We start from the raw sequence: 57,179 nt of genomic DNA, 5'->3' as shown, positions 1-57,179 counted from the left end.
AATGCCAGTGGAACCACCTCTGTGCGCTATGGAGTAATGCGTGACCAGGTGCGCGATCTGGAAGTGGTCCTCGCAGACGGGCGTATCATTCACACGGGCAGTATGACAGCGAAATCGTCATCGGGCTATCACTTAACGGGTCTGTTCGTAGGATCGGAGGGTACGCTTGGTGTCTTTACCGAGTTGACATTGCGGGTGTATGGCATTCCAGAAGCAACAATGGCTGCCCGTGCCTGCTTCCCATCTGTGCAAGACGCTGTGGATACGGTCGTGGATATTCTCTCTGCGGGTATCCAGGTAGCGCGTATTGAACTCGTTGATGAACGCTCCATTCGCCAAGTCAATCTATACAAGGAAACCAGCTATCCGGAAAACCCTACCCTGTTTATTGAGTTTCACGGCAGCGAGCAGAGTCTGACCCACGACATCGAGTTTGCCCAAAACATCGCCGCAGAGCATGGCTGCCAGGAATTTTTGTTTGAGACAGATTCCAAGGCTCGTGCCCAGCTCTGGGATGTGCGCCACAACATGGCCTATGCGTTCTTGCACAAATCGCCAGGCAAAAAAATGATGGTAACGGATGTGTGCCTGCCCTTTTCCGAGCTGGCGGGAGCGGTGGTCGATGCCAGAGGGGCAATTGACCGCTCTGGATTGGATGGAGCCATTCTCGGACATGTCGGGGACGGGAACTACCACGTCATCCTGATGATCGATCTGAACGATCCACAGGAGGTAGCCCGTGCAGAGGAACTGAATGCGCATCTGGTCGAATACGCGCTAAGCCGCGGGGGAACATGCACAGGCGAGCACGGCGTTGGAGTGGGGAAAGCGAAATACCAACGGATCGAGCACGGCGAAGCACTGGACGTGATGCAGTCGCTGAAAAATGTACTCGACCCTACAGGCATCCTAAACCCAGGGAAGATTTTTGGCGCATAATCGCTGCCTGCATTCTGTCATCATACAGAGTGCAGGTTTTTTTGCGCTCTTATCTTATTTCTCTGGCGTGTAGGATAAGTCCACTGTGTTCAAACACTTTAATGACATACTTGTGTCCCGTCTCAATGGTTACTTGGCTTCCTCCAATCTCGTAATGATCGCCGTCGCTCGTCGTCACCTGATCGCCCCCCCGCCGCGGATCCCATTTCTCCTGGATCACGACTTTCTTTATGACGGGACCTTGCACGACATCTGCCGCGACATAACCAATCATGACCAGCGGGTATAGGAGCATAATGGCCAAGACCAATAAAATAAAAGAAGAAAACTTTGTTTTTATATAATTTGCCATGATGTAACCAAGAATGTAACTGAATAAAAGCAATACGCCGCAGTATCCGCTGACTCCCATCCATAGAAAACTACGTTCATCCGAAGTGTATTTCGCGAAAATAGCGATCGTACCGATTATCCACAGCAGCACAATGCCCGCCCGTACGACATTTCTTTTTTTCCGATACCATACTCGATCTTCGGGGGAAAAGAGGTTCAACCCACGTCACACTCGCTTTCTTTGTATATGACATTAGACGTTTTTTCCAAGTAATGGTTGCGCGGTTTTCTTAATCAAAAAAGCATCATCGGAGAGGAGAAGTGACTACAATGTGGAATGTAGACATTTGGAAATAAACAAGAAATTCTCGGAATGTAGGGAGGCAGGCATGAAGCCGATTGTTGAGATTGCCAAGACAGCAGGTATCGAAGAGTGCGATTTAGAACTTTACGGAAAGTTTAAAGCGAAACTATCTAATGATCTGTGGGAAAAGATAAAGGATCGTCCCGATGGCAAGCTGATTCTCGTTACAGCTATGAATCCAAATCCGGCGGGAGCAGGAAAAACGCTCACGACAATTGGTTTGTCACAGGCGCTCCATTTGTTAGGAAAAAAGACAATTGCAGCGCTTCGGGAGCCTTCTCTGGGCCCGTGCATGGGGATAAAAGGAGGAGCTACTGGTAGCGGCAAGGCGCAGATTCTCCCTGCGGATGAGATTAACCTCCATTTTACAGGTGATATTCATGCGATTACGGCGGCGCATAATCTGCTTGCTGCCATGATTGACAACCATATATTTCAAGGCAATCCGCGCGGACTCAATCCAAAGAAAATCGTTTGGAAGCGGGCGATGGATATGAATGACCGCGCCCTGCGCAATATCGTTGTTGGGCTAGGTGACAGCAACGGGATGGTGCGGGAAGACGGTTTCATGATTACGACTGCATCGGAAATCATGGCTATTCTTTGCTTGAGCGAGAGTTTGGCCGATTTGCGAGAGCGCATAGGTCATATCATTATCGGATACGACTTTGATGACCAGCCTGTGCGGGCTGAGGAAGTGAATGCCGTCGAAGCCATGTGCGTCCTGTTAAAGGAAGCCATCAAGCCGAACCTTGTTCAAACCATCGAGGGCACACCTGTCATCATTCACGGTGGTCCTTTTGCCAACATTGCTCATGGATGCAGCAGTGTAATCGGAACAAAAACCGCACTGAAGCTTGCGGATTACGTCGTTACAGAGGCGGGCTTTGGAGCAGACTTGGGAGCAGAGAAGTTTTTTGACATCAAATGTCGAAAAGCCGGTCTCACTCCTGCGGCAGCGGTAGTCGTCATTACCGTCCGTTCGTTGAAATACAATGCAGGTGTAAAGGTTGCAGATCTTCAGGCAGAGAATTTGGGCGCATTGGAGAAAGGGTTTGCCAACGTGCAGCGACATCTGGAAAATCTCCAGAAATTCGGCGTTCCGGCTGTAGTCGCCATCAATCACTTTGCAACAGATACCCAAGCGGAAATAGACAAGGTAATAATGCTCTGCCAGCAAGCGGGTGTCGAAGCAGCGCTCTCCAATGTTTGGGCGGATGGCGGAGAAGGCGGTACTGAGCTGGCGGAAAAAGTATCGCGTGCGGCTGAACGCCAATCCGATTTCCGCTTCCTTTATGAAGAGGATCTCTCTGTGAAAGAGAAAATCGAGAAGATCGTCAAAGAGATTTATCGCGGATCGGGTGTTGTCTTTTCCCCTGCTGCCTTGAAAACGATTCAAAAGGTAGAGGAAATGGGCATGTCCCACCTGCCAGTCTGTATGGCTAAAACACCGTACTCCTTTACAGATCGGGCCGATCTCCTGGGCGCCCCGACTGATTTCACGATCCAGGTCAGTGAAATTCGCCTTTCAGCAGGAGCGGGCTTTATTGTCGCTCTGACAGGAAGTCTAGTTACAATGCCAGGACTACCGAAAAGGCCGGCGGCGGAATCGCTTTATGTGGATCAGGATGGCAATGTCATGGGACTTAGCTAACCACTGAAAATAATGATTGAAGCTGACACTCGCACGCGGGCGTCAGTTTTTTTTGCCGCTTCCGACAAACCGAAGGCATATTCATTCGTATACTTACATGTAGGAATATTGATTAAATCGAACGGGGGAGAATCAAATGGGATTGTTTGACGGATTAATGGGCAATGCATCAGAGGTAAGCATCGCGGAAGTGCAGAGGGAGATTGGGAAAATTTTGGCGAATAATGAAAGGGTTGAAAAGGCCTATAAATTAATCCGTGACATGTTTATTTTTACCGATAAACGCTTGATTCTGATCGACAAACAGGGACTTACCGGGAAAAAAGTCGAGTTTCATTCCATACCGTATAAAAGCATTGCCCATTTCAGCGTAGAGACGGCAGGAAGCTTTGATTGGGATGCTGAAATCAAAATCTTTATCTCCGGCAGCCAACTGCCAATCCAAAGACAGCTAAGCAAGAACCTTAATATTTACGAGGTGCAGAGTGTGCTTGCGGACTATGTGCTTCGATAAGCGGAAAAATAGGTTGATTATTCAGAGAACGTAGGGCTTTTTGCCGAGGAAAGGCTTAGGTCATGTCGAATAGTTTTAGGCGATCGGCTATTTGCATTTTCAAGAAATGCATGGTACGATTACAGCTATGTTCTTTATGGGGTGCTTTTGTACAATCGGGGATAAAAGGGCATGTTCCGGATCGTAAGGAATAGTGCCCTTTTTTAATGAGAATTTTATATAAGAAGGTAATGATAAAGGAGACTGAAGCGCATTGACAACTTTTTATGAATTTGGATTACATGACTCACTTGTTCGTGCATTAAGCAATATGGGATTTGAAGAGGCGACAGCCATTCAGGTTCAAACGGTTCCAGTGGCATTGCAAGGGCGTGACCTGATTGGTCAAGCACAAACGGGTACAGGAAAAACAGCAGCATTTGGTATTCCGCTCATCGAAAGATTGGATGAAACGAGTGGAAACATCCAAGGGATCGTACTGACACCTACCCGCGAGCTTGCTGTTCAAGTAGCGGAAGAGATCAACAAAATCGCACAATATAAGAACATTACTGCCTTGCCGATTTACGGTGGTCAGGACATCACACGCCAAATCAAGGCTTTGAAAAAACGTCCGCAGATCATCGTGGCAACACCGGGTCGTTTCATGGATCACATGAGAAGAAAAACGATTCGCCTGGATGCGATTGAGATCGTCGTGTTGGACGAAGCAGATGAAATGCTGAACATGGGCTTTATAGATGACATCAAAGAAATTTTGCAAGAGGTTCCAGACAATCGTCAAACCTTACTGTTCTCGGCTACTATGCCTAGAGCTATCCAGGAAATCGCGCAACAGTTCATGAGTGAGCCTACGTTGATTTCGGTAAAATCAAAAGAAGTAACGGTTCCAAACATTGAGCAGCAATATATGGAAGTTGCGGAAAAACAAAAGTTTGATGTACTGTGCCGCCTGCTGGATATCCATTCTCCAGAGCTGGCTATTATTTTCGGCAGAACGAAGCGCAGAGTAGACGAATTGTCCGAAGCGCTGACCAAACGCGGCTATGGTGCTGAAGGTATCCATGGCGATTTAAATCAGGCGAAACGCGACAGTGTCCTGCGCAAGTTCAAAGAAGGTACAATTGAAGTACTGGTAGCGACTGACGTTGCTGCTCGCGGACTGGATATCAGTGGTGTGACACATGTGTTCAACTTCGACATTCCGCAAGACTCAGAGAGCTATGTACACCGTATTGGTAGAACCGGCCGTGCAGGGAAAACAGGTCTGGCGATCACCTTTGTTACCTCCCGCGAAATTGATCACCTGCGTTTGATCGAGCGTGCAACGAATCGTCGTATGGAGAGACGCACAGTGCCTTCGATGGCTGAAGCATTGGAAGGTCAACAGCGTATGGCTGTGGACAAAATCTTGGAGGCTTCAGGCAGAGATGATCTGTCTGCCTACAAGACACTGGCTGAGCAATTGCTGGAGGATGTAGATTCTGTTACGCTGGTATCCGCAGCACTCAAGCTTTTGACCAAAGAACCAGATATGACACCTATTCGCCTGACAGAGGAAGCTCCTTTGCGTGTTGGCAAGAAAAAGCTGCCACCAAAAGGCAAAGGTGGGTTTGGCTCCGGCTTTGGTGGAAAACGTCCTTCTCGCCCTCGCAGCGGTGATTCCCGCCCACGTAGCGGTGACTCCCGTCCGCGCAGTGGCGATTCTCGTCCACGCAGTGGCGACTCCCGCCCGCGCAGCTCGGAATCGGGCAGCAGACCATATAACAAACAACGCTAATAAAAGACAGCAAGCCGATGCGACGATGAACGCATCGGCTTTTCTATCATGCTTGAAGTGGGCATACTGCATTGATTGAAAAGGGAAAAGTTGACGTAGGAGGTACATCAGGATGGTAGAGAAGAAAATCGTCGTTCAACTGGCGCATGGCTTGCATGCCAGGCCTGCTGCTACTTTTGTTAAGACAGCCACGTCTTTTGCCAGTGAAATCAAGCTTGTGAAAAAGGAAAAGATCGTCAACGGAAAAAGCATTATGGGCATCATGTCTTCGGCGATTGCAAAAGGCGAGGAAATCACCTTGATTGCGGACGGTATAGACGAGCAGGAAGCAATCAACGCACTGGAAAAGATATTGCTTGAGCAAGAATAGTAAAGGGAACGATAAGAAAGATCCTTTGTGCCTGTAGGAGGTACAAAGGATCTTTTTTTGCGCAACGATCCTTTGTTATAGCCACTTATCCGGGCGTAAGCCGTTTTTGATATCGTTGTTCTTCTAAAAGCTCTGCCATTTGCAGGCGAATCAGCTCTGATTGAGGAGTCGCATAGACGGGAGAAGCTAGGTTGTGCATTTCCCACGGATCTGTCAGCAGATTGTACAATTCAAATTCGTCAGCAATCGCAGGTGTTTTTTGGCCAGGGGCATGCTCACTCGCGTAATAGCGGGAGTATTTCCACACTGCCTCGGTCCCATCTTTATAAAGACGGGCAATGACGGTTTCAACGCGGTTGGGAGGGATGACGGAGTGATAGGGCTGGAGCAGGACACTGATCTGATGCTGTCCCTTGGTCACATCGTCTTCGGACATGAAATAGAGGCACTCGGGCGATGGTTTACTCTCATAGCTTTCACCGCGGATAAGCGGGGTGAGATTGCGCCCTACCAGATGACGCGCCTCACTATGGGTTTGTTTGAGGAGCCTGGTTATGGATGGCGTGTCTGCCCCGATGAGGCCCAAAAGTGTCGGGAGAATGTCTACATGACTAGTCAACTGGTCTGTATAGAAGGGCTGTGGAAAAAGGAGAGGGTTGTGGATAATGAGAGGAACATGAGTAGCTTCCTCGTAAGCGCAATAAAATTTTTGATGGAGATTGCCGTGTGCTCCCAAAAGCTCGCCGTGATCGGAGGTAAACAGGATTACCGTCTCGTTATAAAAGGAGGTGTCGACGATTGCTTCGAGTACACGCATCACTTCCTGATCGGCGTTTTGCTGAAGCTGAAAGTATAGTCGGTGATAAAATTCGTTATCGGTGATCGGCTGAAAAGCGTGTGGATAAACATCGCGATAGCTAGCCTGACAGCGTGGCTTTGTCGCAAGTGATTCGTCGTAGGTAGGTGGAGGCAAAATGTCAGGGATAAAGTCGTCGACATGAAAGCGAAAAACGGGCAAATGGGCGGTTATATCGCCATAAAGGGCGATATCGTGCGGATTGACAAAAGAAGCGACGAGTAGCCACGGCTGGTACGAGTCAGGCTGATCAAGCTCGTTTTTTTCCTGCTCCAGCTGCTGTATTAGCCGGACCACCTCCGTACGGTAAATCACATCCCTTCCGTTCACCCCAATCGCAGCAGATGAGCCTGAATTGTGAGGAGCTCTCCCGTGCGGTTCTGGCCCGATCCACCCTGTAAAGCCATACCCGTCCAAGCGATCTGCGAGCAGGTACAACCTCTCTTTTTGCGGGTCGGGCATCCCAGTCCCCGGTGTGTAGCTGCGGACGGGGATATGTGTCCCGGGTATCCAGATGTCCGGATCAGAAATATGCCACTTGCCTTTGTAAAACGTGCGGTAGCCTGCAGCTCGGAAGTAATCGCCCATGGTAGGAACGGTGTTTTTGTCCAACCAGAACATATCACTGTCTGCAGAGCGTTTGGCAGCGCCACTGGTTTGGGTCACGCCGTGCAGGGAGGGGTACTGTCCTGTAAACAAGGTAGCTCTGCTTGGCGAGCATGCAGTCGCTCCGACATAGTGTCGTGTGAATTCTAGCCCGTGCTCGCGTAAAAAGGAGTGGGCATGGAGTGAATCCTGTCTCCATGCTGAGATGCCTGGTTCTTCGTACACAGGTGGATAACGTTCTTCATCCACGATGATAAACAAGATATTGGGTCGCTTGTGCAAAGATCGTCTAGACATGCGGATGCCCCCAGGAAAAGATAATCACACCGTTATCAACATATGGGGATAACCTTTGTCCTTATTTACAAAAAAAATCTTCGCCGAAAAATATGTCCGACGAAGAGGAGTAGAGCTAGTTAAATGAATACATAAGACAGGACGGATAGCAAAACCGACGTGATGGACATGGCAATCAGTGGGCGGGCAGCTTTTGTCCGCAGGGCACGCAGATTGACGTTGAGTCCAAGACCGACCATCGCCATAGTCAAAACAAATGTCGTAACGCTGGCTACGCCTGTATTGAACGCTTCTGAAACGGGAATTTGTTTGCCGAGCACGTAGCTCCCAAAGAGGCTCATTACAAGGAAGCCGATCAGGAACCAAGGAAATTCGATTTTGGTGCCGCTTTGAATTTTTCCAGTCCGCTTCATCCAGAACATCAAGATAAAACAGAGGGGAACCAACAGAAGAACGCGCCCCAATTTCGCCAACAGTCCGATCGCCAATCCATCCTGCCCTGCCGGCGCGGCAGCCAAAGCGACATGAGCTATCTCATGCAAGCTAATACCGGACCACATGCCGTAATCTACGGCTGACAAGGGCAAAAACGGACGCAGGATTGTATAGCCGATAGCGAACACCGTACCGACTAGCGCGATGATGCCTACCCCGATCGCGGTATCTTCGTCTTTTGCCTGAATGATGGGGGATACAGCGGCGATAGCTGCTGCCCCGCAAACTCCGGTACCAACTCCGAGCATAAGGGAAAGGGAGGGCTCTGCTTTCATCCATTTAGCCAGCAGCATGGTAACTGCAATGGCGAAGACAATCACGCCTACGTCATAGACGAGTAATCCAAGACCTTGATGAAGAACAACGTCGACATTAAGCTTAAGACCGTACAGAATGATGGCAAGACGCAATAAACGTTTGGCAGAGAACTGAATGCCTGAGCGAAGTGCCTCGGGATATCCTCGAAATTGGCGATAAAAAACGGCGATCAGGATCGCACAAGCAAGCGGACCGACGCGATCAAAGCCGGGAACGCGGGATAAACCATATCCGAGCAAGGCAACTAGAAAAGTGAAGGCGACGCCGCCGATCCATAACGAGAGGGAAGACTGTTTGCTTTCTTTGGGTTTATCGGGCTGTACAGCTGCTCTGCTGCTGTTCAATGGCACGCTTTCCTTGAACTGGGTGGCCATTGCAATCACTCCTTGAAAAGATTTACAACCTCAGAATAAAACAACTGTTACAATAAGAAAAATAAATCATTGCTATAATGATGATAAGTAAAACGATATAGTTAATGATTAGAGCGGGGTGATGCAGGATGGATCAGCAATTACTGGTTTTTGTTACCGTCGCAGATAGACAAAACTTTTCGCGTGCGGCAGAAGAGCTGCATATGACGCAGCCTGCCGTCAGCCAGTACATCCTTTCTCTGGAGCGATCAGTGGGAACGAAGCTGTTGGAGCGAAGCAACAAGTATGTACGGCTGAATAAAGCAGGAGAGATCGTGTATCACCACGCGCGAGAGATTTTGGGACTGTACACACGCATGCAGAGCCTGGTGGATGATTTGATGAATACGCCTAGTGGTCGCTTGAGTATTGGTGCCAGCTATACGTACGGGGAATATGTGCTGCCGCATGTGATCGCACGTATGCGCGAGCACTATCCGTTAATCACACCGACCATTACGATCCACAACTCAACCGTAATCACAGAACTGGTAGCAAATCGGCAATTGGATGTAGGTATCGTGGAAGGAGAGTACGTCCACGAAAAGATGTGTGTCGAGCCATTTGCCGATGACCGTATGTACCTGATCGTCTCTCCTCATCACCGTTTGGCGGGAGAAGATGAAGTCAGTATCACTGAATTGCTAGAAGAAACATGGATTATTCGGGAAGAAGGCTCTGGTACAAGAGAAGCTGCTGAAAAAATGTTTCGCGAGCTGCAAATCAATCCTCAAAAGCGAATGGAGTTCGGAAGCACTCAAGTCATTAAAGAATCCGTAGAAGCAGGACTTGGGATTAGCCTGTTGTCGTACTGGGCCATTCGCAAAGAACGAAAACTAGGAACGCTTTGCACTCTGAAGGTAGCGGGAACTCCTGTTACAAGAGATTTTTCCCTTGTGACAAAATCAAACGAGTTTCATACAAAAGCATTAGACATTTTTATGGATCTCATACGCACTCATTTGCCAGAAGGAGCATATACATAAAGCAAAGAAGCAGTACGTATGACGAATACGTGCTGCTTCCCTTATTTTTTTACCTCTACATAACAAGCCTATTTTACAGTGATAGTCCCAGTCATGAAGGTGTGTGGCTTGCAGTAGATGGAATATACTCCAGGTTTGGAGAATGTCATTGTGTAGGTTGCTTTTTGGTTGATAGGACCGCTGTCAAAAGAGCCGTCATTAGCTGTGACTGTGTGGACCACATCATCAAGATTTGTAAAGGTCACTGTCGACCCTTTTTCAATTGTGAGCGCACCGGGGGTAAAGGAAAACGACTGAATGTTTACCTGATTGCTTTTGGCAACAGGCGCAGGTGCCACCGATACGGGAGATGATGGAGCAGTAGCACCTGGTACTGGTGATGCTGGAATAGCCGGTGCTGGAGTGTGACCATTGACAGCAAGCGTAGGCGCAGGTGCTGTCGTAAAAGTGAATTGTTGTTTGACCTCAGGTACAATCGGTTTGTGATCGTTGCCCACCAACTGTACTGTCAATTTGTGAGCTCCAGGCGGTACTTCATCAAAGACGGCAGGCTCACCGTTAATCATTTTGTAAGCCAGCTTGGGATCTGTTGGGTCGGTATCGAGCCATACATGGATGTGTCCTTGCCCCGTCAACGCTTGCGTATGTTGGCGGAAATCTGCTAACTGATAGTGGAGGGCGGTGACAGCTACTTTCACCTGGTCTGTGTACAAAATGTCACCATTGGCAGGGGAAACGATGCGGAGCGCCGGTGTTTGTGCAGAAGTCAGAGAAATGGAGTTGGAGGCTTTGTCAAATGCTACCTCCATTCCGAGCTGCTCGGCAAGAAAACGGACAGGTATATAAGGCACACCGTGAACGAGAGAAGCAGGTGTATCTGCGGTAACGAAACCGCCGTTGATTTTGACGGTTTGGCTGTTTACTGTGAACTGATACGTATTGATATCTTTGGAAATGGTGATGGTTTTTGCCGTTTGATCATAGGCAACATTGGCTCCGACGGCGTGGGCGATTGCGTTTGCCGGAACCATCGCATGGTTGTTGGTTATAAGCAGCTTCCCGTCTTTGCTCAGTGCTTTTCCGTCTACCTTGATCGACATAACAGCTGACGGCGCGAGTGTAGCTGCGCTTGCCCAGCCAATCCCAAGAACGCCTGTCAGAAGTGCGCCTGAAAGTAAAAGAGCCACTGATTTTTTCATCATTAATCCCCTCCACGTCTCTTTTGAGTGTTCATCCTAAGTAACGCAGAGGAGGGGATAGCGGTTTGCTGCTTTGCCTATGTGCCCAGCACTTTTTTTCCGCGAGGCTGGTTTCCGGTTTCGTCTGGCTCCAGCGTAATGCCGATTGCTTCAAACGGCAAGGAGGGATCCTTCATTTCGTAGGTCAGTACGCCAGTCCCTAGATTGTCTACACGAAAGACCCCCGCGCTGCGCCTTTTGCCATCGTGAATCAACCACACCTGATATGCTTCTGAGCCTTGTGTGGCAGCAAGCCCCTGAAGGTGAAAAACGAGCATTCTCCTCCCGCCTTGGTCATACATCCAGGCAGTTCCTTTAGATGATGCACTGGCGTTTGCAGTCGCTTGCAGGGAATACGATTGTACCATCCGGGAAGGCTGCGAGAATTCCCTTGAGGCATGCAATTCCTGACGAAGTGACAGGTTATTCCAGACCACGCCGACTAAAGCGAGTGCCAAACCAGCTGTGACAAATCGCTGGGAAGCTGGTTTCCATTTGGCTTTAAAGGTGTCCATACGCTGTTGCCACGACTTGCTTGGTTTTTCGGTTGGTGTAAAAATCGCAGTCATTACTTGCTCTTTCAAATCAGCGGGCACATCCACGTTTTGTGGTTGATACGGTATTTGGTAAGGTATCAATTCCCATGCCTCCCGCAATTCAAGCACTTCCTGACGACAAATCGGACAAGTCACGATATGCTCATCAATGATGTGCTTCTCCTTCTCTGTGCATTCCCCAATTGCATACGAAATCAGATCATCTGAAAAAGAACAGCAGTTACGGGTATCCACGTTTTACCCCTCCATCTCTGGTATCAGGTGGTTCCGCAAGATTTTCAACGTTTGGTGCAGGCGGCTCTTGATAGTGCCGAGCGGTTCGTTCCGCATCTGGGCAATTTCACTCAGCGAATAGCCCTCCCAATACAGGGATTGAATCAACTCAATCTGGCTTTGGGAGAGATATCTGTACGCCAGCTCCATCTGTTCGCGAATCAGCTTGCGTGAGAGGACGTCGGCTGGATTGTTGGCCGGATGGTCCGGGATGTGCTCCCATTTCTCGGGGGAGACGGGAACGAAACGCTGATTCCGTTTTTCACGGCGAAGATGGTCAATCGTAATGTTACGGGTGATCGTTAAGAGCCAGTTTACAAACTGCCCCTTTTCAGCGCTGTAGCCAGACTTCGAGGTCCACAGACGAGTAAATACTGCCTGAACAATTATTCTGGCATGCTGCTCGTCCTGCGTGCTTTTCAGAGCAAAAGAGTAGACTAGCTTGATGTAGCGATCATACAGTTCCTCTAGCGCTGGACGGTGTTTTTGCATGACGAGTTGCATTAGGTCCGCGTCACTCCGGTTTTGCATGAGACAGGCACACCTCTTTTTCCCCCTGATCTCCACTTCTTTACTCTTAGGAAACGATGGAATTGTGCGATCGGTTCGATTTCGCCGAAATATTTTTGGGTCCGGGAGGATGGCCGAGAGTGAGGCGGAAAACAGTACCTGTCGGGCTGCTTTGGATTAATTCCACGTTGCCGCCATGCGTTTTCGCAAGCAGTCTGCAGATTGTAAGTCCCAGCCCAAGACCGTACTTTTTCTTCCGTTTGCTGTCACCGCGATAATATCGTTCGAAAATGAAAGGGGCTTCGGCTTCCGGGATGCCTTTTCCATTGTCAGTAACGTCGATGGAGAGCTGATCGCTTTGCTGTTCTGCTTTTATTTCAATTCGTGTCGCTTTGGCGGCAGCACTATTCCCTAGCAAATTGAACAAAATCTGTTTGAAGTGGGATTCGTCTCCGATCCATACGAGATGAGGCGGCTCTAGAGAGGCGCTCACTTCGATATTTGCAAAAGCAGGCAGCGTACGAACTTGTGCGATCAGTTGATCCAACAAATCAGATAGGTTAATCGCCTTTTTTTCCGTGTGGACTGCCCCTGCCTCCATAGAGGAGAAGTCCAGCAGGTCGTTCACCATGGTTTGCAAGCGCTTCGCCTCATCCATGCTGATTTGCATGAATTCTTCGGCATCCGCTCCGCTCACTACCCCGTCTTTTACTGCTTGGATCATGCCGCGGATAGAAGTAACTGGAGTACGCAGCTCATGAGAGACGCCAGCGAGCAGATCAGTCCTCATCCGTTCGAGTTGCCCAAGGCGATTGGCCATCTCGTCAAAGGATACAATTAACTGGCTAATTTCCGCTTCCTTGATCAAAGAGGCATCGGGCAAGGACGGTTCGTAATTGCCAGCAGATATTTGTTCGGCAGCCAACGCCAACTGACGGAGTGGCTGAGTAAGCGAACGTGATAAGACATAAACAATCCCCCAGCCACACAAGGTAATGATACCGATGGAGACCATGATGGTGATGTAGGTGTGAACGAGGTCGTTATTGAGGCGAGTGCTCACATAATAGGTTCCGGCTACGGCATTCTGCTCATAGTACGGTACGCCCACTCGCAGCCAGGTTGCATCTTTCAACGTAATGATTTCACGCGTTTCCTTTTTATTGTCTGCCGGCTGGACTGGGGCAGGCAAAAGAACCTTTATAGAGGGATTGGCGCTGGTTATGCCCTGTTTAATTTGGTTGTTGGTCGTCTCACCAGAGATTTGGACGACATGGTCCGTGGGAATGTCTGGCATGATGGTTGCGACAAAGGCAGCAGTTGATGCAGGGGTCGCTTGAATTGCGGGCTGCAGGTTTGTCATCGGAGCTACCTTAATCACTTTGGATAGCGCAACCTTGGAATACGAATCAGCCAGCAACTGTGTTCGTGCTTCGAGAACCGCAAACTGCTGCTCTGTAGCATTCTTATTGATCCAGTAAATGCCGAAAAAACCGATTCCGAAAAGCATGATCGACAAAATCATTGCATAGCGCCAGGTCCAGTAGCGCAAGAGAGGTACTGGCGTCTTGGATGGAGAGGTTCGTTTAATAAACACGCAGACTGTACCCCATTCCTCTAATCGTACTGATCTCACCCTCGCTGCTAGGCCAATGCTGTAAGCTCTTGCGCAAGCGTTTTACAGCCGTATCCACGGAGCGATCTCCTCCTTCGAAATCCATTCCCCATACTTGGTCTAACAATTGATCGCGACTGAAGCATTGGTTGGGGTGCCTGGCCAAGAAGGCGAGTAGCTGCCAGTCTCGAGGGATTAATGACAGCGGTTCTTTTCCAAGCAGTGCATTTTGCGCGGAAAAGTCAATCGACAGGGCACCGAGCCTGATGGTATCGGATTCAGCCAGATAAGAAGAACGCCGCAGCACTGCTTGTACCCGGGCAATCACTTCCTCAGGATCGAACGGCTTGGCTATGTAGTCATCCGCGCCTTGGGCCAAGCCTTGGAGCTTGTCAGGTACTGTGCCGCGAGCCGTAATAATGATGACGGGACAACTGTTGTACTGGCGAATTTGATCCAGTATCGTGAGACCGTCATGGTTTGGCAGCATGAGATCCAGCAGGACCAGATCAGGCTTCCACGAGAGAAAGATACGAAGTGGGTCTTCGTTCCCGTCGTTCCAGTTAACTTCATAGCCAGCACGCTCCAAATAGGCTTGTACCAAGCGAGCAATCGGCATTTCATCTTCAATCAAATAGATTCGTTTCACGATGTGTACGACCTCTTTTCTATCAGGTCCATGCAGGATTGTAATCATCATAGCAATGTCAATGACAAAATGGTGTGCCATCATTTGTTAGGAAATGGGCAGCTTCTTTATTTTCATGGATGTTCTATTGTAAGTGACCTGTGTGTCTGTAAAATGGCGAAGGTGTTCCAGGGTTGACAGGAACGAGAGAGGTAGTAACCGGAGCAGGAAGTGGGATGGGACGCGCGACGAGCCTGAGGCTGGCTGAGATGGGAATGAAGATGGTCCTGGTCGATTTCAGTGCAAAGGCCTTTGACAATTTTCTTCATGTCAAAGGCCTTTGCTATTTATTTGTAGCCCGTATCGCCTGAAAGGGCGTTATCTTTTTCTAGCTGATTTAGTTTTTTGCTGCAGGGGTTGTTGGTACTGCATCCAGTTTGATTTTTACGGCAGGTACCGTTTTTGCAGCAGTTCCTTCTTTCTCAAGCTGAGCCTTGAGTTCTTCGACACTCATACCCTTCTCTTTGGCGATATCCTCCAGACTGATGATTTTCGTCATAGTCTTTCCGTCTTGATCAAGCGGTTGCGCTTTCCCTATTGCAACGGCACCTGTGGCTTTGCCTTCCTTCTCAAATTGAGCGATGAGCTCTTCTACGGTAATGCCTTTTTCTTTCGCCACTTCTTCCAAGTTGATCGCTTTCTCGAAAGTGTAGAACATATTGTCCTTTGTCGGTACGCTGCCATCGTCGTTCTTTTGATCAATCTTCACTTTGACCAGCTTCACTCCTTTTGTCAGTTTTCCCTCTTTTTCGAGCTCTGCGATCAGCTCTTCCACTGTGATGCCTTTCTCTTTTGCCATTTGCTCTAGGTTGATTGCGGGTTGGGCTGCTATCAGGCTTACCATGTTCATTTGGGCAGGCCCTTCGATTTTTTTAGAGGGTACTTTTTCTGCTGCAAATGCGGAACCTGCCATTGCGGATACTGCTAGAGCCATTACTGTCATTGCGATTTTCTTTTTCATGTGAAATTCCTCCTTGGGGATTGCATCTTGTATGGGTGAGCCTTTTTTCGGGCTTGCCCGTCTCGGCTACACAACCAAGATAATCCGCCCGTGTGTCCGTCAAATGGCTGAAATTAGAAAAAGTGATGGAAATGAAAAAGGCCTCAATTCGTTCGGTAAAAATCAAAAGATGCAGGAATTTGGAAAGTGGCAGGTATGCGAAAACGCTTGCAATTTCCCCGCCATTGTCATACATTAGAGACACGGATAAGATCACAGAATTTTGTCTCGTATCTTATCTAACAAGTGAACAAACAAAAGGCAAAGGTGCCATGAACACGAGGATTGTTTCCTGTGTTCTGGACACCTTTTTTTGCGTTTTGAAAAGGGTAGCAGTTGTCTGAAGGGAGTGTGACACGCATGGAAAAACCAATTCGAGCGACGCCGCTTGCGATCCGACTGATCCCCAATGTCGATCCTCAGTTTGCAGAGAAGCTGAACTTGCCTTCGCATATTCGAAGCCTGGGCCTTTTGACTTCTACGATTGATGATGTGGGATACACCGCGATCGACGAGGCGACGAAAAAGGCAGTAGTAGAAGTCGTTTATGCCAAGTCGTTTTATGCGGGCTCCGGCCACGCGTCTGGACCGTTATCCGGCGAGTTCATCGGAATGATTGGGGGAGCGACGCCATCGGAGGTACAGAGTGGTCTGGATGCAGCCGTTGCATTCATGGAAAGCGGAGCATGCTTTTACTCTTTAAATGAAGAGGGGACACATGCGTATTACGCCCATGTCGTGTCGCGGACTGGAAGCTATTTATCCCATCTGGCGGGAATTCCAGAAGGGGAGCCGCTCGCGTATTTGATCGCTCCGCCACTGGAAGCCATGTACGGCATAGATGCGGCCCTCAAGGCAGCAGACGTACAAATGATGCAATTTTTTGGACCGCCTACAGAAACCAACTTCGGGGGAGCGCTTTTAACCGGCAGCCAATCTGCTTGCACAGCAGCGGCAGAAGCATTCGCTACGGCTGTTAGAAGTGTCGCCCAACAACCTGTAAAACGATAAAAAGGGATTTTCCCTCTTGAAGGGGAGGAAATGTAAATGCGCGCTCATGCATACTCGCTAGGTATGATTGAAACGTTGGGCTTGCCCGCTCTTATCGCTGCCGCAGATGCTGCCGCCAAAGCCGCGGACGTCAAGGTAGTTACTTATGAAGGGGCAGATGCCGGAATCGTCACGGTGTATGTCATCGGTGATGTTTCCTCGGTGCAAGCGGCAGTAGACGCCGGAGCCGACGCCGCGAGACGTGTTGGACGATTGCTCCATTCACACGTCATCCCGCGTCCGGATGAAAGTGTACCGAAAATGATTAAAAATCTGATGAGTCCACCAGTAAAGGAAGAGGAGAAGCCAGAGGCAACGCAGGGTCAACCTGTATCCGCTCTTGCTGAACAATCGATCAACGATCTGCGCAAACTTGCGCGTTCGTACGCAGATTTCCCTCTCTCCACAAATGAAATCAATACGGCTAAAAAAGAAGATCTCATTCGCCTGCTGGAGGAAAAGCAACAAGGCGGAGGTGAGCAAGGCTAATGACACTGGATGCTGATCTCTATTCCATACAGGAAGTGCGGACCTATCTGGCACAAGCCAAGGAAGCACAAGCCAAGCTCGCTTCTTACAGCCAGGAACAAATTGATGCTATCGTAGCGGCTATGTCCAAAGCGGGCGTCGAGGCTGCAGACAGACTGGCAGCGCTCGCAGTCGAGGAGACAGGCTTTGGCAACATTCCAGACAAACGGATGAAAAACCTGTTTGCCGCGAATGATGTGTACGCTTGGATCAAAGATCAAAAAACGGTTGGCATCATTAACCGGGATGAACAGAACAAGGTTTGGGAAGTTGCACAGCCATTCGGTATCGTCGCTGGTATTGTACCTTCCACTAACCCTACTTCCACCGTTATCTTCAAATCGATGATCGCATTGAAAGCACGCAATGCGATCGTATTCAGCCCGCACCCGTCCGCTGCCAAATGTACGCTCGAAGCAGCTCGCGTAATGGCACAGGCGGCTGTGCAGGCTGGAGCGCCAGAAGGCTTGATCCATTGCGTTACTAGGCCGACGCTTCCAGCTACGAATGAGCTGATGAAGCACAAGCTGACCAATGTGATTTTGGCTACAGGCGGATCGCCAATGGTACGGGCCGCGTACAGCTCCGGCAAACCTGCTTATGGCGTAGGACCGGGTAATGTTCCGGTTTACATCCATCACAGTGCCGATCTGGCTGCAGCAGCCAAACGGATCGTACAGAGCAAGACCTTTGATTACGGTACGATCTGCGCTTCCGAGCAAGCACTTGTCATTGAAGAGTCGGTCAAGCATCAGATGATCGCGGCACTGAAGCGAGAGGGAGCCTATTTCCTGGACGATCATGAAAAAGAGCGGGTAGCCGCTATCGTCATGGTCAACGGCTCGCTCAATGCCAAGATTGTTGGTCGCTCGCCGCACGTGATTGCGCAGATGGCTGGCATCACCATTCCTGCCGATGCACGCGTGCTGATCGCCGAAGAGAACAGTGTCGGAAAGGCGTATCCGATGTCCGTAGAGAAGCTGGCTCCGATCCTCGCCATGTACACAGTCCAAGATGCAACAGAGGCGTTTGCACGTTGCCGAGAGCTGTTGGAGCTCGGTGGTCTGGGACATACAGCAGGGATTCACGCGCAGGATGAGAACATCATTGCGTCCTACGGTCAGGCGATGCCCGCATCCCGGATTCCGGTCAATACCGGTACAACATTCGGAGGAATTGGTGCAACTACAGGCATTCAGCCGTCCTTTACTTTGGGCTGCGGTTCCTTTGGGAACAACATCACTTCAGACAACATCGGGCCAAAGCACCTCTTCAACATCAAGCGTGTTGCGTTTGGCGTAAGAGAGATGCCTGAGTCGAGGCCGGCACAGGTGCAGGCAACTTCCCAAGCGGAAGAAGCGGTTTTGCAGGCTGTCTCTTCGATGAATGTTGGACTCAGCCGCGATGAAATCAAGAACATCATCAAGTCTGTTTTAACCGAAATGACGTCTTAAAAAGGACGTTCAAAAAGTCCGGGAAACATAGCTGCCGAAAGTAGCTTTAAACCACTAAAAAATTGTCGATACAATTAAGGAGGAAATGAAAATGGCTGGAGAAATGTCCGCATTGGGAATGGTAGAAACAAAAGGTTTGGTAGGAGCAGTAGAAGCTGCTGACGCAATGGTAAAAGCAGCGAATGTAAAACTGATTGGCAAAGTACACGTAGGTGGCGGTCTCGTCACAGTAATGGTTCGCGGTGATGTAGGTGCAGTAAAAGCTTCCACGGACGCAGGTGCCGCTGCTGCCGAAAAAGTGGGCGAGCTCGTATCTGTACACGTCATCCCACGCCCTCATGGCGACATTGAACTGATCCTGCCTAAGCTCGAAGGGTAATCCCTTATGGCAGTCATTACAGAAGCATCCCTAAGAGCCATGCATAAAGCAGGCATACCCAACCCCTTTCTCCTAGAGAAAGGGGATAAAATAACACCAGCAGCGGCAGATTTCTTGAAAGGAAGAGGGATTGAAGTGAAATCGTTTGAAGAACATCAGCAGCCTTCCACCAATCAAGCTGCCGAGGCAGTACGTGAAATTCCCCTGGGCGTATCCAATCGTCACGTCCATTTGTCTCCGGAAGATGTGGAAAAACTCTTTGGAGCAGGACATGAGTTGACGCCGATGCGCGACTTGTCCCAGCCAGGCCAGTTTGCTTGCCAGGAAACCGTCACGATCGTGGGGCCAAAAGGCAGCATTCATGGAGTTCGAATCCTGGGACCTGCACGCGGCGCGACACAGGTGGAGATCTCCCGAACAGACGGCTTCGCACTGGGTGTACACGCACCTGTACGGATGTCTGGAGATATCGAAGGTACACCGGGTCTGGTACTCGTCACGGCAAAAGGAACAGTCATGCTGGAAAAAGGCGTGATTGTAGCCAAGCGGCACGTTCATATGTCGCCTGATGAAGCAGAAAGCTATCAGGTAAAGGATGGCGATACGCTGATCCTTGCGACACAGAGTGACCGCCCTATTATCTATCCCGATGTGGTTGTTCGCGTTCATCCGCGATTTGCGCTTGATTTCCATGTCGATTTGGATGAAGGGAATGCCGCTAATTTGAAAACGGGCGACCGGGTAAAAGTGATCGGCAAAAACGGCCAGTTTTACTCCGGCTAACGGAGGTAGAGCTTGATGGATATCAGAGAAATGGTGGCATCGATTACAAAAGAAATTCTGCAATCGATGAATGCAGAAAAGAAAAAAGAAGCGCCTCGAGTTCTGTATGTGTTTTGCGACAGCCAGGCACATGAGGCGTATACAGATCATTTTATCCAGTTGAAAAACCATGGGATCTGCCACGATATCCTCTTTTTGGATGGAGAAACTTCTTCCTGGCTGGGGATGCACAAGATCGAGTGTGGAGGAGCGGGCAAAATCATTACTGCGGATGAGTACGCTCCCGCCCCGTTGGAAGTGCCGAAAGATTATGTCGGTATCGTGATTCCGGAGATTGATTTGGATAATGCAGGTCGTATCGCTGCTGGATTGAAAGGAACAATCAAGGCGGAGATTGTCTTTTCTGCACTCGTGACAGGTAAATTCGTCATCGCAGGCTCCGATGTTCCGGGAATCAAGCGCGCTGATCGACGTACACTGCAAACACTGACGTTGACGCCAGCTTATGAGAAGCTGTTCCAACGTCACGTTGAGGCAATGAAAGAGCTGGGCGTGGAATTTGCAGAGCAGAGACGTCTCGCAGATCGCGTCGTTTCCAAGCTGAAAGCGCAATTGCAAAAGGACGAAGCGAATCCCGAGGGGCCGGCTCTGACAGCACTGGATGAGGCAGAAGCGGTTTTTTCCGGCAAGTTGCTTACGGCTGATTGGATTAGATCCCAGCCAGAGCTTCGCAATACCATTCTGCACGTAAAAAAAGGAGCGATCGTCTCTCCGCTTGCCTTTGACAGCATGAGAGAACGCGGCATTACCGTCAGCTATTTGGGAAAAGGGTGATCGCATGTTTTTGGGAAAAGTGATCGGCAGCGTGTGGGCTACACAAAAGGAAACAGGTATGGAAAATCTGAAATTGATGGTTGTCCAGCCGATTGACTGGCGTGGTGAGGAAGGCGGACAAACTGTTATCGCAGCAGACCGGATTGGAGCAGGAATTGGCGAGCAGGTTATCGTCTCCCGAGGAACACCTGCCCGGATCCTTTTCACCGGTAACAGCGTGCCAATTGATGCGATCATTGTAGGTATTGTCGATTCGTTTGAGGTGCCGGGAGCTGCAGGAGGAGAGGGATAGATATGGAACAGGAACGCTCACGAGTCATACAGGAATTTGTGCCGGGCAAGCAAGTAACACTGGCTCATGTGATTGCCAATCCTGACCAGATGCTCTACACAAAGCTCGGGATCAAGGAAGCCGGGGCCATCGGGATTTTGACCCTGACACCTACCGAGACGGCGATTATCGCTGCAGATATAGCGACCAAAGCTGCGGGTGTGGAGCTCGGCTTTCTCGACCGGTTTACGGGATCTCTGATTGTCGTGGGAGATGTGTCGGCGGTAGAAATGGCTGTCGAGGCAGTGAACACGGTCTTAAGTGAAAAATTGCGATTTACACCGGCATTGGTGACGAAATCATGACCGGACGTGTAATGATTATCGGAGCCATCGAAGCAGGCAAGTCTTCTCTGGTCAAAGCGTTGGTGGGCGATGAGCAACCGGCCAGAAAGACACAGGCGCTGGAATATCGAGATTGGGTGATTGATACACCGGGAGAGTACAGTGAAAACCCGATGTTTTACCGTACGCTGATGGCGACCTCTCTGGAGGCTGGTCTGGTCGTGATGGTGCAGGATGCCACTCGCGATCGGAATTACTTTCCTCCAGGATTTGCACAAGGGTTTCCGCAATTGTGCGTGGGGGTTATCACCAAGATGGATCATCCTGATGCCGATCTGGAGCGGGCCGAAAGTTACTTGCGCCAATCACTGGGCGACGGAAAAATCTTTCGGACATCTTCTTACACCAATGAAGGCGTTCCGGAATTACGTGCTTATTTACAAGAAATTGTTAATCAATAAACCTCTATCCGCCATAGCTAGTCTGTGAGAAAATGAGGTTAGTATCCATTCAAGCAGGTGAAAAGAGGTTCACATGCATGCAATCTATACGGGAACTGTGTATTGCTGCCACAACTTTGAGTGAGGACGACATTCGGATCATAGAGGATTTGGCTGCCAAACTGCAGATATTTGCGGATCTGTCGCAAGCAGACATGTTTATCGATTGCCCGACGATAGACCGCAGCTCAGCACTGGTAATCGCACAGGCATCACCTTCCACAGCTCGGTCCATGTATAGTGGATCGGTCGTGGGGCAACTGGCGACAGCGGTCAATGAACCTGCCGTCATGTATTGCCTGACCACGGGAAAGCCGGTTATCGGTTCACGCGGCGTATCGCAGGAACAAGTGGTGATGCGACAAAGTGTGGTTCCCATCACGAATGCTGCGGGTGAAACAATTGGTACATTGATTACAGAGCAGGATATCTCCAAGCAGGTGGAGCAGGAAAAAAACGTGGAGATGCTCAAAGAAACGACGGAGCATCTAAGCGAGACACTGATCCAGTTTGCAGTGCCTGACATGCCGATCTCTTCCCTTTTGCATGAAGGCATGATTTTGTTTGATCAGAATGGAAAAATCACATTCGCCAATGGGCGTGCCCACAAGCTTTTGTCACTCATCGGTTTTGAACTTCCTGAAAAGGGAGAGAGCATTGAACGTATTTTTTCCTGGCGTGTTTCCCCAGAGAACTTTGTCAGACATGGGGGCTACATTCAGGATGAGCTTTCACGAGGAAAGCATTTTATCATGATGAAAGCGGTTTCGTCTGCGCGCAAGCCAGACATCATCGGGGGAATTATTATCCTCCGGGATATATCTGATATCCGTGAAAAGGAAAAGCAGCTGATGATCAAATCGGCTGTAATCAAGGAAATTCATCATCGCGTAAAGAACAATTTACAAACAATCTCAAGCTTGCTGCGACTGCAAATGAGGCGCTCGCAATCGACGGAGATTGAAATGGTATACCGGGAAAGCATCAATCGAATAAACAGCATCGCCATCATTCATGAGTATTTGGCACAAGATGGCCTGGAGCAGGTTGATTTTAAAGAGATTTTAACCAAGATATCGAAAATTATCGTCTCTTCGATGAGACGTTCTGAGCAAGCTATAAAGGTTGTGGTGGCAGGAGAATCCGTTTATCTCCCGTCAAACAAGGCAACATCGTTTGCCTTGATCGTTACAGAATTGATTCAAAACTGTATGATCCACGGATTTCACAATCTGCACGAAGGCACCATCTCCATCGCACTCGTCTCCAAAGAAGACTTCGTCAGCCTTTCCGTTACGGATGATGGCGTTGGTATCGAGGACTTGGAACAAATCATGAAAAAGGGCCATCTGGGATTGAAAATCGTGGATACGCTGGTCAAGGAAGACCTGGAGGGCACGATGCATTTCCGCAACACAGGCAACGGAACGGAAGTTACCATTCTCTATCCGATCCAAAAGGAGGATGAAGATGACACAGCCGAAGATTATGGTCGTTGACGATGAACCGATCATCCGCATGGATTTGCGGGAGATGCTCGAAAACGAGGGATACCTGGTGATTGCTGAAGCGAAGAATGGGGAAGAGGCAGTTTCTCTGGCCCATCGCCACAAGCCGGATCTCATTATCATGGATGTGAAAATGCCTGTCTTGAACGGCATCAAGGCAAGCAGCATCATTCGTTCCTTTTCTGACAGTTCGATTCTGCTTTTGACCGCATACAGTCAGAAGGAGCTGGTGCAGGATGCCAGAAAGGCCGGAGTGACCGCCTACCTGGTAAAGCCGGTGTCGGAGGATGATCTGATTCCAACGGTTGAAATTGCACTGAGTCAAAAGGAAAAAGTGGTCTCGCTCAAGAAAGATATCAGTGATTTGAAGCAAAAGATTGAGGATCGTAAATCCGTGGAAAAGGCAAAAGGAAAGTTGATGAGCACCCTCTCCCTGGAAGAGGATGCCGCTTATAAATGGATGCAGCAAGTAAGCATGCAACGGCGCATGCCACTTGTAAAGCTAGCGGAGGAAATCCTCTCTGGCGAACAGGAGATTCTGCCTTAGGTTGCGCAGGTAAGCATTTCGCTTGTAAGGGAAAAGTAGATAGCAGGAAAAAGCAAAGGCGCTTGAGTCAGACCGGAAGCGAGGATCCGGCTGTTCAAGCGTTTTTTCTCGTAATGCCCGTCAGGCACGCCAATGGTTCGAGGAGGTTCATATGGATGAACAATGGATCCAAAGTGTCGGTATTGATGTCGGAACCAGCACTACCAAAATGATTGTGAGTCGTCTGCGGTTAGGGCGCATGTCCAGCACCTTTTCGCTACCCCGTTATCAGATCGTGGAGCGTCAGTTGTTATACGCAAGTGCTGTTCATTCCACGCCGCTTATTGGATTTGATGAGATTGATGCAGATGGGATTGGTGACATTCTGCGGCAAGAGTATGAAAAGGCACAGATCAGCCTTTCTTCTATCAAGTCTGGCGCGGTTATTATCACAGGGGAAACGGCCAGCAAAAAGAATGCCCAGCATATTGTTCATTTGCTGGCGGAGCGATCCGGGGATTTCGTTGTTGCGACGGCAGGTGCGGATTTGGAAGGCGTGCTGGCGGGTAAGGGAGCAGGTGCAGAAAAGCGTTCGCAAGCCATTCAGGGAACAATCGTCAATGTCGATATCGGGGGCGGGACGGCAAACGCCGCTTACTTTTCTCGGGGACGAGCGATTGCGACTGTCACGTTTCATGTGGGAGGTCGACTGATTCGGCTCGATCCACAGGGAGTTGTCCAATACGTTTCACCGAATATTTCGCAGTGGCTGTCTGCAAAGGGTCTGCGGATCCAAAGCGGGCAAGCCATTGGCTTTGAACAGCTGGGAGAAATTGCTGAACAGATGGCGAGAAGCATGATGGACTATTTGACAGGTAGGGAGCGGCAAGTGTCGGGTCTATTGGTAGTGGGTCCGCATTTGCGCGATGCCTATCCTGTCGAGGAACTGACTGTTTCTGGAGGTGTCGGACAGTTGATGATGGGCCCTCCCGTGAACAGTATGGCGGATACAAGCAGGTATGGCGATTTTGGTCCTCTCCTGGGGTACGTACTCCAACAGGAACGGGAAAAGGGAGCCTATCCGGTTCGGTGGAACGACCCGGAGCAAACAGTGCGTGCAACTGTGATCGGTGCGGGGATGCAAAGCACAGAGATTAGTGGATCTACGGTCCATATCAAGCCGGAGTTATTGCCGATCAAAAACATTCCGATTCTCAAGCTGGAGCTGACGCCGGAACAATTAACCGATCCAGTGCGATTGCGTCAGGAAGTAGCATCCATTTATGGCATGGGCGAGCGCCTGTTTGAAAAGACGGCAGGGATTCCTTTTGCCCTGGCCATTTCAGGGATCGGCTATTGCTCCTACGCTTTGCTTCAGACGATTGCGCAGGAGCTGGCGGAGCAGTACCGGCAGACTTTTGCTGAGAGCCAGATCATGGTTGTCATCTGCGAAACGGATATGGCAAAAGCTCTGGGTCAGGCCTTGGCGCTCAGATGCAAAGGGGCACCGGAGATCATTTGCATTGATCAGGTGCGTGTAGAATATGGCGATTACATCGACCTCGGAGAACCCATTTCGGGAACGATTATTCCGGTCGTTGTAAAGACGCTCGCTTTCGATGAAAGGCCGTAACGTAAGAAGGGGTGGATGTGATGAACACGAAAACGACTGTGCTTGGGACTACCTATCAATTCCGCGATTTGAAGGAAATCTTTGCGAAAGCGAATGAAGACAAGTCGGGGGACCAGTTGGCAGGCATTGCTGCTGCTGATTCGAGAGAACGTGTAGCTGCCAAGCAGGTTTTGGCTGATCTCACACTTGCAGACATACGAAATAACCCGTTGCTTCCTGCAGAGGAAGACGAGGTATCCCGTGTGATTGAAGCGGGAATCAACGAAAAAATATACAACGAAATCAAAAACTGGAGCGTTGCCGAGCTGCGCGAATACATTTTGAGCCACCGGGCAGGCGACAATGAAATCAAGCGGATCAGCAGAGGCTTGTCCAGCGAAATGATCGCTGCTACAGCAAAGCTGATGAGCAACCTTGACCTGATCACGGCAGCGGCCAAGATTCGTAACGTTACACACTGCAATACCGCTATCGGTCAGCAAGGTGTACTCGCAGCACGCGTGCAGCCTAATCATCCATCAGACAACGTTCAGGGCATCAAGGCAGCCTTGTATGAGGGACTCAGCTACGGGATTGGCGATGCCGTTATCGGAATCAATCCAGTTATTGATACGGCGGACAGCGTCAAGGACATTCTGATGATGACCAAAGACGTGATGAACAAGTGGGAGATTCCTACGCAAAACTGCGTACTGGCTCACGTAACGACGCAGATGCGGGCAATTCGTCAAGGGGCGCCAGCCGACTTGATTTTCCAAAGCCTGGCGGGCAGCGAAAAGGGAAACAATGCGTTCGGACTTGACGTCGCGCTGTTGGATGAGGCGGACGATCTAATGCGCAAGGAAGGAACCTCGTACGGACCAAACTTCTGGTATTTTGAGACTGGCCAAGGATCAGAGCTTTCCTCCGAAGCGCATTTTGGCATTGACCAGTTGACGATGGAGGCGCGTTGCTACGGGCTAGCTCGCAAGTATCAGCCGTTTATCGTCAATACGGTTGTTGGATTTATCGGCCCTGAGTATTTGTACGACAGCAGACAGGTGATTCGCGCAGGACTGGAAGACCACTATATGGGCAAGCTGCACGGACTGCCGATGGGCTGTGACGTCTGCTACACGAATCATATGAAGGTCGATCAGAACGATATGGACAATCTCGGCATTCTGCTTTCAGCGGCTGGCGTAAACTTTGTCATCGGCGTAGCCATGGCAGACGACGTGATGCTGAACTATCAATCGACCAGCTTCCATGATATTGCGGCTTTCCGTGAAGTGCTTGGCCTGCGTCCCGCACCTGCTTTTGAAAAATGGCTGGAGAAAATGGGAATCATGGAAAACGGCAAACTGACTTCAATCGCGGGTGATCCGACAATCTTCATGTAAGAAGAGGAGGTGAAATACGGATGGAACAACAATTAGATTTTCTGGTAGACAAGGTAGTAGCTGAGCTGCAAAAAAAGCTAAGTGAGATGGGACAGAGCGCACCTGGACAAACGCAAATGGCAGAGACACCTGCTGAACCAAAAAGCTCTTCTCAGGCTGAACCGGTGCAAAGCGCCTCTGTTGATCGGAGAGAACCATTGGCCCTTCCCGTAGAACCGGAAAGAACGTCACAAGTGCCAAATCCGAAATGGCAGGAAGGATTAAACGAGCTTTTGGAAAGCACCCCTGCGCGAATCGGCGTATGGCGAACGGGTGTAAGACCGCTGACCAAGACGATGCTGCAGCTGCGTCGTGACCATGCGGCTGCTGTCGATGCCGTTTATGGGGAGGTAAGTCAGGCATTGCTTGACGAATTTTCCTTGTTTACTGTCGAGACACAGTACGACAATACCGAAAATTATTTGAAGCGCCCGGACATGGGACGCATCTTAAACGATGAAGGCGTGCGGCTGCTTAAAGAGCGCTGCCAAAAGAAGCCGCAGGTACAGATCGTTATCTCTGACGGACTCAGTGCCAGCGCAGTGGACGCTAACCTGCGCGACGTACTTCCATCCCTGACTGACTCTCTCAAAAGCTACGGATTGACCTGCGGAACACCGTTTTTCGTCAAAGGCGGGCGCGTAGCGAGTATGGATCATATCGGGGAGCTGTTGCAGCCTGAGGTGCTGGTGCTGCTGATTGGGGAGAGACCGGGATTGGTGACGGCCCATTCCATGAGCGCGTATATGTGCTATCGTCCGCGTAAAGGGATGGTGGAGTCAGAGCGTACCGTTATTTCCAACATTCACCGTCAAGGTACGTCTCCAATTGAGGCTGGAGCGCATATCGGCACGATCCTCTCCAAAATGCTGGAGCAAAAAGCAAGCGGTGTGAAACTAGTCCTGTAAGATAGGAAAACACGAGGAGGATTCGTCATGACCTTTCGCAGAAAAAAAGTAGCAGTGATCGGTAGTGGCTTTACAGGAGCAACAACAGCGTTCATCCTGGCTCAAAAAGAACTGGCTGACATTGTACTCGTGGATATCCCGCAGCTCGAGAACCCAACCAAAGGGAAAGCACTTGACATGATGGAATCTGCGCCAGTATTAGGCTTTGATTCCACTATCGTAGGAACTTCAGATTACAAAGATATCGAAGGCGCTGATATCGTCATTATCACTGCTGGTATCGCACGCAAGCCTGGCATGTCCCGTGATGATCTCGTAGCGACTAATGCTTCTATCATGCGTTCGGTAGCCGAGCAAGTGAAAACATATGCACCACAGTCAATAGTGCTGATCCTCTCCAACCCTGTAGATGCGATGACGTACACCTTCTACAAAACATCCGGCTTCCCGAAAAACCGCGTAATCGGTCAATCTGGCGTGCTTGATACAGCTCGATTCCGCACGTTCGTGGCGATGGAGCTGAACGTTTCGGTCGAGGATGTAACCGGCTTTGTGCTGGGCGGACACGGCGACGATATGGTGCCGCTTTTGCGCTACTCCTATGCAGGCGGGATCCCTCTGGATAAATTGATTCCACAAGACCGACTGGACGCAATCGTTGAGAGAACACGCAAGGGCGGCGGAGAAATCGTCAGCCTTTTGGGCAACGGTTCTGCGTATTACGCTCCAGCGGCTTCCCTGGTGCAAATGACAGAAGCAGTTTTGAAAGACAAAAAGCGCATTCTGCCGTCCATCGCTTATCTGGAAGGGGAATACGGCTATCACGATCTCTACCTGGGCGTACCGACACTGCTCGGAGCGGGTGGAATCGAGAAAGTAATCGAGCTGGACCTGACAGCAGCCGAAAAAACGGCTCTGGACAAATCGGCTGATTCCGTACGTGCTGTCATGAAAGTGGCTGTTCAATAAATCATAGAAACGATCAAAACCTCGCTGGCGTATGTGGCCACCCCTCGTAATGCAAGAAAACGAAAAACCGCCCAAATGCATGCCGGGCGGTTTTTTGCTTATAGAGCGGATGAATGTTACTTCGCTACCAACTGCGGCTCTGTTTTGCCAAGCTTGATCGTAGCTTCATTCGGAATCCACATGCCAGTGTTTTCATCGCGACCTTGCAGGACAACGGATGGATTGGCTTTGCCCAGCTGCTCGGCGCCTTTAGCCGCCTGCTGACCGATTTTCCCACCTTTGACACGGTTGACAACCAATACGAGCTTTACGCTGCCCAGCTCGGTCATCATTTCAAAGTCGCCGTTGCTGTCGCCAGCGATGAGAATGGGGCCGTGTCCGTATTTTTTCTCCAGTATGGACTGGATGACTTCTGTTTTGCCGTGACCTACCGTTATCGGGTAGTTGGGCAGGTACTTGTTTGTGATTACGCCATTTTGCGTCTCAAGGCGCATGCCAATAACATTTTCTGATGGCAGATTGTAGCCGTATTTAGGCAAAGTAGCAAAGACACGCACGACGTCCTCCAGGGATGCGGATACGACGTATACATCAATGCCATTTGCACGCAGCGTGTTCATCAGATTGGCGACCTCTGAGGTCAGGCGCAGTCCTGTTGTATGGGAAGCGGTTATCACGCCAGCTTTGCCGGCTAGTGCTTTCGGGCTTGTCCAGGTAACCTTTTGAATGGCCATGCCCAGACTAGCGTCATTGGAGAGTTCCGCGAGCTTGTGCACCTCGTCAATTGTCATGTTGGTGAAAAGGTAGAGTACCCATGGATAGCCAATCGTGTTGCTGTGTGTTTCGTTAATAGCCTCATAGAGGAAGTACAGCTTTGCGCGGAAGTCCGCAAACTGCTCCGTTGCAGTCACTTCTTCTAGCGATTTGGTTCCTTTTAGGCCCTTGTAGTTTTGGTACAGGTAAGTGTAATCCGATACGAGGTCGGAGGCGACGGCGTCTAATGTTACGGGTTTGCCGTCTGCATTTTGATAGCTATCAGCAAAAGGACCCTCCGGCACATTCGTGCGGATCACTTTGCCGAATTCCTCAGGTGTAAGCTTGTAAGCGAGATGATGAATTTGATAGACAAAGAGAGCTTCCTCGGTGTCATGCATAATGCTCGTATTGTCCCAGTCAAAAACGGCATACGGCTTTTTGGAAGCATGGTAAGAAGGACTGTTTATCCCGTTTTTTTCAATTAATTCTTGTACAGCCTGGTAAGTGGCAGGTGCCCATTTCCCCTTGTCGAGCACCTGTGTGGTGGTGGTTGCAGTCTTGGCCGCTGCAGGTGTCAAAGCTGTGAATAGGGCTACGACGAGCAGCAGACTTAGCCACCAAAAGCGTCGATTTGCGTGAGCGTGTAACATGTTTGTCATCCCCTTGTCTCTATGTATCTGTTGGCAAGCTCTGTTTTGAAAACGCTCTCATTTCATTCGGAAATCCGGCCCACATAAAAAGGGGCCTTCTCCACGCAATCACCCCTGCGCAAAAAAAAGACCCCATTGTCTTCTTCATATGTATTTGGTAATTCTATCATACCCGTTTTGGGTAAAAAATCAAGAAAATTTCGTTAAATGCCAGTGGAGCAGGAGCTGCCTCGTAAAATAACGAAAGAAGAAATGGGTGCAGGAAAAGGTGGAAATAATCAAGGATAGGCAGTTGTGCGTAAATAGAAGGGATGATGAGTCGTGAAATTGATAGAGACGAGCAAAGGTATATTGACAAGTTGTATGGCGCTGAAAGCAGGAGAGTCGTTTTTGGTCGTAGCTGACGAACCGAAACGAGAACTCGGAGAAGCGCTATGGGAGGCCGGTAAGCAGCTGGGCGCAGAAGCGGTGCTGGTGGTCATGAAAGAACGAGAAAAGTCTGGTCAGGAGCCTCCTGTAGCCGTTGCAGAGGCGATGAAGCAATCCGATGTAGTCGTTTGTGTAACAGAGCATTCCTTGACACATACAAAAGCGCGAAAAGAAGCCGCAGCAAACGGGACAAGACTCGCTACCATGCCGGGAATTACCGCAGACATGTTCCTTCAGGGGGCGATTTCGGCAGATTATGCGCAAGTCAAAATCTTGACCGAGCAAGTAACAGAGCTGCTGACGCAGGCGAGCACCGTGCGAATTGAAAAAGCAGGGAAATCGCTTAGCTTTTCCATCGCAGGTAGGAATGGGGTACCTAGCACAGGCATGTATGTAAACCCGGGTGAATCGGGCAACCTGCCATCAGGGGAAGCCTATATTGCACCACTGGAGGGTACTGCTGAAGGGCAAATTCTCGTGGACGGTTCTATCTCTGGCATTGGCAAAATCGATACGCCGCTCTTGTTGACGCTCCAAAACGGACGGATTACAGACGCAGAGGGAACGTCGGCTGAGCGCCTCCTGCAAATTCTCGGGGAGCAGGATGGCCGCATGCTGGCTGAATTCGGAATCGGTACCAACGACAAAGCGCGTATCACAGGAGTCGTCCTCGAAGACGAGAAGGTGTACGGAACCATTCACGTAGCTTTTGGAAGCAACAATACGTTTGGCGGAACGATTGTCGCTGGGGTCCATATTGACCTGGTAGTCAAAGAACCAGATGTTTACCTGGATGATCAGTTAATCATGAAAAGCGGGCAGCTCTTGGGCAAGTAAATCACTTTCGTTGACACCCAAGGATGAATCCCGGAAGAAGATGGTGTAAAATGGGAGATATCCTAAGGGCGGAAGTGGTGTAATGTTGTTGCTGGAGCAAATTGTTGTGGTCATTACAATAGGCAATCTGATCTTGGCCGCAGTCCTCATTTTTATGGAGAGGCGCAACATTGCGGCAACCTGGGCATGGCTGATGGTGCTACTGTTTTTGCCGGGGGTTGGATTTATCCTTTACCTTGTTTTCGGTCAAAAATTAAGCAAAAAAAAGCTGTATCGGCTGAAAGAGGGGGAGTTCTCCCATTTCCGAGCGGCTGTCGATAAACAAAAGCAAGCACTCGAAAAAGGCGATTTTTATGTGAATGACCCGGCTATGGAGAGACACCGCGACATGATTTACATGAATGTCGTGAGTGACGGGGCTTATTATACACAGGATAATTCGGTCCAGATGTTTTTTGAGGGGGACAGTTTATTTGATGCCATGTTCAAGCAAATTGAAGGGGCTCGTGAGCACGTCCATCTGCTGTACTACATTATGAGAAATGACGAGCTGGGCAAGAAGCTGATCGACTTGTTGGTTAAAAAGGCGCAGCAAGGTGTGGAAGTCAGGCTGCTGTACGATGCAGTGGGCTCAACAGGCATTCCTTCCCGGCTTTTCCGACCTTTAATTGCTGCGGGGGGCCAAGTCGTCTCCTTTTTCCCTTCTTCTATTCCTTTTCTTAACTTCCGGGTCAACTTTCGTAATCATCGGAAGCTGACTATTGTTGATGGAAAGGTAGGATTCATCGGTGGCTTTAACATTGGTGATGAATACTTGGGCAAGGACCAGAAGCTCGGATATTGGAGAGACACCCATCTGCAGATTGAAGGGAAAGCGGTTTACATGCTACAGGCACGCTTTTTCTTGGACTGGAACCTTTCTGCGCCGAAAAGAATGCAAGAATCGTTCGTCTATTTCCCGGAAATGTATGAGGCGCCAGGTGATGTTGGCGTCCAGATTGTATCGAGCGGCCCCAACTCAGAAAAGCAGCAAATTAAGCACGCCTTTTTGAAGATGATTTATAAGGCTAGAAAGAAGATATACTTGCAAACTCCTTATTTCATCCCGGATGACAGTATGCTGACCGCGCTAAAAATGGCAGCGATGTCTGGCGTAGATGTACGCGTGATGGTTCCCGGACGTCCCGATCATTTGATGGTGTTCTGGGCTACGCATTCCTACCTGGGGGAGCTATTGAAGAGCGGGGTACGCTGCTTTCTCTACGAAAAGGGCTTCATGCACGCCAAAACCATGGTAGTGGACACGCAATTGTCTTCTGTGGGTACCGCAAACGTTGATATTCGCAGCTTCAAGCTCAATTTTGAGACCAATGCGTTTCTCTACGATACGCAAATGGCTCAGCAGCTAGAGGATTTGTTCATGACGGATTTGGAGGATTGCCGGGAAATAACGATCGAAGAGTACCTGAACAGACCGCTGCGTTCGCGTATACAGGAATCATTGACGCGGCTCTTATCCCCGATTTTATAGCTGGACAATTAGAAAACCTGGCTACGCCATGCCTTTTGGCGGAGCCGCGGTTGCACTTATACTGGATAGGCATTTTATAAATTCCTAACTGTACAAACAAGGACTCACTGGCCCGAAGATGGCTGGTGGGTCCTTTGTGTATCGTTATGAGTGAAGTCTTAGGCCGTACCCAGCTTGACGCCCATCTCGGTCAAATACTGGCGATATGCGATGCTGGCGCGGTCGCATTTAAGCGATAGTTCTACTTGCAGATCGAGAGGAAGGTCTTCTGGCTTCTGATTTTCAACGATTGGTTTGTCCTGCGCGAAAATCAGATCCTGGAACTTATTGATTTCCTCGTCTGACAGATTGGTTTCGTAATTGAAAGAGAGGACACCGTAAGCGACGCTTTGCTGCTCATCAAGCGGCATTACTGTCAGCAGGATAGACATTATGTTGCCATTTTCCTGGTCGCGCTTGGTGAATTTAACCGTCAGTGGACGGAGAATCTCATAAGTATAGTATACGTGCTTGGCTTGTCCAGTACCGTCAGGATCAGGCTGGAACACTGCGATCTCGTCCGTACGAATGACCCCGTCCTCACCGCGATGCACGCGATAATCGCCGATCTCTGTATGCGTGGAAACACCAAGATAACCTTCATGAACAACAGCCAGATGGCCAACATCCAAGAAGTTTTCTACGACACGCGGAGGTTTGGCGGAAACTGTCTGTGGCCCCCAAATGACATTGCGATAGCGCTCGTCCTCGAATTCAGGCAAGGCAAAAAACGTAGGTGTCTGGTTGCCGAGATTTACCCAGATAAAGCCATAACGCTCAGCACAGCCAAAAGGAATAGCGCGAGCTTTGCCGGGAATGGCCTGATCCTCTGGTAGCTGCGGAATCTTCACACAAGCTCCCGATGATTCATATTCCCATCCATGGTAAGGGCAAACCAGCTTGCCATCTCGAACACAGCCAAGCGAAAGGGCCGCGCCTCTGTGAATACAGAGGTCTTTAAACGCATGAATTCCTTCTTCGTTGCGGAAGAGGACGACCCGCTCTCCCATAATGGTGACCTGAACCGGCCGGTCTTGGACATCCGTCGAACGACAGGCGACAATCCACTCATTACGCAGTACGGCATCTTGCACGATCATCTATCGGACACTCCTTTAATGTACATTCCGTTTCTTCATTATTGTAGCGGGTGGGTGGAAGGCAAGTCAACAAAAACACGAACATTATCCATTTGTTTTACGGTTTTTGTTTGATAATAGTTGCTTTGTTTAGGAATTATGGCTTATAATCTGCGATATAATGTTCGTTATTAGCGATTATTAATCCTGGGGAGGCCATCAGAAAGTGGAACAACATCGCGAAAGTACGGGACTTGTTGTGGGCGTCGATGACAAAATTAGTATCGGCAAGGCGTTTTTACTCGGTTTGCAGCACGTACTGGCTATGGACCTGTATATTGCTCCTATTATTATTGCTGGATTACTTACCATGGACTCTTCTAGTACTTCCTTTTTTATTCAGATGTGTTTTCTCGCGACGGGTATTGGCACGTTGATCCAAACTGGCTTGGGATTGCGTTTACCTGTAGTACAAGGACCTTCCTATGTGCCTATCGGTGCTTTAGCGGCAATTGGAAGTAAGCTTGGCATGGCGGCTATGATTGGCAGCCTGATTCCCGGCGCGCTTTTCATGGCACTGCTTGGATACCCGCTGAAATGGTTTGCTAAAGGTGTGCGGAAGTTTATTCCTCCGTTGGTAGGGGGAACGGTCATTATTATTGTAGGAATTTCTTTGATGCCGACGGGGATGGGAAATATTTATCGAGCTCCAGGAGATATTTGGACCAATATTTTCATCGCTGCTGTCTCTGCTGGTGTTCTGGTTGTCTGCATGCTCCTGGGAACAAGAGCAAAGGTAGCAGGTGCGTTTTTTAGACTCGTTTCTGTCCTGATCGCGATCTTGGTAGGTACGCTTACCGCCGCTTATTTTGGAACGGTAGATTTTAGTTCAGTCGGACAAGCGGCGTGGCTTTCCCTGCCAAAATTCTTCCCTTATGGCGCTCCTGTATTTGATCTCAGTGCTGTTATGACGATGCTGTTTGTTTACATGATTATCATGATTGAAACAACGGGGACGTGGTTTGTCGTTTCCACTGTTACTGATAGCGAGCTGACGGAGAAGCGTCTGAATCGCGGTGCTGTCGGTGAAGGCTTGGGTTGCTTTGTCGGTGCTTTGTTCGGAGGTACACCTACGACCGGATATTCCTCCAATGCAGGCTTGATTGCTGTAACGGGTGTAGGGAGCCGTATGGCGATCATGGCTGGCGGCTTGATCCTGATTGCTCTTGGATTGGTACCGAAGCTGTCTGCTGCGATTACCTGTATACCAGAGCCAGTCATCAACGGTATTTTCGGGATTGTCTGTGTGGCTATCGTGGCAAATGGTATCAAAGTGATCCAGAACATTTCCATTGATGATCGAACGATGATGGTGATTGGCCTGCCGATCCTTTTGACGATGGCTGTGACTGTCCTACCGAAAGATGCTTTGGCTGGTGTACCTGATTTCGTGAATTATATTCTGTCCTCCGGCATTACCGTCGGTGCATTGGCTACTGTATTGCTGAACGTACTTATTCCAGAGGGGAAAAAGAAAAAACAGCAAGCCATGCAGCATCAGCCGGTAAGTAACTAATGAAATAGATCGGATAGGAAAAATCCGCCCTTTTCTGCGATGGAAAAGAAGCGGATTTTTTTGTTGATAGATAAGGATGCGTACCTTTTAGAAGTACTCGAATTTACGGAAGTTGATAACACTTAAAAGCCCATTATCTCAAAAGGATAATAGGCTTACGTTCAGGAATCAAGAGTCCAAATTGTAAAGTATGGGCTTAACCAGCCATGGGTTATTCGGATACAAATCAATAATTCCCTTATCTTATATCAGTTTGGCACAATTTGGCGGAAAGTATACCACATTAACTTGGAACTACGATGAACATAATGGACGTCTTAAAAATGATACAGCTCGTTTCGCTCAAGAGATCAATTCAAAGGATTCCGTTACGACAATGCTTCCTTTTACAGATTGAACCATCGGGCAGTTTTTGCTTGCTGCTTCGATCGCCTTTTGTACTTTTTCTTCCTTAAGATTGTCACCTGTAATAATGAAGTGAAGATGAATTTTCTCCACCCGGTTCGCCTCCGCTTCATTTCTCTCTACGTCGGCAGTTACTTTCATATCCGTGCAGGGCATTCTCATTTTATCCAAGACCTTGCGCAATACGCCGCCGCTGCATACCGCAATCGACGAAACGAGCAATTGAAATGGACGAAAACCGTACTCTTCGTCACCGGATACATGTAAGTCTCCATAAGACAAATGGCTTACAAAGCCTTTTTCCTTTGCCTCGAATTGCATAGACATGGAAAACCCCTTCCTACATCTTTTTCTTCATTATATAGAAAAAAGGAAGGGGAATGAACAGCAGCATCAGTTATTGATTTTGATTTCAGGTTTCAGCAAAGACTGTATGCAGCGTGGCAGCATGTCCATCAAAGTGTCGAAGGCATAATCGACATCCAGGCGTTCTGTCCATTGATGAGCATCGCGTCCCACAGGTCCGAGGTTCAACACGGGTACGTCAAATGCTTCGAGCTCCTGGAGCGGGATGGAGTATCCATTGTCCCACAGCGGCATGTTGGCAACGAGTGGTTGCATCGATGCTGCGGGATACTGAAGTCCCACGTAGCTAAGGTCAGAGATGCCACCGAAGTAGTTTTGTTTAACCAGAGTGACCCCATGTTGATCGCGCGCATAGCTTTCCATTTCCGACGAAATCTGCATAATCAACGGATGGTTCCGTGAGCTGACGGCCGGATAAAACGGCGGAGCAAAGAACAAGATCATCATCGGGGAGAGCTCTTTGCACAGAATCGCCAATTGATCAACCAGTTCGATGGTTGTATCGCGATCATCTTTGTCATTACGGCTCGCGATGACGTCGGCCTCTAGTTGTTTCAGCTTTTCTTCCCCGTAGGTTTTGAGCGCATAGGCGTACAGCTCTTCGTAGGTCATCACAGAAATAGACAAATCGCGTGGATTGAATGGCGCGAAATTCGCGAATTGGCTGGCGTGCTTGATATAGTTTTGCTTAATGCGATCAGCTACATTTTTAGCAGTATCGAGAAGGGGCTTGACGACTTCCTCCATCTGCTTTTCCAACAGGAACAGGTTAAACAGGGTAACCGCACGATGAGGAATCTGTACGGAATATTCCTTTTTCAAATCCTTTTGGATCAGGTTGGTTGGCGGTGGGGAGGCTTCACCCTCTACTACTTCGCAAAAAGAAGTGTTCAGCTCCAGTTCGCATGTGATCTGAGAAGCCATGTAGTTTCCGTTCAAGCCTGCAAACGGTTCACCGACATGTGTTTCTTTTCCGTAGCAGAGGAAACCGGGCAAAACCTTTCCGATAGAGCCTGTGTATAGATATTTATTTTGGTCTCCAGGGTAGCGGGTAAACATCGGCTCGGAGTTGAGTACCGTTTTATACTCCAAATCAAATTCTTCCGCAATTTTCAAAAGTTCAGGCACAGCCGCGCGCATTCCGACGGAGTTTACTTCTTCATCCGGCACGGTCAATAACAGAATATTTCCATCGAATTCACCAGCGATTGCTCGTTCGATCATGGACATGTGGAGAGTCAGACCACATTTCATGTCCATCGTACCGCGGCCAAACAGCCAATTGCCTGTGCGCAGGTCTTGCTGTACCTCGGCAGGCATATCTGCTTGATTCTGCTGGAACAGCGGAGTCAGTGTTTTTGGATCAAAAGAATGCTTTTGCCAAGCCCCGTAATCTTCCACATCAACCACATCGAAATGGCTAACCAGGATGATGGTGTCGCGCACGCCTTCCTTTTTCACCAAGGCGGTAACAAAATGACGTTCGTCTCCAGTTGGATTGGCACGTACGTGATCCGGGTTGGCCTGGTAATAGGGGAGCGTCCGCAGCTGGTCAACTACATAGCCGGGCAAGTCCTTCTCTGCTGCGGAGCCTGTTACGCTCGGGATGTTTACCAGATTGCATAGAAGATCAACCAACTGTTCTTTTGTTTGCCATTTTTGCATGATGATAGCCTCCGTTTTCCGTATGGTGAAAACTCTTTCCGCTTAGTGGGTAAAAAAATTTAGGTGAATGCGCCGATTTTATGGGAGATCTCTGCGGCGCTTTGTTGCGCTTTGTCAATCAGGGTGGCCAAGAGCTCATCGGTGATCCGATAGCTAGGTGCGCCGATGCTGAGTGCCCCGACAACCTTCTGGTTATATCCGAGAATGGGAGCGGCTACAGAAGCAGTTCCTTCTGTTTTTTCGCCATAGCTGATGGCGTATCCGTTTTGTTTGATCTCGGGCAGGCGATCCAGCAGCTCGCGACGTTTGTCTGGGTCTGTGATCAGCCCGGAAACGATTTTCTCAGCTTCCTTTGGGGCCAGATTCGCTAGGATGGTCTTGTTTGCGGCGCCGATATGCATGGGAATTCGCTCGCCTAGATTATCAATGATCCGAACAGTCATAGAGCTTTCCACCCGCTCGACAATAATCGAGTTCGATCCGTTAGGAATGTTCAGGTAGACGGTTTCTTTCACATCTGCTGCCAAACGTTCCATGACGGAGCGTGCAACGGCCCGGGTATCGATTTTATCCAGAAGACGAAGCCCGATTTCCATCCAGGTAAACCCTACCTTGTAGTGCTTAGTATCTGGATTTTGCATGATGAGTCCATATTTTATCAAGCTGCTGATTAAACGGTGCACCGTACTGAGTGGGAGAGACGTCTCTTCGGCAATCTCCGAGATTGACCAATGCGTCTTACTTTCGTCAGAGACCAGTACATGAATAATGCTCATTGCTCGGTCAATGGATTGTACCAACGTATTTCCCCCCTGGCTTTCTTTTGCAAGAGTACGGCTTGGAGATGCCTCGCTGGCCTTTTCAAGTAACAATCTATCAGAATACTTTCACTGAATCAACATAATTTAAAGCGTATAAAATTACGTTGACAAAAAATTTAAAACTATTTTACATTAGGAGTGTACAATTTTGAATAACAGAATTAATTCCGCATTGTGAAAAAACCAACAATTCGGAAGTGCCGTAAAGCGATTTATTCAATTCTTCAGGTAGTAACGTTCTAGCTATAGGTCTACGCGCGGCAATGGAGGCAGCGTTGTCGGATTGTGCCAATACTAGGGCGAAACCAATAACATGATGGGCAAAAAGAAGGGAGATATCAACGATGAAATTTTCACGTGCGATTGTAAAGAAGCCAGGAAGCAGCTACGTTAACGGTCTGACAACATCTGATCTGGGCAAACCGGACCTCGCTCTCGCTCTTGAGCAGCATGCGGCTTATGTAGAGGCTCTGAAAAAGACCGGATTAGAAGTGACTGTTCTGGAAGCAGACGAGCGTTTCCCGGATTCTACATTTGTGGAGGATACGGCTGTTCTGACAGAAAAATGCGCTGTCATTACGAATCCAGGAGCAGATAGCCGCAACGGCGAGATTGAGGATATGAAGACAGTCATTCCGCGTTTCTACGATACGATCGAATACATCAAAGCACCTGGTTTCCTCGATGGTGGCGATGTTATGCAAGTAGAGAACCACTTTTATGTCGGGCTTTCTACACGCACAAACGAAGAAGGTGCTGTTCAGTTCCGCGAGATTTTGGCCAAGTATGGCTATGAGGTTACAATCGTGCAATTGGAAGAGTTCTTCCACCTGAAAACAGGTATTGCTTATTTGGGCAATGACACGGTGGTTCTCGCAGGAGAATTCATCAACTCCGAGACTTTCAAAAACTACAAGCACATCGTAGTCGAAAAAGAAGTAGAGTATTCGGCTAACTGCATCCATATCAACGATTATGTGATCATTCCTAAAGGATTCGACAGCACCAAAAAACAGATCACAGATGCTGGCTACAACGTCATTGAGTTGGATATGTCCGAATTCCGCAAGCAAGATGGTGGATTGAGCTGCCTGTCCCTGCGCTTCTAGTGCAGGCAGTTCTCTCTCCAAAAAAGACTGCGCTTTCATTTTTCCGTCAACCTGCTGGGGAAAGAGGGGGATCATATGAACACGGGGAATGAAAAAGATACCCAACTTCAACGTTCGATGAAGAGCCGTCACTTGTTTATGTTGTCGCTGGGTGGGGTTATCGGAACGGGACTGTTTTTGAATGCTGGCTTTACCATCAATCAGGCTGGACCAGGTGGAGCGGTGCTCGCGTATATCGTCGGGGGAATTCTGTTGTACCTCGTCATGACGTGCCTAGGCGAGTTATCTGTCAAAATGCCTGTAACGGGCTCTTTTCAAACATACGCAACAAAATACATTGGCCCGGCAAGTGGCTTTACGCTTGGTTGGATGTATTGGCTAGGATCAGCTACTACCGCTGGTGTAGAGTTTACCGCCGCAGGCATGGTCATGCAACGATGGTTCCCGGATACACCGATATGGATCTGGTGCGCCGTGTTTATTGTCTTGCTCTTTATCTTTAACGCTCTGACAACCAAAGGCTTTGCCGAAACCGAATACTGGTTTGCAGGAATCAAAGTATTGGCAGTACTCATCTTCATAATTGTCGGAGTAGGTGCCATTTTCGGTTTTGTCAGTATGGAAGGCAGGCCGGCTCCTTTCTTGTCCAACTTCTCAGCAGACGGAGGACTTTTTCCATTTGGAATTGCCATTGTCTTTGTCACGATGATGAACGTTGTGTTCTCCTATCAGGGCTCAGAGTTGATCGGTATTGCTGCAGGTGAGACCGAAAACCCGCAGAAAAATATCCCTCGAGCGATTCGCAACATCGTCTTTCGCATTCTCATGTTCTATGTGGCTTCTGTTATGATCCTGTCTGCTCTCTTTCCATCCAGCGAGCTGGGGCTATTGGAGAGTCCGTTTGTGACCGTATTTGATGCAGTGGGAATCCCGTTTGCAGCGGATATCATGAACTTCGTTATTTTGACAGCATTGTTGTCGGTAGGGAACTCATGTCTGTATGCAGCGACTCGTTTGTTGTGGGCACTCTCTCATAGTGGAATGGCACATCCGGTATTCGGTAAATTGACAAAGAGAAGTGTTCCGCTTAACGCCTTGTTGGCTACATTGGCCTTCTCGCTGCTGTCACTTCTGACCAGTGTGCTTGCGGCGGACACTGTATACGTGCTGCTCATGTCTGTTTCAGGTATTGCGGTCACATTCACGTGGATGGGCATTGCCCTCTCCCAATTCAATTTCCGCCGGCAATATTTGCGTGAGGGAGGCAAAGTAGAAGATCTGCAGTTCGTGGCACCGTTTTACCCGGTGATGCCGCTCCTTTGTCTGGCATTGTGCACGTTTATCCTGCTCTTCCCAATATTTGATGCGACGCAGCGCTTTGGATTGTACTATGGAATCGGTGCTTTGGGTGTATTCTATCTCTACTATTACTTGCGTTATGGTCGCAAGAAGGCACAGCATCCGAATTTTCCAACCGAAGGATAAGAGACAAACAAACAGCAACGCCTCTACCAACCGACAAGCTGGTGGAGGCGTTTTTTTAGTGTACAGCTATCCCAAACAATCGGGCCAAATAGTCATTTACAAACAGTCCTTGGGGATCAAGCCTTGCACGTACATCCAGAAAATCCTGCAAACGGAGATAGACCTGGTGCAGTCTTCCTGTGTCATGCCGTGCATTTTTCCCCAGAGTGCTGTATTCCATTTCATAAAAGCGTACCAAGCGAGGGGTAGCAAACAGCTGGTGGCTGTAGCCGCTTTCGGCCACAGAGGGGACACTTTGGGCAGACAGCATGCTGACACGCTTGGAGAGGGAGGGAATCAGGCGGCAGCTTTCGGAAAGCATCCAGAATAGGCCGTTTTCGATCAACATCTTCTTAAGATAGCTCCATTGTTGATTTGTACTCGGAGGCTCACTCGTCTCATGCATGAATTTTACTTGGACAGTGCACCCAGATTTCCTGGGAAAAGCCCTGTTGATACAAGAGCTCGCCGAGTGCTTTTAATTTGGTGCCCGCCCAGACCTCAATCGTCTGAAGGTCAGGATCGACATGATGGAGGCCTTGCAGACTGCCTAGGGTGGCTGGAGACATTCCCCGTCCAATATGTCCAACGTCCGGCTTCTTTTTTCACAGTGAGCATAATCCATCCCCCCGATAGGTGGTTGCTTCCTCGACGATTTTCCCACCAGAAACGCAATAAAGTCGTGCAAAGCGTTCACATCGCTCTCCGGCTTTGGCATGGAGAAAAAAATGGGGTCACCTCGGGAGCGGAGCAGCACATGATCCCGGAAAAGCTGTCATCCAGCTGCAAGAGGCGTTTTAGAATAGCCACACTGCGAAGTGATTTGCTAGCGATCCGAATGGACTTCTCATTGCTTTGCAGAACAATTTGTTGGGCATTTTCCTCCAGAAGATCGAGATCGACAAAGGCAAACGGCTTTGGAATACCAGCAAAAAGCTATTACCCAGAGCATGGCAGCTCCGGGTAATAGCCTTTTTTATCAGATAGGTAAGTTTAATTGCTTCAGCGTATGTAAGCAATCTTGCTTAAACTTTCCGGTACTTGCTTTACTCACCCCAGGAAACTCCTTTGGAAGCTCTCAAAAAGGAAAGCAGTTTGGAAGAGCAAAAGCTGGTCGAGGAAAAAGGAGAAAAAAGCGAAGATCTTTGGAACACCAACCAAGGCGCAATGAAAAAAGAGAAACAAGCTTTTAGCGTCCACCTCTGAGAAGCCCACGGAACGGCTACTTTGGACGCGGTTTCGCTTTTTTCATGGAGCCGGACAGGAATGACCCACAGGAAGTGTTCCAAGAATCTGGAGCGTTTTCTCCTTTTTCCTCTCCTCCACAACAGTCTGACCGAACAATAAGATGTATTTAAACGGAACTCAAATTATCGTTCATTTTCTTCAATACACGATTAAAGATCGCCAAATCACTTTCATCTATATCCCGCAAAGCTAATGCTTCCAGATCACTGGCGGCTTGCAGCCATTCCGGGAAACGCTCGATCGCTTGAGGGGACAAGGAGACATAGCGCTCACGTTTATCGTCACCTTCTGAACGGATAATCCAGCCCATCTCTTCCAATCGGGTCAGTGTGCGGGTGATCGTCGGTGCTTCCACGTTGAGATAATTGCTCAGCTGGACCTGCGTGAGTGCATTACGATAGTGCAGGCAGAGAATAATCCCCCATTGTGAGCTGTATAAGCCCATCGGAGACATGATTCCATTGAGTGATTTACTAAAGACTCTGGCAGTTTGACTAATCTTGTGTCCGTAATGATGCATGAATATCATACCTCCAGGGCGGCTGGTCCGATATATGATAAACTTGGTTGCTTAAGTAAATATGTACAAATAACATACTAACAGTTCAACTCATATAAGTAAATGTTTATTCGATTGGAATAAGATTGTATTTTCTTGTAATAGATGGACTTGTCAAAGGAAGATGGTCAGCTCTGGCAACAAAAAAGCCAATGCCTGGGAATAAAGGCATCAGCTTATTATTTGCGGGAATTACCCCCCCGCTAGTCGGCGGACATAATACTGAGCGGTCCTGTTTCGGCTATGACCGATTCGAGATCATAGACAGAGATCGGAAACATGGGGAAACCAACATAGTAAGGCGTGATCTCGTACAGCTGAAAATAAATGACCAATGCTTTATCGGCGATGTAGTAATCCTGGTCCGGCTTAATCGAGGTAAAGCCGTTCAACGTGGGAATGTTGCGTTCTTTGATTTGCAGCTTGATATGATCCGAAATGACTTTGACGTAATCGCTCCCGGGCTTGAAAAGATCCCGCAGGGTGTACAGCTTGCCTGTTTGGATATCGGCGGTAACTGTCCCCATAAAAGTCATGCCGTGGGCCATTTGCGGAGTATAGGCATAGTTGGTCAACGTTACGCTGAAAATGCCTCTCTCATTGGACTTGATCTCGTAGCTTCCCTGCATCTGGGTGTTGCCGGGTATTTGCACTCTTTGCTGCTCATGAATCAAACCATGGACAGTTTGCAAGATAGCCTTATTGATATCTTTTTCTGCCTGTTGATTCGCAAGTCCAGCCAGTTGCGGATAGTAGATGGTGGTGCCCAGGCGAGTAATCGTACGCGTCAGCACGGTGGCTGGCAATTGGTTGAGTTCCACTTTTTTTGTTCCTTTCTTCCTGGTTATGAGAAAAGGGTCTTTTACTATCAGCCTATTCCAAATTGTTTTTTGCTGTTCTCACTTTTTTCACATATCTGCTAATAGAGTTCGATTTATAATGGGGGAAAAATCCGATAAATAAATAAACGGATAAAGGATGGGCGATTATGGTTCAATTGGTGCGTAATACGCTAACGAACAAAGAAGGCTTTATGATTTTTATCTTATGGAATCATCTTTGGTTGGCGGGACTTATTACCTATGCGACAGGTGCCGACTTTTGGAATCTGACATCGCTGGGACTCTTGGTTACCTTGATCGTGTCACCTTATTACTTCATTAGAAAAGGCAGCCGTGTCATTCGCTACCTGGTCGCGATCGGGCTCATGTTTTATGCCATTTCATTTGACCATTTTACTCCTTATGAGGAGGTGACTTTTCTCTCATTTATCGTGATTGGCTTTCTGGCGGCTTATTTGGATTGGAAGCTGGTGGTCTTTGCCGGAGTTGTCGAGATCATTACTTCGGTAGTTAGCTTTTATACAGGTACATACGAGTTATTCACTGGAGATTACTCTGAGCTGAATATGTTTTTGCGGATTGTCGCTATTCTGATGATGATTGGAGCAATGACATATCTCTGTCTGGCGGGACAGGCTTCTCTAGCAAAAGCGAATGCGGCTCGCCAAGAAGCCGAGGAAAAGGAGCTGAGATTAGCGGAAATGCTGGGCCAAATCCAGTTGATGACGGATCAGCTGGATCGTACAACCGAGCATGTCCACGAGCACGCGGAAGGTACGAAACGAAATACAGATGAAATGATGGTTGCCTTCAAAGAAGTGGCGACGGGGATGGAATCGCAGGCCAACTCCACGGTCAAGATCGAAGAAGAGGTGCAGTCCATTGATCAGGAGATCGTAGCCGTAACCCATCAGGCAAATGCGATGAAGAGCGAATCCGATCATAACAACCGCCGTTTGACAGACAGTGTCATGATGATGAATGAACTATCGCGGCAGATGGAACAAATCGTGCAGTCTGTTAATGTGGCGGCATCGACCATTCATCAGCTCAACCGTCAAGCCAATCGGGTAGAGGAAATTGTCGGCGCTATTAATCAAATTGCGACGCAGACGAACCTGCTGGCGCTCAATGCTGCGATCGAATCGGCCCGTGCAGGTGAGCATGGACGAGGCTTTGCTGTAGTTGCTGATGAAGTCCGCAAGTTAGCAGAGCAAAGCGCCACTGCTACCCAGGAAATAACCGAGATTCTCAAAGTGCTCCATCAGGAAAGCGAAAATGCAGTTGAGCAGATCAGCAATGGGGAAGTGTCTGTTGCCAAGGGACAAGAGCTGGCCGTTCAAACAGTTGCTTCTATTGAAGAGGTACGGACGGGGATGGTAGCATTCCTGGAGGCTGCTGACCAAGTGCGTTCCAGCATGGATCGGGTAAAAATGCGCTCTGGTGAAGTGGCGGTGGAGATGTCAACCATTACGGCCGTGACAGAAGAGTCTGTGGCCAACCTGGAAGAGCTGTTTGCCACCGCAGAAAACCAGCATCAAAAAGTACGGGAAATTACCGAAGAGCTGGGTGAGCTGAATACATTGTCCCATCGCCTGCAGCAGACTTTTCACAAGGATTAATAAGAATCAGCAACAATGAAAAATCATTTGCAATTTGGAGTCGTTCTACTAGAATAATTCTTCATTCCAATCTGTGAAATTCAGAGTGGGGGTTTATCTACAGCCTGCAGAGATGGTCTACATCTCTGTTTTTTTGTTTAAAATTGCATGTTTTTACTTTTTAGTAAGTCAACTGATGAGAGTAAGAAAGAATTTTTGGCTCAAAAGTGAACAGTTAGGCTTATTTTTATTATACATTATTAATGGTAAAATATTACTTATAAACCTTTAAACAGAAAGGTAGTAATTAAATTGAAACAGCATAACGTGATGTGTAAAATTGTTTTGAGTTGCATTCTTTTAACCGCTTGCTCTGCAAATAAGGAAGTGCCTGAAATAGCTGCGATAGATGCCTTACAACTTGATGAAAAAACAATCGACAAACTACGGGATATTACTCAGATAGCAAGAGAAGACTCTGAAGAAATTGGTTATAAAGTAATAATGGTATCACTTCCTCAGCCAGCTACCATTTATAAGGAAGGTAAACCGCTGGGAGCATATTCAGTTAAAGTAGCTTCAAAGTCGAAAAGTGATCAACAGAAAGATATCGCCTTAATATATTATTATTCAGTAAACAAAGAAATGATGGTGAGAATACCGATGGGAGAGGCAGATGAAGAGTATGAGAAAAATAAATACTATCCAAAAGATGTTCAATTTTGAGAAAGTAGTTAAATCAACTGATGTATTTTCATCCAAGTTCAAAAATAAAAACTTCCAAGACCGACCAGCTATAATGACAGCCAAAGTCCCTAACTTAGGCACATACACCGTCACCCTTAACAGTGGGACAGATTCCGGTATTGCCATCATCCAAACATTGTTTTTGAATCGGAATAAGGAAACAGCTGCACCTTGTAAACTGCAGCTGTTTTTGTTGATAATGTAAATGCTTGACGCGCAATAACATTTCCAGCAAAATAAGGTTCTTGCGGTACACAGGTGTGCATTTTCGTGATTTTTTGCAGATAATCAAAGTAACCCCCCAGTCTTCCTATGTCATGCTGCATGGTGACCATGACTATACGGCGAATGTACCGCTTGCTGATCTGGATCGCGATGATGTGCTTTTGGCCCATTCCTTTGGCGGTTCTCTGGCGTGGCCTTGCCGATCCCTGAGGATGAATGGGAGATAAAGGAGTTTGATTAAGATGTTGACCAATCTAAAGGTAGATCCTGCGCAATTGCCGAAGCGCGTGATCGTATGCGGAGATCCAAAGCGTGCGGCACTGATTGCCTCCAAGCTGGAAGATCATCGGCAAATCGGTGAGAATCGGGAGTACCACAGCTATGCAGGAACGTGGAAGGGTGTAGAGGTTGCAGTCGTCAGCCACGGCGTAGGGTCACCAGGAGCGGCCGTTTGTTTTGAAGAGCTGGCAAAGGGTGGCGTAGAATACATTATCCGTGTAGGTACAGCGGGATCGTATCAACGCGAGATCGAGCCCGGCAGCCTCGTCATCAGCTCTGCTGCCGTACGTCAAGACGGGCTGACCAGTCAGCTCGTTCCCGCAGGCTTCCCGGCCATCGCGAATCGCCGGGTCGTCGATGCGCTCGTGGGGGCTGCCAATGCCGACGCTTCGGGATTACAGGTAGCAGAAGGAATCACCCTGACACTGGATGTTTTTTACAATGGCGTGCTGGAATTCCCGCACAAGCTGTACCAAAAAGCAGGCGTGCTCGCAGTAGAGATGGAAAACTCCGCCCTGTTCGTCATCGCCTCCTTGCGAGGCATGAAAGCGGGCTCCATTCTGGCCATTGACGGGTATGCCGACGCAGACCTGTTGGAGTCGTACAATCCCCACACAGATGCGATGGCAAAAGCGGTCGAAGCCGAGGCGCTCATCGCGCTGGATGCAGTGGTATCTGTTTCCTAATTTTATTTATGAGCACCCAGGACGCTTTGAATCCTGGGTGTTTTTTTACATTCTAAATGATTGTGTTGTATTCCTAGCTAAATACTTTTGAAATGGAGCCGGACAGGAATGACCCCCAAGCAAGTGTCCCAAGAAGCCGGAGCTTTTTCTCCTTTTTCCTCTTCTCCACCAAAGCCCGCCCACCCTCACACGATCTTTTCCCTTTTTTAATAATCGCTTCATGTTCTCTTAACGCTTCTAAAGTACCATTCTAAGTAACAAGTGAATAATTCCCTTCGGTTGGAGCCCTGGAGAAACCCCCGACAGCCTTTCCAAGCACTTTCATCGAGAGTTCTTTGGCATTGTCATGTCGCAGGGTTTTTTGTCGTGGACAAAGGAGGCTACGCAATGAATCAGACAGAATTTCGTGCCAGACTGGCAAAAATCAAGCTCATTGCTTCCGTAAAGGAGGCGAAGTACCTGGAGAAAGCGGCCGAGGCGAATTTGAGTGCAGCTGTGCTTTCGATTGGCAATATCGGTGTCATCAAAGGCTACGTGGATTTTTTCAAAAGTAGAGAAATACCCGTTTTTCTTCACCTCGAAAGAATTGGCGGAATCAGCTACGACCGCGAAGGCATCGCTTTTCTGGCTCATTACGTCAAGCCAGATGGCATCGTGACCACGCGCAACACACTGGTCAAGCTGGCGAAAAAGCAAGGACTGCTTACGATCCAGCGATTGTTTTTGGTAGATAGCGACTCGCTGAAATCAGGCTTGCAGTCCGTACAGGATACGCAGCCCGACGCGGTCGAGCTGATGCCTGCCTTGCTGCCAGAGTACATCGAAGAATACAGAAATGTGCTTGACACTCCGATTATCGCCGGAGGCTTACTTCGCAAGCGGGAACAGATGGAAGAAGTGCTACAGCATGGTGCGACTGCGGTTTCGGTCGGAAGCCCCTCATTGTGGAAGGAGAGTTTCATAGATGATTACAGCGCTGTTATTTGATTTGGATGGTACGCTCTTGGACAGTCGTGATGCAGTGATTGATGCGGTGGCCTATACCGCAGAAGAGTACGCTCCAGGGCATTTTAGCAGAGATGAGCTATTGGCGAGGTTTGGAGAGTCATTTGACGACTTCCTTGCAGCGGTTGCGGCAGCGGCAGGCATTCCTGACAAAAAAGAAGTGCTGGATAAATATTTTGGCTATGTACGCCAGAATCATGCCCAGCATGTGCGGCTGTTTCCATTCGTTCGCGAAGGGTTGGAAACATTGAAAGAAGCAGGGTACCTACTTGCGATTGTGACGAACAAACAACGTGAATTTGCCGTAGCAGGTCTGGAAATGGCAGAGATTGATCATTTGTTTGAGGCGATTGTATCTGTCGATGACGTTTCCAGAGGAAAGCCTTCAGCGGAGCCTGTGCAAAAAGCGTTGGTCGAGCTGGGCAAAAAGCCGGGTGAAGCCATGATGATCGGCGATAGCCGCTACGATGTGCTGGCTGCTGTAGGAGCAGGGGTCCAGGCAGTTGTGCTGGAGTGGTACGGCCAGGAAGAATGGGCATACGCAAAGCCCGATTTTACCTACCCCAACTTCCAGGCATTTGTCACAGAAATGCTCGCTGTAAAAACAAAAGGGAGGGAGATAAAAACATGGCACGAGTGGTGTTAGAGCAGGTAACGAAAACCTTCCAGAACCAAAGCGTGGTCAAGGGCCTGAATCTGGTGATTCCAGATGGCTCCTTCACCGTTCTGGTAGGGCCGTCAGGGTGCGGGAAATCAACAACATTGCGGATGATCGCCGGGCTGGAGACGGTGTCTGGCGGGGAAATCACGATCGGGGATCAGTCGGTAAATCAATTGCCGCCCGGTAAGCGCGATGTCGCTATGGTGTTTCAAAATTACGCGCTCTACCCGACGATGAACGTGTACGACAATATCGCCTACGGCCTCCGAAACCGCGGGACCTCCAGGAAGGAGTGTCAAGTACTGGTGGAGGAAATTGCAGAAATTGTGGGGTTGTCTTCTTATCTCAAGCGAAAGCCTTCTCAGCTCTCCGGAGGGCAGAGACAGCGTGTCGCATTGGCTAGGGCGATGGTGAAAAAGCCCAAGGTGTTCTTGATGGACGAACCGCTCTCCAATCTGGATGCGAAACTGCGAAATCAGATGCGAGTGGAACTGACCAGCTTGCATAAACAATTGGGCAGCACTTTTATATACGTGACGCATGACCAGGTAGAGGCCATGACGATGGGCGATCAGATCGTCGTCATGAACGACGGCCACATTATGCAGGTGGCTGCACCGATGGATCTGTATCAGGAGCCGGAAAATCTGTTTGTGGCTCAATTCATCGGTTCTCCGGCGATGAACATTGTTTCGGCAGAAGGAAAAAGCGAGCATCTATGGGGATTTCGCCCGGAAAAAGCAGTTTTGTTACCTGCTTTTGTCTCCCCGGTTTCTGCAGAGGATATGTGGGTGGCACGAGGGCAGGTCGTCTCTCGGGAGATACTCGGTTCGGACACGCTGTTCCATGTAGAAACGGAAAAAGGAAGAATCATCGTCAAGGCAGATACCGAGGTGGCCGGGCAGGTGGGTTCGACCGTCACTGTCACCGTCGCGTGGCCCCACATGTATGTCTTTGACCGAGTGAGTGGAAAACGAGTAGGTCGTCTGAATGGACGAGAGCATGTGTCGACCGTTGCAGGAGGAGTGATCTGATGCGGAAAGTGGCAACTGCTCAGGAGTTGCCGGGGGCCTTCCAGGTGAAAACAGAAGTGCGTTCACCCGCAGCAAGGGTTGACCACGCGTCGCGTCTTCGCCCGTATCTCTATTTGGCGCCCGCAATGATCTGTTTTATTCTGTTCTTTTTTTACCCGATTGGCTCCATTATCTATTTGAGCTTTCAAGACTGGTCGCTGATCAATCTAGAAGAAATGGATTGGGTAGGACTGCAAAACTACAGGGATCTGGTCGTAGACGGTGATTTTCGTCAGGTACTGGGGAATACGGCGATCTTTACCTTCGTTACAGTCGGTGTTGGATTGACGCTCTCATTTCTCCTTGCCTTATGGCTGAATCGCAAGGCCAAGGTTTATGGCATTATTCAGGCGACGGTATTCAGTCCGCATATCATTTCGCTGGTCTCGGTCTCGATGCTGTGGATGTGGCTGATGGACCCGCAATTCGGACTGCTAAATGCAGCACTGGAAGCGGTGGGACTGCCTGCGTATACCTGGCTGACCGATCCGAAAAGCTCGCTTCTTTCCCTCATCATCGTCAGCATCTGGAAAGGTGTCGGCTACAATACGCTGATTTTCATTGCAGGGCTGCAAAGCATCCCCGGTGATATTTACGAAGCGGCAGCGCTCGATCAGTCGCCATGGTGGCGGACACTCACCCGCATTACGGTACCAATGCTGTCGCCGACCATCTTCTTTTTGCTCATTATCAATACGATTTCATCGTTTCAGGCGTTTGATACAATCGCCATCATGACACAGGGCGGGCCTATCAATAGTACAAACATGCTTGTCTATTACATTTACCAGCAAGGGATGGATTTCTATAATGGCGGACTTGCCTCTGCTGCCTCCGTCATCCTGTTGATCCTGGTCGGCATTTTGACGGCATTACATTTCCTAGTGATGTCAAAGCGTGTTCACTATCGCTAAAGACAGGAACGAGAAAGGAGGAACAGCATGAAACGAGTGGGTGCGACTTCACTCAAGACAGTGGAATGGATTGGACTTTTGATGGTCGCTATCCTGTTTGTGTTTCCATTTTTGTGGATGGCGTCTACTGCCTTCAAAACGATGCCAGAGGTCAGGCAGTTTCCCCCGACTCTCTTGCCCGAGACATGGGAGTGGAGCAACTTTGCCCATGCGTGGCAGTCAGGCCCGTTCCTTACCTATACGTGGAACAGCATACTGGTTGCGGTCGGCATTTTGCTGTTGCAATTTTTGACCGCGGTGCCTGCGGCATACGCCTTTGCCCGTTACAAGTTTCCCGGCCGCAATCTATTGTTTGGCCTGGTGCTGATTGTCCTGATGATTCCCGGACAGGTGATCTTTTTGCCGATTTACGTGCAACTGAGCAGCTGGGGACTGGTCAACACGCTGTGGTCACTGATCTTGCCATACGCTGCCAGCGCTTTCGGGATCTTCCTGTTGCGGCAAGCGTTCATGCAGGTACCTGATGAGGTGATTGAGGCAGCCCGTCTGGATAATGCCTCCGAGTGGAAGATCATGTGGACGATCATGGTGCCGATGGCAAAGCCGGTACTGGTCACTTTCGGATTGTTCAGCTTCATCTACCACTGGAACGATTATTTCTGGCCGCTGATCATGACCAACAGCGACGAGGTGCGTACTCTCCCGATCGGGATATCCAGTCTGCACATGTCAGACGGCGGTACCCTTTGGAATGTAATGATGGCAGGCAACATGATTCTGATTCTGCCGATTCTTGTGATTTTCTTCGTGGCGCAGCGCCATATCATCAAAGCGTTTATCTATCAATCCAAATAAAAGATAACTTTGTGGGAGGAAACCAAATCATGTTTTCTATCAAAAAGACAGGAACGATTCTATGTGCATTGACTATCGGCTTATCCGGGGTATTGGCTGGTTGCGGCTCGACAGGTAAAGAACAGTCGTCTTCCGGTACAGGAAGCGCTGCACAGCCGGCTGCAGCAACAGCTAGCAGCGAACCAGTCACGATCGACTTCTGGTATGCGCTGGGAGGCGTTCGCGGAAAAACGATTGAGGAAATGGTCAAAAAGTTCAACGAAACACATAAAGATATTATCGTAAAACCGGCTTACCAGGGAGCGTACCAGGAAAACCATTCGAAGGTCCTGGCTTCGGTCGCAGCAGGAAACAATCCGGATGTCACTATGGTGGAAATCGCCTCCATCGCCGCATTCGCCGACGCCAAGGTATTGGAAGACTTGACTCCATTCTCCCAGGGCGATGAAAAGAAGTACATTCCCGGTCTTATGAAAAACTCTTACTGGAAAGACAAACTATATGCGGTGCCGTTTAACCGTTCCACGCCGCTTCTGTATATCAACCGCGACATGCTCAAAGAGGCAGGACTTGATCCAAACGGTCCAAAATCGTGGGATGAGCTGGTCAGCTTCTCCCAAAAGCTGAGCAAGAAAGAAGGAGACAAGATTACCCGGTACGGCTTCTCCACGCCAGTTGACATCTGGTTCTACGAAGCGCTTGTTTTCCAAGGCGGAGGCAGCATCCTGAGCGAGGATGGCAAGGAACTGACGATTAACAACGAAGCGGGCAAGGCACCACTGGCACTCTGGTCCAAAATGGTGAAGGAAGGCATCATGAAAAACCCTCCGGGGGAGAACTACAATGCGTGGGATGTAGCCGAACAGGATTTCCTGAATCAAAAAGTAGGCATGATTTTCACGTCGACCGGTTCCTTGACGGAATTGAAAAAGAATGCCAAATTTGACATGGGTGCGGCGTTCCTCCCGGCCAATAAAAACTTCGGTACACCAACAGGCGGTGCCAATCTGGTCATGCTGGCGAAGTCGTCCGATGCGGAGAAACAAGCGGCTTGGGAATTCATGAAATGGATGACAGACACCGAGCAAACCGTTCCATGGTCCATCGCTTCCGGTTACATGCCAGTGACGACTGCAGCAGTAGATTCTGCTGAGATGAAGGCTTTCTATGAAAAGGAACCAAACTTCAAAGTGGCGGTAGAACAACTGCAATACGGCTATCCTCGTCCAATGGCTCCTGGCTACAAAGAACTTCAGGATGTCATTCAAAAAGAACTGCAACGCGCGATGCTCGGTCAGGCAAGCGTAGATGAGGCTCTTCAGGCGGCGACCGATAAAGGCAGCAAGCTTTTGAAAAAGTAAACGAATCCCCAAGATAGAGGTGCATGCGAGATGAATATATGTATGGCACATCGCGGCTGGTCAGGCAAGGCCCCAGAGAATACACTTTCGGCAATCAGGCTCGCTATGGAAAATCCCGGTATTTTAGCTATGGAAATTGACGTACAGCTCTCCCGTGACGGCATTCCTGTGCTCATTCACGATTTCACACTGGAGCGTACGACGACAGGCAGCGGGCTCGTCATGGACCATACATTGGAAGAGTTGAAAGGGCTGGATGCGGGCAGCTGGTTTGACGAGAAATTTGCAGGAGAGCGGATTCCTACACTGGAGGAGGCGCTCCTAGCGGTAAAAGGCCGCTGCACACTGAATATTGAGCTGAAAGCGACGAGCGACATGTATCCAGGGATCGCGGAAAAGGTGCTGGAACTACTGGAGAAGCATGATAGGAAGCAAGACGTGTATATTACTTCGTTCGATCACGAGTTGATTCGGCATGTCCGCAAGCTGGATCAGAGTGTCGAGACAGGCTTGATTGTATTCGGCCGCCCTGTGCTGATGCTGGAACAGATGGAGGAAGCGGGAGCTACGATTCTTTCCATGGGGTATCCGTACCTGACTCGTGAGCTGGCGCTTGCGGCTATGGAAAAGGGATACAAGGTCATCGCTTGGACGCTGGATGAGTCACAGCATATTCGCTCAGTGATGGAATGGCATAAAGACGTACAGATTTGCACCAATCATCCGGACAGGATGCTGAAAATGATCTGAGAGAACAGGAAAAGAGCCGTCGGGGAGCAAACCCGGCGGCTTTCACTTTTTCCTCTTTGAACATTAAACCTTGAACCTGCTTACGTGAGATTGCAGCTCTTCGGCGATTTTCGCCAAGGAGTTTGCAGAAGAAGTAACTTCCTCCATCGCGGCTAGCTGCTCTTCTGTGGCAGCTGATACGTTTTGTGTGCCGTCAGCCGAGTTTTCCGCTACTTCTTCGATGAGGCTGACCAATTCTACGACCTGTTCTGTACCGACAGACATTTGAACGGAGTGGGTTTTCACTTCTTGAATCTGGCTTGCCACCTGCGTGACAGCATCCTGAATTTGCTCGAATGATTTGCCTGCGTTGTTTACGACTTCCAAGCCTACAGTAACTTCCTTCGTGCCCTTTTCCATGGAGAGGACAGCCTGGTTTGATTCGAGTTGAATCGCAGTGATTAGCTTTTCAATTTGCTGAGCAGATTTGGCTGATTGCTCCGCCAGTTTCCGTACCTCATCTGCGACAACTGCAAACCCGCGTCCCTGTTCACCGGCTCTTGCAGCCTCAATCGCTGCATTGAGTGCCAACAGATTCGTTTGTTCGGCAATCGCCGTGATGACTTGAACGATTTGTCCGATCTCTTGGGAGCTGTTCCCCAAGCGTCTGACAATCTCTGCAATGTTGTTAACCGTATCATCAATGGAATGCATTTGGCTGATGACGATTTGCAGCGCTTGGTTACCTTCTATGGCAATTTGCGATGCCTCGATTGCGGATTCGGCTGCATACTGGGCGTTGGCTGTAACCTGCTTGGTACCCGTTGACACTACTTGCATGGCAGTTACGCTGTCCTCGACGCTCTTCACCTGCTTTTCTGCACCGTATGCCACTTCCTGAATCGTTATGGCGATTTGCTCCGTAGCTTTACTCGTATGCTCGGCATTCACCGATAGCTCCTCCGCAGAAGACGCGAGATCAGAGGCGGTAGCATTCACTTGTTGAATGATAGTTCGCAAGTTCTCTACCATCGTGTTCACAGATTGAGAGAGCTGGCCGACTTCATCCCGGGTACGGATCTGCAATGGCTCAACAGTCAATTCTCCATCTGAAATGCGGTTAGCCACGTTGGCTACTTCTACAATTGGGCGTGTGACTTGCTGCGATACAATATAGGCGATTCCGCTCACGACAGCGACAACAGCCAGTACAATGATGAAAGCTTGGTCATTGACAGATGAAACGGCATCTGTAATGGAAGCGGTTGGGATGTGCAAGTATAGGCTAAAGTTAGTAGCCGGAATAGGGGAGTAAGTTACGACGAATTCTTGGCCTGCATCTGTATAGTTAAACGAAGCCTTTGTTGTTTTTTCTGCTTTCAGAATATCGGTCAAGCCTTGTGGAAGAGCTGATTCCTCGAGAGGTTTTCCGATGAGGTCTTGATTGGGATGGTACTGAATTTGGTTTTTGCTATCGACCAGAATGGGATACCCGCCTTCCCCCAGATTCAGGTTCTGTAAAAAGGTAGACGTAAACTGATTCACATTGACAAGTCCGGTTAACACGCCGAGCTTTTCTTTGCTTGGCCCTTTTACCGGGGAGGCGACGATGATAGAGCGGTTATTGGTAGTTTTGGCGATCAAAACATCGGAAAAGCTGGACTTATCCTGCATACCGTCTTTGAAAAATTGACGCTCGCCCAAATCTATGCCAATGCTTTTTGGGAATGTATCAGCAGTTACTTTCCCATCGCTGGCAATAAACGTATTTCCATCGTACAGCTTCATTTCCTCGGTAAATTTTCGGATGAACTCATTTTTCGCTTGTGCGTCATCTGATTGAATATCTGACGTTCGTGCGAGAATCTGAATTTCTGTCATTCGCCTGTCCAAGTATTGATTCATAGCGATGGCCGTACTGGAGGTAAGTTCAATAAAGGAGTTCTTTTGTTTATCAATTAAGATGGTCCAAAAACTGCTGCTAATAAATAGGGTAGTGGCAACGAGTGGAATGATGGCTACTACGAGAAACCAAAAGATCATTTTTCTCTTGAGTTTGTTGAACAAAAACATCGATTTGTCCTCTCTTCTATCCACGATTGGTTTGTGTATCTACAAAGCATACAAAGGTAGACTGCTGAGGCTAACTCAGCAGTCTGACAACCAATTAATACCCCATTGCTGCGCCTTCACCACGTGGGTCGGCACCGCCAAATTTTACGTTGGTTTGTGGGTCGATCAAGATAGCGCCGGATTGTCCCATTGCATCTGTGTAGGCGGCATTCAATTTTTCAACAGGATGGCCTCGTTTGACCAGTTCGTCGAGGACGTCTTGAGGAATGCGGTTTTCCACCTTCAGGTTGTTAGAAGAAGATCCCCAGTTGCGTCCATGCAGCCATCTTGGTGCTTCAATCGCGTCTTGTACGCTGAAACCGAAGTCAATGATGCGAGTGACAAGAGCTGCTTGCGTTTGTGGCTGTCCTTCGCCACCTTGGGTTCCATAGAGGAGATAAGGCTTGTCCCCTTTAAACAGCATAGCCGGGTTAATCGTATGGAACGTGCGCTTGCCAGGCTCCAAATGATTGATGTGGTTCGGGTCCAAAGAGAAGTAGCTTCCACGGTTTTGCAGAAGAATGCCCGTATCTTTTGCTACAATACCGGAACCCCAGTCAAAGTAATGGCTCTGAATAATC

Annotated in this window: 58 protein-coding genes (2 of these 58 cut by a window edge); 38 read left to right on the top strand and 20 right to left on the bottom strand. The window is 49.0% G+C overall.

Annotated features, from left to right (window positions below):
- Positions 1–939, top strand: the 3' portion of a protein-coding gene (locus tag ACIFQN_RS06135; protein WP_429832160.1) for an FAD-binding oxidoreductase. Its footprint begins 426 nt before the window's first position; the window shows 939 of its 1,365 coding nt (coding positions 427–1,365); its start codon lies beyond the left edge, outside the window; the stop codon is at positions 937–939.
- Between the two features lie 49 nt (positions 940–988).
- On the opposite strand, the gene ACIFQN_RS06130 is transcribed toward ACIFQN_RS06135, so the two are convergent.
- The gene (locus tag ACIFQN_RS06130; RefSeq protein WP_429832159.1) at positions 989–1,423 is read right to left on the bottom strand and encodes a hypothetical protein; all 435 of its coding nucleotides are present in this window, start codon (positions 1,421–1,423) and stop codon (positions 989–991) included.
- A 238-nt stretch (positions 1,424–1,661) separates the two neighbouring features.
- Here ACIFQN_RS06130 and ACIFQN_RS06125 point away from each other — a divergent pair, with 238 nt between their 5' ends.
- From ACIFQN_RS06125 to ACIFQN_RS06110, 4 genes are all read left to right on the top strand, one after another.
- On the top strand, positions 1,662–3,290 hold the full coding sequence (locus ACIFQN_RS06125; RefSeq protein ID WP_429832158.1) for a formate--tetrahydrofolate ligase: 1,629 nt from the start codon (positions 1,662–1,664) through the stop codon (positions 3,288–3,290).
- 136 nt (positions 3,291–3,426) lie between these two features.
- A complete protein-coding gene (locus ACIFQN_RS06120) occupies positions 3,427–3,804 on the top strand; it encodes a PH domain-containing protein (protein WP_429832157.1) in 378 nt (125 codons plus the stop codon).
- Positions 3,805–4,057: 253 nt separating this feature from the next.
- Entirely contained in the window at positions 4,058–5,584 is a 1,527-nt protein-coding gene (locus ACIFQN_RS06115; protein ID WP_429832156.1) for a DEAD/DEAH box helicase, read from the top strand.
- A 112-nt stretch (positions 5,585–5,696) separates the two neighbouring features.
- A complete protein-coding gene (locus ACIFQN_RS06110; RefSeq protein WP_429832155.1) occupies positions 5,697–5,954 on the top strand; it encodes an HPr family phosphocarrier protein in 258 nt (85 codons plus the stop codon).
- Positions 5,955–6,039: 85 nt separating this feature from the next.
- Here ACIFQN_RS06110 and ACIFQN_RS06105 read toward each other — a convergent pair whose 3' ends face one another.
- Together ACIFQN_RS06105 and ACIFQN_RS06100 are read right to left on the bottom strand one after the other, a co-directional pair.
- Positions 6,040–7,713 carry a sulfatase-like hydrolase/transferase gene (locus ACIFQN_RS06105; RefSeq protein ID WP_429832154.1) on the bottom strand — a complete coding sequence of 558 codons (1,674 nt, stop codon included), beginning with the start codon at positions 7,711–7,713 and terminating at the stop codon, positions 6,040–6,042.
- 119 nt (positions 7,714–7,832) lie between these two features.
- Entirely contained in the window at positions 7,833–8,900 is a 1,068-nt protein-coding gene (locus tag ACIFQN_RS06100) for a YeiH family protein (protein WP_429832153.1), read from the bottom strand.
- A gap of 128 nt (positions 8,901–9,028) precedes the next feature.
- Here ACIFQN_RS06100 and ACIFQN_RS06095 point away from each other — a divergent pair, with 128 nt between their 5' ends.
- Positions 9,029–9,925 (top strand): LysR family transcriptional regulator, encoded by an 897-nt coding sequence (locus ACIFQN_RS06095; protein ID WP_429832152.1) that lies wholly within the window; start codon positions 9,029–9,031, stop codon positions 9,923–9,925.
- 68 nt (positions 9,926–9,993) lie between these two features.
- On the opposite strand, the gene ACIFQN_RS06090 is transcribed toward ACIFQN_RS06095, so the two are convergent.
- From ACIFQN_RS06090 to ACIFQN_RS06070, 5 genes are all read right to left on the bottom strand, one after another.
- A complete protein-coding gene (locus tag ACIFQN_RS06090; protein ID WP_429832151.1) occupies positions 9,994–11,127 on the bottom strand; it encodes a stalk domain-containing protein in 1,134 nt (377 codons plus the stop codon).
- 74 nt (positions 11,128–11,201) lie between these two features.
- Complete coding sequence (locus ACIFQN_RS06085; protein ID WP_429832150.1) at positions 11,202–11,954, bottom strand: anti-sigma factor; 753 nt, start codon at positions 11,952–11,954, stop codon at positions 11,202–11,204.
- A 3-nt stretch (positions 11,955–11,957) separates the two neighbouring features.
- A complete protein-coding gene (locus tag ACIFQN_RS06080) occupies positions 11,958–12,524 on the bottom strand; it encodes an RNA polymerase sigma factor (RefSeq protein WP_429832149.1) in 567 nt (188 codons plus the stop codon).
- A 46-nt stretch (positions 12,525–12,570) separates the two neighbouring features.
- On the bottom strand, positions 12,571–14,100 hold the full coding sequence (locus ACIFQN_RS06075) for a HAMP domain-containing sensor histidine kinase (RefSeq protein ID WP_429832148.1): 1,530 nt from the start codon (positions 14,098–14,100) through the stop codon (positions 12,571–12,573).
- On the bottom strand, positions 14,090–14,767 hold the full coding sequence (locus tag ACIFQN_RS06070; protein WP_429832147.1) for a response regulator transcription factor: 678 nt from the start codon (positions 14,765–14,767) through the stop codon (positions 14,090–14,092). The genes ACIFQN_RS06075 and ACIFQN_RS06070 overlap by 11 nt, the downstream gene beginning before the upstream one ends.
- Positions 14,768–14,940: 173 nt before the next feature.
- Here ACIFQN_RS06070 and ACIFQN_RS06065 point away from each other — a divergent pair, with 173 nt between their 5' ends.
- Positions 14,941–15,117, top strand: coding sequence for an SDR family NAD(P)-dependent oxidoreductase (locus ACIFQN_RS06065; RefSeq protein WP_429832146.1), 177 nt, complete (start codon positions 14,941–14,943; stop codon positions 15,115–15,117).
- A gap of 26 nt (positions 15,118–15,143) precedes the next feature.
- Here the strand turns inward: ACIFQN_RS06065 and ACIFQN_RS06060 are convergent, their stop codons facing one another.
- Complete coding sequence (locus ACIFQN_RS06060; protein ID WP_429832145.1) at positions 15,144–15,767, bottom strand: hypothetical protein; 624 nt, start codon at positions 15,765–15,767, stop codon at positions 15,144–15,146.
- A 399-nt stretch (positions 15,768–16,166) separates the two neighbouring features.
- Here ACIFQN_RS06060 and eutL point away from each other — a divergent pair, with 399 nt between their 5' ends.
- The 15 genes from eutL (at position 16,167) to mdh (ending at position 28,914) form a co-directional block, all read left to right on the top strand.
- Positions 16,167–16,817: an ethanolamine utilization microcompartment protein EutL gene (gene eutL, locus ACIFQN_RS06055; RefSeq protein WP_429832144.1), complete on the top strand. Its 651-nt coding sequence runs from the start codon at positions 16,167–16,169 to the stop codon at positions 16,815–16,817.
- A 36-nt stretch (positions 16,818–16,853) separates the two neighbouring features.
- Positions 16,854–17,345 (top strand): BMC domain-containing protein, encoded by a 492-nt coding sequence (locus ACIFQN_RS06050; RefSeq protein ID WP_429832143.1) that lies wholly within the window; start codon positions 16,854–16,856, stop codon positions 17,343–17,345.
- Positions 17,345–18,838, top strand: coding sequence for an acetaldehyde dehydrogenase (acetylating) (locus ACIFQN_RS06045; RefSeq protein ID WP_429832142.1), 1,494 nt, complete (start codon positions 17,345–17,347; stop codon positions 18,836–18,838). Before ACIFQN_RS06050 ends, ACIFQN_RS06045 begins: the two co-directional genes overlap by 1 nt.
- Before the next feature lie 91 nt (positions 18,839–18,929).
- Positions 18,930–19,217, top strand: a complete 288-nt coding sequence (gene eutM / locus ACIFQN_RS06040; protein ID WP_005827515.1) for an ethanolamine utilization microcompartment protein EutM — start codon at positions 18,930–18,932, stop codon at positions 19,215–19,217.
- A 6-nt stretch (positions 19,218–19,223) separates the two neighbouring features.
- The gene (gene pduL, locus ACIFQN_RS06035; RefSeq protein ID WP_429832141.1) at positions 19,224–20,000 is read left to right on the top strand and encodes a phosphate propanoyltransferase; all 777 of its coding nucleotides are present in this window, start codon (positions 19,224–19,226) and stop codon (positions 19,998–20,000) included.
- Between the two features lie 15 nt (positions 20,001–20,015).
- The gene (locus ACIFQN_RS06030) at positions 20,016–20,834 is read left to right on the top strand and encodes a hypothetical protein (RefSeq protein WP_429832140.1); all 819 of its coding nucleotides are present in this window, start codon (positions 20,016–20,018) and stop codon (positions 20,832–20,834) included.
- Positions 20,835–20,838: 4 nt separating this feature from the next.
- Positions 20,839–21,126 carry a EutN/CcmL family microcompartment protein gene (locus ACIFQN_RS06025; protein WP_049740731.1) on the top strand — a complete coding sequence of 96 codons (288 nt, stop codon included), beginning with the start codon at positions 20,839–20,841 and terminating at the stop codon, positions 21,124–21,126.
- Positions 21,127–21,128: 2 nt separating this feature from the next.
- The gene (gene eutS, locus ACIFQN_RS06020; protein ID WP_049740732.1) at positions 21,129–21,470 is read left to right on the top strand and encodes an ethanolamine utilization microcompartment protein EutS; all 342 of its coding nucleotides are present in this window, start codon (positions 21,129–21,131) and stop codon (positions 21,468–21,470) included.
- A complete protein-coding gene (locus ACIFQN_RS06015) occupies positions 21,467–21,910 on the top strand; it encodes a EutP/PduV family microcompartment system protein (RefSeq protein ID WP_429832139.1) in 444 nt (147 codons plus the stop codon). Before eutS ends, ACIFQN_RS06015 begins: the two co-directional genes overlap by 4 nt.
- A 77-nt stretch (positions 21,911–21,987) precedes the next feature.
- The gene (locus ACIFQN_RS06010; RefSeq protein ID WP_429832138.1) at positions 21,988–23,448 is read left to right on the top strand and encodes a sensor histidine kinase; all 1,461 of its coding nucleotides are present in this window, start codon (positions 21,988–21,990) and stop codon (positions 23,446–23,448) included.
- Complete coding sequence (locus ACIFQN_RS06005) at positions 23,414–24,004, top strand: ANTAR domain-containing response regulator (RefSeq protein WP_429832137.1); 591 nt, start codon at positions 23,414–23,416, stop codon at positions 24,002–24,004. Before ACIFQN_RS06010 ends, ACIFQN_RS06005 begins: the two co-directional genes overlap by 35 nt.
- 151 nt (positions 24,005–24,155) lie before the next feature.
- On the top strand, positions 24,156–25,616 hold the full coding sequence (locus ACIFQN_RS06000; protein ID WP_429832136.1) for an ethanolamine ammonia-lyase reactivating factor EutA: 1,461 nt from the start codon (positions 24,156–24,158) through the stop codon (positions 25,614–25,616).
- Positions 25,617–25,636: 20 nt separating this feature from the next.
- Entirely contained in the window at positions 25,637–26,998 is a 1,362-nt protein-coding gene (locus ACIFQN_RS05995) for an ethanolamine ammonia-lyase subunit EutB (RefSeq protein ID WP_429832135.1), read from the top strand.
- A 20-nt stretch (positions 26,999–27,018) separates the two neighbouring features.
- Positions 27,019–27,945: an ethanolamine ammonia-lyase subunit EutC gene (gene eutC / locus ACIFQN_RS05990; protein ID WP_429832134.1), complete on the top strand. Its 927-nt coding sequence runs from the start codon at positions 27,019–27,021 to the stop codon at positions 27,943–27,945.
- Between the two features lie 27 nt (positions 27,946–27,972).
- Positions 27,973–28,914 (top strand): malate dehydrogenase, encoded by a 942-nt coding sequence (mdh, locus tag ACIFQN_RS05985; protein WP_429832133.1) that lies wholly within the window; start codon positions 27,973–27,975, stop codon positions 28,912–28,914.
- A gap of 116 nt (positions 28,915–29,030) precedes the next feature.
- Here mdh and ACIFQN_RS05980 read toward each other — a convergent pair whose 3' ends face one another.
- Positions 29,031–30,320 carry a haloacid dehalogenase-like hydrolase gene (locus ACIFQN_RS05980; RefSeq protein WP_429832132.1) on the bottom strand — a complete coding sequence of 430 codons (1,290 nt, stop codon included), beginning with the start codon at positions 30,318–30,320 and terminating at the stop codon, positions 29,031–29,033.
- Positions 30,321–30,641: 321 nt separating this feature from the next.
- On the opposite strand from ACIFQN_RS05980, the gene ACIFQN_RS05975 reads away from it, so the two are divergent.
- Together ACIFQN_RS05975 and cls are read left to right on the top strand one after the other, a co-directional pair.
- Positions 30,642–31,586, top strand: coding sequence for an aminopeptidase (locus ACIFQN_RS05975; RefSeq protein WP_429832131.1), 945 nt, complete (start codon positions 30,642–30,644; stop codon positions 31,584–31,586).
- Between the two features lie 82 nt (positions 31,587–31,668).
- Positions 31,669–33,117, top strand: coding sequence for a cardiolipin synthase (cls, locus tag ACIFQN_RS05970; RefSeq protein ID WP_429832130.1), 1,449 nt, complete (start codon positions 31,669–31,671; stop codon positions 33,115–33,117).
- A 158-nt stretch (positions 33,118–33,275) separates the two neighbouring features.
- Here cls and ACIFQN_RS05965 read toward each other — a convergent pair whose 3' ends face one another.
- Positions 33,276–34,256, bottom strand: coding sequence for a Rieske 2Fe-2S domain-containing protein (locus tag ACIFQN_RS05965; protein WP_429832129.1), 981 nt, complete (start codon positions 34,254–34,256; stop codon positions 33,276–33,278).
- Between the two features lie 205 nt (positions 34,257–34,461).
- Here ACIFQN_RS05965 and ACIFQN_RS05960 point away from each other — a divergent pair, with 205 nt between their 5' ends.
- Positions 34,462–35,811: a uracil-xanthine permease family protein gene (locus ACIFQN_RS05960; protein ID WP_429832128.1), complete on the top strand. Its 1,350-nt coding sequence runs from the start codon at positions 34,462–34,464 to the stop codon at positions 35,809–35,811.
- A 342-nt stretch (positions 35,812–36,153) separates the two neighbouring features.
- On the opposite strand, the gene ACIFQN_RS05955 is transcribed toward ACIFQN_RS05960, so the two are convergent.
- The 3 genes from ACIFQN_RS05955 to ACIFQN_RS05945 form a co-directional block, all read right to left on the bottom strand.
- Complete coding sequence (locus ACIFQN_RS05955; RefSeq protein WP_429832280.1) at positions 36,154–36,537, bottom strand: OsmC family protein; 384 nt, start codon at positions 36,535–36,537, stop codon at positions 36,154–36,156.
- Between the two features lie 72 nt (positions 36,538–36,609).
- On the bottom strand, positions 36,610–38,247 hold the full coding sequence (locus ACIFQN_RS05950; protein ID WP_429832127.1) for a M20/M25/M40 family metallo-hydrolase: 1,638 nt from the start codon (positions 38,245–38,247) through the stop codon (positions 36,610–36,612).
- Between the two features lie 59 nt (positions 38,248–38,306).
- Positions 38,307–39,047, bottom strand: a complete 741-nt coding sequence (locus ACIFQN_RS05945) for an IclR family transcriptional regulator (protein WP_429832126.1) — start codon at positions 39,045–39,047, stop codon at positions 38,307–38,309.
- Between the two features lie 365 nt (positions 39,048–39,412).
- On the opposite strand from ACIFQN_RS05945, the gene ACIFQN_RS05940 reads away from it, so the two are divergent.
- Both ACIFQN_RS05940 and ACIFQN_RS05935 read left to right on the top strand, forming a co-directional pair.
- Positions 39,413–40,177, top strand: a complete 765-nt coding sequence (locus ACIFQN_RS05940) for a dimethylarginine dimethylaminohydrolase family protein (protein WP_429832125.1) — start codon at positions 39,413–39,415, stop codon at positions 40,175–40,177.
- 75 nt (positions 40,178–40,252) lie between these two features.
- Positions 40,253–41,662: an amino acid permease gene (locus ACIFQN_RS05935; RefSeq protein WP_429832124.1), complete on the top strand. Its 1,410-nt coding sequence runs from the start codon at positions 40,253–40,255 to the stop codon at positions 41,660–41,662.
- A 55-nt stretch (positions 41,663–41,717) separates the two neighbouring features.
- Here the strand turns inward: ACIFQN_RS05935 and ACIFQN_RS05930 are convergent, their stop codons facing one another.
- The 4 genes from ACIFQN_RS05930 to ACIFQN_RS05915 all read right to left on the bottom strand — a co-directional run bounded on the left by ACIFQN_RS05930 (position 41,718) and on the right by ACIFQN_RS05915 (position 44,329).
- Positions 41,718–42,107: a D-arabinono-1,4-lactone oxidase gene (locus tag ACIFQN_RS05930; protein ID WP_429832123.1), complete on the bottom strand. Its 390-nt coding sequence runs from the start codon at positions 42,105–42,107 to the stop codon at positions 41,718–41,720.
- Complete coding sequence (locus ACIFQN_RS05925) at positions 42,100–42,270, bottom strand: hypothetical protein (protein WP_429832122.1); 171 nt, start codon at positions 42,268–42,270, stop codon at positions 42,100–42,102. Before ACIFQN_RS05925 ends, ACIFQN_RS05930 begins: the two co-directional genes overlap by 8 nt.
- A 785-nt stretch (positions 42,271–43,055) precedes the next feature.
- Positions 43,056–43,469 carry a MarR family winged helix-turn-helix transcriptional regulator gene (locus ACIFQN_RS05920; RefSeq protein WP_429832121.1) on the bottom strand — a complete coding sequence of 138 codons (414 nt, stop codon included), beginning with the start codon at positions 43,467–43,469 and terminating at the stop codon, positions 43,056–43,058.
- 242 nt (positions 43,470–43,711) lie between these two features.
- Positions 43,712–44,329: a DUF3298 domain-containing protein gene (locus ACIFQN_RS05915; RefSeq protein ID WP_429832120.1), complete on the bottom strand. Its 618-nt coding sequence runs from the start codon at positions 44,327–44,329 to the stop codon at positions 43,712–43,714.
- A 167-nt stretch (positions 44,330–44,496) separates the two neighbouring features.
- On the opposite strand from ACIFQN_RS05915, the gene ACIFQN_RS05910 reads away from it, so the two are divergent.
- The 11 genes from ACIFQN_RS05910 (at position 44,497) to ACIFQN_RS05860 (ending at position 54,507) form a co-directional block, all read left to right on the top strand.
- On the top strand, positions 44,497–45,972 hold the full coding sequence (locus ACIFQN_RS05910; protein WP_429832119.1) for a methyl-accepting chemotaxis protein: 1,476 nt from the start codon (positions 44,497–44,499) through the stop codon (positions 45,970–45,972).
- 291 nt (positions 45,973–46,263) lie between these two features.
- Positions 46,264–46,677 carry a hypothetical protein gene (locus tag ACIFQN_RS05905; RefSeq protein WP_429832118.1) on the top strand — a complete coding sequence of 138 codons (414 nt, stop codon included), beginning with the start codon at positions 46,264–46,266 and terminating at the stop codon, positions 46,675–46,677.
- Between the two features lie 281 nt (positions 46,678–46,958).
- A complete protein-coding gene (locus tag ACIFQN_RS05900; RefSeq protein ID WP_429832117.1) occupies positions 46,959–47,150 on the top strand; it encodes a molybdopterin-dependent oxidoreductase in 192 nt (63 codons plus the stop codon).
- A gap of 15 nt (positions 47,151–47,165) precedes the next feature.
- Complete coding sequence (locus ACIFQN_RS05895) at positions 47,166–47,888, top strand: nucleoside phosphorylase (RefSeq protein ID WP_429832116.1); 723 nt, start codon at positions 47,166–47,168, stop codon at positions 47,886–47,888.
- Positions 47,889–48,275: 387 nt separating this feature from the next.
- Positions 48,276–48,875 carry a glycerol-3-phosphate responsive antiterminator gene (locus tag ACIFQN_RS05890; RefSeq protein WP_429832115.1) on the top strand — a complete coding sequence of 200 codons (600 nt, stop codon included), beginning with the start codon at positions 48,276–48,278 and terminating at the stop codon, positions 48,873–48,875.
- Positions 48,853–49,539 (top strand): HAD family hydrolase, encoded by a 687-nt coding sequence (locus tag ACIFQN_RS05885; RefSeq protein WP_429832114.1) that lies wholly within the window; start codon positions 48,853–48,855, stop codon positions 49,537–49,539. The genes ACIFQN_RS05890 and ACIFQN_RS05885 overlap by 23 nt, the downstream gene beginning before the upstream one ends.
- Positions 49,521–50,588 (top strand): ABC transporter ATP-binding protein, encoded by a 1,068-nt coding sequence (locus ACIFQN_RS05880; RefSeq protein ID WP_429832113.1) that lies wholly within the window; start codon positions 49,521–49,523, stop codon positions 50,586–50,588. Before ACIFQN_RS05885 ends, ACIFQN_RS05880 begins: the two co-directional genes overlap by 19 nt.
- Positions 50,588–51,541 carry a carbohydrate ABC transporter permease gene (locus ACIFQN_RS05875; protein ID WP_429832112.1) on the top strand — a complete coding sequence of 318 codons (954 nt, stop codon included), beginning with the start codon at positions 50,588–50,590 and terminating at the stop codon, positions 51,539–51,541. The genes ACIFQN_RS05880 and ACIFQN_RS05875 overlap by 1 nt, the downstream gene beginning before the upstream one ends.
- Before the next feature lie 27 nt (positions 51,542–51,568).
- Positions 51,569–52,396: a carbohydrate ABC transporter permease gene (locus ACIFQN_RS05870; RefSeq protein ID WP_429832111.1), complete on the top strand. Its 828-nt coding sequence runs from the start codon at positions 51,569–51,571 to the stop codon at positions 52,394–52,396.
- 29 nt (positions 52,397–52,425) lie between these two features.
- Positions 52,426–53,757: an ABC transporter substrate-binding protein gene (locus ACIFQN_RS05865; protein ID WP_429832110.1), complete on the top strand. Its 1,332-nt coding sequence runs from the start codon at positions 52,426–52,428 to the stop codon at positions 53,755–53,757.
- A gap of 30 nt (positions 53,758–53,787) precedes the next feature.
- Entirely contained in the window at positions 53,788–54,507 is a 720-nt protein-coding gene (locus ACIFQN_RS05860; RefSeq protein ID WP_429832109.1) for a glycerophosphodiester phosphodiesterase, read from the top strand.
- A 63-nt stretch (positions 54,508–54,570) separates the two neighbouring features.
- Here the strand turns inward: ACIFQN_RS05860 and ACIFQN_RS05855 are convergent, their stop codons facing one another.
- Positions 54,571–56,559: a methyl-accepting chemotaxis protein gene (locus ACIFQN_RS05855; RefSeq protein ID WP_429832108.1), complete on the bottom strand. Its 1,989-nt coding sequence runs from the start codon at positions 56,557–56,559 to the stop codon at positions 54,571–54,573.
- 94 nt (positions 56,560–56,653) lie between these two features.
- Positions 56,654–57,179, bottom strand: partial view of a gamma-glutamyltransferase gene (gene ggt, locus ACIFQN_RS05850; protein WP_429832107.1) — the final stretch only. 1,193 nt of this gene lie beyond the right edge of the window; 526 of the gene's 1,719 nt are visible here — the last part of the coding sequence; its start codon lies off the right edge, out of view; its stop codon occupies positions 56,654–56,656.

The organism is Brevibacillus sp. NRS-1366 (genome assembly GCF_050467985.1).
Note: the sequence above shows the minus strand (reverse complement) of the source record. Positions and strands in the feature narration are given on the sequence as shown.

What these genes read in the sequence shown, in the direction of transcription:
- ACIFQN_RS06010 (WP_429832138.1), top strand. Translation starts at nt 21,988, where the DNA reads ATGCAATCTATACGGGAACTGTGTATTGCTGCCACAACTTTGAGTGAG.
- ACIFQN_RS06050 (WP_429832143.1), top strand. Translation starts at nt 16,854, where the DNA reads ATGCGCGCTCATGCATACTCGCTAGGTATGATTGAAACGTTGGGCTTG.
- ACIFQN_RS06045 (WP_429832142.1), top strand. Translation starts at nt 17,345, where the DNA reads ATGACACTGGATGCTGATCTCTATTCCATACAGGAAGTGCGGACCTAT.
- ACIFQN_RS05910 (WP_429832119.1), top strand. Translation starts at nt 44,497, where the DNA reads ATGGTTCAATTGGTGCGTAATACGCTAACGAACAAAGAAGGCTTTATG.
- ACIFQN_RS06080 (WP_429832149.1), bottom strand. Translation starts at nt 12,524, where the DNA reads ATGCAAAACCGGAGTGACGCGGACCTAATGCAACTCGTCATGCAAAAA.
- ACIFQN_RS05940 (WP_429832125.1), top strand. Translation starts at nt 39,413, where the DNA reads ATGAAATTTTCACGTGCGATTGTAAAGAAGCCAGGAAGCAGCTACGTT.
- eutS (WP_049740732.1), top strand. Translation starts at nt 21,129, where the DNA reads ATGGAACAGGAACGCTCACGAGTCATACAGGAATTTGTGCCGGGCAAG.
- ACIFQN_RS05880 (WP_429832113.1), top strand. Translation starts at nt 49,521, where the DNA reads ATGGCACGAGTGGTGTTAGAGCAGGTAACGAAAACCTTCCAGAACCAA.
- ACIFQN_RS05895 (WP_429832116.1), top strand. Translation starts at nt 47,166, where the DNA reads ATGTTGACCAATCTAAAGGTAGATCCTGCGCAATTGCCGAAGCGCGTG.
- ACIFQN_RS06000 (WP_429832136.1), top strand. Translation starts at nt 24,156, where the DNA reads ATGGATGAACAATGGATCCAAAGTGTCGGTATTGATGTCGGAACCAGC.
- ACIFQN_RS05925 (WP_429832122.1), bottom strand. Translation starts at nt 42,270, where the DNA reads ATGTCTCCAGCCACCCTAGGCAGTCTGCAAGGCCTCCATCATGTCGAT.
- ACIFQN_RS06105 (WP_429832154.1), bottom strand. Translation starts at nt 7,713, where the DNA reads ATGTCTAGACGATCTTTGCACAAGCGACCCAATATCTTGTTTATCATC.
- ACIFQN_RS05955 (WP_429832280.1), bottom strand. Translation starts at nt 36,537, where the DNA reads ATGCAATTCGAGGCAAAGGAAAAAGGCTTTGTAAGCCATTTGTCTTAT.
- ACIFQN_RS06095 (WP_429832152.1), top strand. Translation starts at nt 9,029, where the DNA reads ATGGATCAGCAATTACTGGTTTTTGTTACCGTCGCAGATAGACAAAAC.
- ACIFQN_RS06110 (WP_429832155.1), top strand. Translation starts at nt 5,697, where the DNA reads ATGGTAGAGAAGAAAATCGTCGTTCAACTGGCGCATGGCTTGCATGCC.
- ACIFQN_RS05935 (WP_429832124.1), top strand. Translation starts at nt 40,253, where the DNA reads ATGAACACGGGGAATGAAAAAGATACCCAACTTCAACGTTCGATGAAG.
- ACIFQN_RS06030 (WP_429832140.1), top strand. Translation starts at nt 20,016, where the DNA reads ATGGATATCAGAGAAATGGTGGCATCGATTACAAAAGAAATTCTGCAA.
- ACIFQN_RS05995 (WP_429832135.1), top strand. Translation starts at nt 25,637, where the DNA reads ATGAACACGAAAACGACTGTGCTTGGGACTACCTATCAATTCCGCGAT.
- cls (WP_429832130.1), top strand. Translation starts at nt 31,669, where the DNA reads ATGTTGTTGCTGGAGCAAATTGTTGTGGTCATTACAATAGGCAATCTG.
- eutL (WP_429832144.1), top strand. Translation starts at nt 16,167, where the DNA reads ATGGAAAAACCAATTCGAGCGACGCCGCTTGCGATCCGACTGATCCCC.
- ACIFQN_RS05885 (WP_429832114.1), top strand. Translation starts at nt 48,853, where the DNA reads ATGATTACAGCGCTGTTATTTGATTTGGATGGTACGCTCTTGGACAGT.
- ACIFQN_RS05920 (WP_429832121.1), bottom strand. Translation starts at nt 43,469, where the DNA reads ATGCATCATTACGGACACAAGATTAGTCAAACTGCCAGAGTCTTTAGT.
- ACIFQN_RS05870 (WP_429832111.1), top strand. Translation starts at nt 51,569, where the DNA reads ATGAAACGAGTGGGTGCGACTTCACTCAAGACAGTGGAATGGATTGGA.
- ACIFQN_RS06005 (WP_429832137.1), top strand. Translation starts at nt 23,414, where the DNA reads ATGAAGATGACACAGCCGAAGATTATGGTCGTTGACGATGAACCGATC.
- ACIFQN_RS06100 (WP_429832153.1), bottom strand. Translation starts at nt 8,900, where the DNA reads ATGGCCACCCAGTTCAAGGAAAGCGTGCCATTGAACAGCAGCAGAGCA.
- ACIFQN_RS05890 (WP_429832115.1), top strand. Translation starts at nt 48,276, where the DNA reads ATGAATCAGACAGAATTTCGTGCCAGACTGGCAAAAATCAAGCTCATT.
- ACIFQN_RS05875 (WP_429832112.1), top strand. Translation starts at nt 50,588, where the DNA reads ATGCGGAAAGTGGCAACTGCTCAGGAGTTGCCGGGGGCCTTCCAGGTG.
- ACIFQN_RS06025 (WP_049740731.1), top strand. Translation starts at nt 20,839, where the DNA reads ATGTTTTTGGGAAAAGTGATCGGCAGCGTGTGGGCTACACAAAAGGAA.
- ACIFQN_RS05965 (WP_429832129.1), bottom strand. Translation starts at nt 34,256, where the DNA reads ATGATCGTGCAAGATGCCGTACTGCGTAATGAGTGGATTGTCGCCTGT.
- ACIFQN_RS05860 (WP_429832109.1), top strand. Translation starts at nt 53,788, where the DNA reads ATGAATATATGTATGGCACATCGCGGCTGGTCAGGCAAGGCCCCAGAG.
- ACIFQN_RS06120 (WP_429832157.1), top strand. Translation starts at nt 3,427, where the DNA reads ATGGGATTGTTTGACGGATTAATGGGCAATGCATCAGAGGTAAGCATC.
- ACIFQN_RS06060 (WP_429832145.1), bottom strand. Translation starts at nt 15,767, where the DNA reads ATGAAAAAGAAAATCGCAATGACAGTAATGGCTCTAGCAGTATCCGCA.
- eutC (WP_429832134.1), top strand. Translation starts at nt 27,019, where the DNA reads ATGGAACAACAATTAGATTTTCTGGTAGACAAGGTAGTAGCTGAGCTG.
- ACIFQN_RS05950 (WP_429832127.1), bottom strand. Translation starts at nt 38,247, where the DNA reads ATGCAAAAATGGCAAACAAAAGAACAGTTGGTTGATCTTCTATGCAAT.
- ACIFQN_RS05980 (WP_429832132.1), bottom strand. Translation starts at nt 30,320, where the DNA reads ATGTTACACGCTCACGCAAATCGACGCTTTTGGTGGCTAAGTCTGCTG.
- ACIFQN_RS05865 (WP_429832110.1), top strand. Translation starts at nt 52,426, where the DNA reads ATGTTTTCTATCAAAAAGACAGGAACGATTCTATGTGCATTGACTATC.
- mdh (WP_429832133.1), top strand. Translation starts at nt 27,973, where the DNA reads ATGACCTTTCGCAGAAAAAAAGTAGCAGTGATCGGTAGTGGCTTTACA.
- ACIFQN_RS05930 (WP_429832123.1), bottom strand. Translation starts at nt 42,107, where the DNA reads ATGCATGAGACGAGTGAGCCTCCGAGTACAAATCAACAATGGAGCTAT.
- ACIFQN_RS05855 (WP_429832108.1), bottom strand. Translation starts at nt 56,559, where the DNA reads ATGTTTTTGTTCAACAAACTCAAGAGAAAAATGATCTTTTGGTTTCTC.
- ACIFQN_RS06015 (WP_429832139.1), top strand. Translation starts at nt 21,467, where the DNA reads ATGACCGGACGTGTAATGATTATCGGAGCCATCGAAGCAGGCAAGTCT.
- eutM (WP_005827515.1), top strand. Translation starts at nt 18,930, where the DNA reads ATGGCTGGAGAAATGTCCGCATTGGGAATGGTAGAAACAAAAGGTTTG.
- ACIFQN_RS06125 (WP_429832158.1), top strand. Translation starts at nt 1,662, where the DNA reads ATGAAGCCGATTGTTGAGATTGCCAAGACAGCAGGTATCGAAGAGTGC.
- pduL (WP_429832141.1), top strand. Translation starts at nt 19,224, where the DNA reads ATGGCAGTCATTACAGAAGCATCCCTAAGAGCCATGCATAAAGCAGGC.
- ACIFQN_RS06090 (WP_429832151.1), bottom strand. Translation starts at nt 11,127, where the DNA reads ATGATGAAAAAATCAGTGGCTCTTTTACTTTCAGGCGCACTTCTGACA.